The organism is Neobacillus sp. SM06, from assembly GCF_050496765.1.
In the GTDB taxonomy this organism is placed as follows: Bacteria; Bacillota; Bacilli; order Bacillales; family Cytobacillaceae; genus JAEVLT01.
In genome coordinates this window covers 518042-575712 of the sequence record NZ_JBNWEO010000013.1, presented here as the reverse complement: position 1 = coordinate 575712, position 57671 = coordinate 518042, and the positions used below count along the sequence as shown (strand labels likewise).

Genomic DNA, 57671 nt, shown 5'->3' with positions numbered 1-57671 from the left:
GAAAGGAGTATCAACTGTAAAAGTACATCTTGAAAATGGAACAGTGGATGTTGAATACAATTCTAATGAAGTGACAGTAGAAAAAATTAAAGAAACGATTGATGATCAAGGTTATGAGGTAAAATAAAGAAAATTGAGGAGTGCTAATCTTAGCACACTCTCTATTTTTCAAAAAAATATACCCCAAGTAGGTATTAAAATTAGGAGGGAATGAACATGGCGGGACAGACAAATGCAAAAATGCAGGCAGCTGCCGCAGGTGGTGAAAATATTACCTTGAACATCACAGGGATGACATGCGCGGCATGTGCGGCACGAATTGAAAAAAATTTGACGAAACTGCCGGGAGTTGAGAAAGCAAACGTCAACCTGGCAACAGAAAAAGCATCGGTTGCCTTTAATCCTGCAGAAGTTTCAATTGATGAGATTATTGCAAAAGTGAAGAAGACCGGATACGGGGTACAGGAAGAAAAAGTCCAGCTTGATATTATAGGCATGACTTGTGCTTCCTGTGCAACCCGTGTTGAAAAAGGGTTGAATAAGGTGGAAGGTGTAACAAAAGCCATCGTCAACCTGGCAACAGAAAAAGCAAGTGTTGAATATATTCCTGGAAACACGAATATTGATCAAATCATTGCAGCCGTCAAAAAAACCGGATATGACGCCAAGGTTATTGGCGAAGCAGATGCAGATTATGAAAAAAGTGCAAGAGAGAAAGCGTACAAAACACAAAAAACAAAATTTACGGTTGGAGCGATTTTGTCGATTCCGTTCTTGCTGCAAATGATCTCCGATTTCTTGATGGAATATGGAAGCGGAGGATTCTTTGAAATGAATCCATGGCTTCAATTTTTACTCGCTTCCATCGTCCAGTTTTACGTTGGCGGACACTACTATCGCGATGCCTATAACGCTGTTCGCGGCGGAAGTGCAAACATGGCTGTACTTGTTGTTCTTGGAACATCTGCAGCATATTTATACAGTTTAGTTGTTACCATTATGGGAACGGGCCAATTTTTATATTTTGAAGCAGCTGCAATCGTTATAACGTTGATTGTCCTCGGAAAATTGCTTGAAACACGGGCAAAGGGGCAAACATCTGAAGCGATCAAAGCACTCATGGGCCTGCAAGCGAAAACAGCTCGAGTTATTCGTGACGGTGTTGAAATGGATATTCCAATCGAGGATGTTCAATTAAATGACATTGTTTTCGTCAGGGCTGGAGAGAAAATCCCTGTTGACGGAGAAATAATGGAAGGCAGCACATCTGTGGATGAGTCGATGTTAACCGGTGAAAGTATGCCAGTTAGTAAAAAAGTCGGTGACCAAGTCATTGGCGCAACGATGAATAAACACGGAGCCTTTAAATTTAAGGCAACGAAAGTCGGCAAAGATACGGCATTGTCGCAAATTATTAAGCTTGTTGAAGAAGCCCAAGGATCGAAAGCACCAATTCAACATTTAGCAGACCAAATTTCGGGAATTTTTGTCCCAATTGTTATTGGTATTGCAGTGATTACATTTGCGATAACGTATTTTCTTGTCGGGTTCACTCCTGCACTCGTTAGCATGATCGCTGTGCTTGTCATTGCCTGCCCATGTGCCTTAGGTCTTGCAACTCCAACAGCAGTCATGGTTGGTACCGGAAAGGGTGCCGAGAACGGCTTGCTGATCAAGGGAGCGGAACACTTGCAAAATTCACAGCGTGTGACAACGGTTGTGTTGGATAAAACGGGTACCATTACAAAAGGTGAACCGGAAGTCACCGATATTATTTCCTTTGGGAATCAGTCTGAAGAGGAATTGCTGAAACTTGCAGCTGTTGCTGAAAAAGGTTCGGAGCATCCGCTTGGTGAAGCGATTGTCAATAGTGCAAAAGAAAAGGGATTTTCGCTTCAAGATGGGAAAAACTTTGCAGCCATCCCTGGCCATGGGATTCAAGTGGAAATCGATCAGCAAATGGTTCTAATTGGCAATAAAAAGTTAATGAACAAGAACAATGTCGACATTCAACAAGCACTTAACAAAATGGAAAAACTCGAAGGCGAAGGAAAAACGGCAATGCTGATGGCATTAGATGGAAGGTTAGCGGGGATTGTTGCCGTTGCCGACACCGTGAAAGAAACATCTGCTGAAGCGATTAAAAAGATGAAGGATTTGGGTATCGAAGTGATCATGATTACCGGGGATAACCGACTTACTGCCGAAGCCATTGCGAAGCAAGTTGGAGTTGACCGCGTTCTTGCCGAAGTTTTACCAGAAGATAAATCGGCTGAAGTAGAAAAATTAAAGCAAGAAGGAAAGATCGTTGCCATGGTTGGCGATGGTATCAATGATGCCCCTGCCCTTGCCGCAGCCGATGTTGGGATTGCGATTGGAACAGGGACAGATGTGGCAATTGAAGCAGCAGATATTACGTTGATGCGCGGCGACTTAATGGGGATTGTCGATACCCTTCGGCTTTCAAAAGCAACCATGCGGAAAATTCGCCAGAATCTTTTCTGGGCTTTTGCGTATAACATTATTCTGATTCCGGTTGCCGCTTTTGGTTTACTAAATCCGGTTCTTGCCGGTGCGGCGATGGCGTTCAGCTCTGTATCGGTAGTAGGAAATACCTTATTTTTACGCAGATGGCAGCCAGTGCATTAAACAGATTCTCATAGTAAAAGGGCTTCAACCTCATGCAGGTTGAGGCCTTTTAAAATTAAGCAGACATGGCAAAGTGGTGACATTCCTGCGCACATTTTAAACAAACCCGTGCACAATGCTGTGATAGTTGATCTCGGTGTCTCGCACACTCGTTTCCACATGTTTCACAAATATGGGCACAGATTTGTGCCATCATTCGGCTGATATGACTATTTCTAGCGATGAAACTGGCGGTTAGATGACAAATATCAGCACAATCCCGTAATAATTCAAGTTGATGTTTCCGGTGCGAAACCTCCTCGTGATGCAACAGGTGAGTAATCATATGGTCGCATGTGGCAGCACACTGTTGAAGGGTACTAAGTAAATTTGCTGGATACATCATAGTAGAATGATCCATGTGCATGGATCCCGCCTGATGCATAGAACTTGGTGAAACATTTTGCATCATTCCAAATTGATTCATTAAGGATACCTCCGTTTTTTTATTTTGCGTTAGTATCATATGACGAGGACAAATGTCATGTTACCTAGGGTTTTTTTCGCTTCTAATGTATAAATCACCGTCACACTGGAAAAAAAGAGAGTAAAAAAGTGTTAGGTGGAAAAAATGGGCGAAAAATTGGTAAACAGCTATCAAATTTTGGATTCGTTACGGCTGCCAAACGGCTTGTACTTAGCTTCTTTGTCAAAGGATTATGAATATGTCTGGTTGAGGGATTCTTTTTATATGTCCTTGCCCTATTTAACGAAAAACGATGGCATTTATGAAAAAACGTATCATCGCATTTTGGATCTTTTTAAAGAATATGAATGGAAAATTGACATTCACACTAGGCAGAGACCGCGGGAACAATGGGAATACATCCATGCACGGTATTCTGCCCACGAGGTAAAAGAGCTGGATGTACCTTGGGGACATGCGCAGCATGATGCGATTGGCGCCGTTCTTTGGGGAATTGGCACCGGGAAGAAGGTTGGAAAGTCGATTATTCGAGACACAAAAGATCATGAAATCATCCAAAAACTTGTGTGGTACTTAAACTGTGTGCACTATTGGGAGGATCCGGATAATGGCATGTGGGAAGAATGGCGCGAAGTTCATTCCAGTTCGGTCGGAGCATGTGTAGCAGGACTTGAGGCGGTTAGGGATATTGTTTTTGTTCCCCGCGAATTAATTTTAAATGGATACAAAACACTTGCAGCGCTTTTCCCGCGTGAAAGCGACGATCGTCCAGTTGATTTAGCGCAAATGAGCCTCATTTTTCCATATCGTGTTCTTTTTGGCGATGATGCCCGGATCGTCTTGCAGCAAATCGAAACAAATTTGCTGAGAGAACGGGGAGTTATTCGCTACCAGGGAGATTCGTATTATTCAACAATCGAAGCTGAGGGAAGGCACCACACGTTGACTTATTATTATGGTACGGAGGCGGAGTGGACCTTCGGTTATCCGTGGCTTGCCCTTTGCTACCTTGAATTAGGTGATTTTTCAAAAGCAAAACAGTACTTGGAGCAAACAGAAAAACTGATGCTTGAAGATGGCAGCCTTCCGGAACTGTATTTTGCCGGAAGCAGCAAGTATAACACCAATACACCATTAGGCTGGGGCAGCGCGCTTTACATTTTAGCAAAAGAAAAAATCGAACAGCTTCATTAACCGTTCGCAATAAATTGGACACATTCGCAGTTTGAATGGGTCCAGCCTTCTTTAGCGGCTTTTAACCAACAAATTGACTGCTTCATCGATCGAGTTGGATTGTGTTCCATTGGAATTTTCACTCTGCTTGAGGCATTCTTGTAAATTAACAGCAACAATATAGGCGAGCGCTTTATCTGAAGCATTTCTTACTGCTGTTAATTGATGAACCACTTCCTTGCAGTCTTTGTTTTCATTCATTAGTTTTAATACTCCGCGTATTTGTCCTTCAATTTTTCTCAGCCGGCTTTTTACATCATTTGTATAAATCATTGATGGCTCTCCTCCTTGAATTTCCTATACATCTACTATATAGGGTATATATGAAGAATCTATATAGAAAGTTTGCAGGATCGATGGAGTTTGCGTTTTCATAAAGCTGTCACAGCATCTCCCGAAAGTCTGCATATTTTTTTAGAAAAATAAAGGTGTAAATAAGGATGGCCTTCCTTAGTTTGCAGTATTCAAGATTTTGTCAATAGATTATTAACATTTTGTGAAGATGTTCACATAGCCAACATTTTAATGATGAAATACGATATATTGTAAGTGTAATCAAAAAATAAATTATTAAAGGGGAGCGATCATTATGGTTGCCAAATGGTTAAGAGGGAATTCAATCTCTGCAGGTATTTTAGTAGTTTTACGGCTTTATCTTGGGTACACATTCCTAACTGCCGGTTTTCATAAATTAACAGGGGGCTTCGATGCATCCGGCTTTTTAAAAGGAGCGATTGCCAAGCCAGTCAAAGGCCCTGAAGGAGATATTCTTTATGGCTGGTATGTTTCTTTCTTGAAAGGGTTTGCCTTGCCGAATGTGGATCTATTTAATACCATTGTACCGCTTGGTGAGTTTCTAATCGGTTTAGGGTTGATTCTTGGTTGTTTAACAACAGCAGCAGCATTTTTCGGTCTTGTTATGAATTTTTCGTTTATGTTCGCTGGGACGGTTTCTTCCAACCCGCAAGATATTTTGCTTGGCGGAATCATTCTCTTCGCAGGCTACAATGCAGGTAGATATGGCTTGGATCGCTGGGTAATTCCTTATATTCGCAAAACCGTCTTTAAGCAAAATGCGGATGCAGCAGCAGGAGAAAATGTTTAAAAAAGAAAGTCAAAATCACAAAAAAGCTGCTGAATACAATCAGCAGCTTTTTACTGAAATTCTATTGAACGGTAAATTGACCCATCATGCCGGCATCTTCGTGTTCGAGAATATGGCAGTGGTACATGAAAGTGCCTGAATGATCGAAGGTGGCAATGGCCCTTACTTTTTCCCCAGGATTTACAAGAATCGTATCTTTCCAGCCCGCTTCGTTGGCAGGCGGCGGGTTTCCATCCCGATCAAGGATTTGGAATTGGACGCCATGGGCATGGAAAGGATGTGCCATACCGCCGCCCATCATACCGCCGCTTGCGTTTGAAATTTCCCAAATCTCCGTATCATGCAACTTCAACTGCTCATCAATTCGGTTCATATCCATTTGCTTGCCATTAATATTGACATTTGAACCCATTCCTTGAAAAACAAATTGGCGCGTCCGGACAGCAGTTGACTCGTTTATTTTTTGAATATCGACGAGTTTACTAGGAAGATCATCCGTTTTTAGCGGTTTATTTTTCACCACAAATTTCATCAATTTTGCATCCTGATTCATGACATAAAGGCTATCACCTTCCGAAAGGGATGAGAAATCTATGATCATTTCTGCTCTTTCCCCGGCAGCGAGAATGACTTTTGTCATGGAAACGGGAGCGGGAAGCAGTCCGCCGTCACTGGCAATTTGATCAAATGGCTGGTTGTTGCTTAATCGAAATTCGTATGCCCGGGCATTTGACCCGTTTAACATACGGAATCTTACTTTGCCGCGAGGAACATTTAAGAACGGATTGATCGCTCCATTGACGAGAATTGTATTTCCTTGAATCCCCATCATGACTTCTTGCATGCCCAGTTTATATTCAAAGGTGCCATTTGAATTGAATTGGCGGTCTTGAATAACAAGAGGGAAATCGTTAACGCCATATTCATTTGGAAGATTCAGGCTGTCAGAAATATCATCATCAATATAAAATAATCCAGCAAGCCCTTTATAGACTTGTTCACCTGTTTTGTGCAACAAATGTGGATGATACCACAGCGTCGCTGCCGGCTGGTTGATCGTAAATCTTGGGTTCCAGGTTTCGCCAGGCTGAATTTCCTGATGCGGCCCTCCATCTTGGTCGCCATTTACTTTAAGACCGTGCCAGTGGACCGTTGTTCCTTCATTTAAATCATTTTTTACTTTAATCGAAACTTCGGTTCCATTTCGAACCCGGATAACAGGACCGAGGAAGTCGCCATTGTACCCTAAAGTCGGCGTGCCTTTTCGTTGAAAAAACTCTTTCGTTGCTGACTGAACGGTTAATTGAAACTCTGCTTTTTTTGGTTCCGTACTTGTATTTTTCACTAATGGCGGTATGGGGAGGGCAACTTCCCGTCCATTGGCAGAGGACGGCAGATTCGTCCGATTGCTGGTAAAAAACCGGCTGATCCCGATCGGAATGACCGAAACAGCCAATACTCCCGCTGCGCCTTTCAGAGAGGTTGAAATGAATTTTCTTCTGCTATATTTTTTATCCATGTAGCGTCCTCCTTTTTCAATCTAATTATGGCTTGATTGCATTATTTCGTCGAGCGGAATGCACTTTTCCGATTTTTCACAAAAATAAAATGATGCTGGCTGTCTATCCACAGCCAGCTTTTAAAAAAATGCAATTGTTATTCCGGTTTGTTTTTCGCATTTGGATCGGGTTGATATGTTGTCTGATAGTCTTGATATTTGACCATGGTAATCATTCCGGCAGATGCGTGGTGCAGATCGTGGCAATGGAAAAGCCAATTTCCGGGATTATCAGCTTTAAAGGCAACAACATATTCATCTCCAGGCTTTAAATTGATCGTATCCTTACTAATCGGGGATCCTTCAACCGGTTTGCCGTTTTTACTTAGCACTTGGAAGGAGTGACCGTGCAAATGCATCGGGTGATTAGCGGCTCCTGATTTATTTACAAGCTTTACTTTGACCGTATCGCCTTTTTTCACTTGGATATTATCCGTATTTGGAAATGTCTTGTCATTAATGGTATAAACCATTTGATTGTTATTCATTGCTGTATTTAAATTCATTGTGTATTCCACATCGTATTTTTGATCTAAAGTAAATGGTCCGTTTGCCTTTATCCCATAATTTTCCAAATCAAAAAATGGCAGTTTTTGATTCATATCCGATTGATCTGTCGTATTGGTTGCACCATCGTATTGAATATACGTTGCCATTCCTTTTGCTGCCTTTTGATCAGGATCATGGCTTTCCAAATACCATTTCCCTGGGTTATTGGCCGTAAATTCAATATCATAGCGTTCGCCTGGTGCAATCGTGATCAACTGGTCTTTGATCTCTTTTGGTTGATTTAGATCGATTCCGTCTGTCGCCACTACTTTAAAACTTTGGCCATGCAGGTGGATATTGTGCGGCAGGAAGCCAATATTTAGCAACCGCAGGCGGACTTTTTCGCCTTTTTTCACATTAATCGGCTGAATGCTTTTGCCGCTTTTTCCATTAATGGTGTAGACATCATACATGCTCATATTATCTGCCATCATGCTGGCGTTGTTGGAAGTTTGACTGCTATTGTTATTGCTATTGTTGTCCATGCCTGCCATTCCACTCATGCTGCCGCTGTTTGTATTGCCCATATTCATCCCTTCCATGGATGCATTTGGGTTGCTGATCCATTCATCCAGCATAAGGGTGTAATCTTTGCCGTAAGTCTTTTGGGCTGGTTCGACAATAAAGGCACCGTAAAGGCCTTTGTCAAGCTGTTTCACACCGTCCTGGTGGGTATGGTACATATAGGTTCCAGGTACTGTTGGTGTGAATTCATAAGTGAAAGACTTTCCGGGCTGAACAGCATCTTGAGTAACACCAGGAATTCCGTCCATTGGGTTGGGTAACGTGATGCCGTGCCAATGAATCGAAGTCGGCTCCGGCAGTTCGTTTTTTAACGTAATTTTAACAGGAGTACCTTGCTTTACGCGAATTTCTGAACCAGGTACGGAACCGTTAAAAGTCCACGCATCGACTTTCAATTTGTCTGTGATCTCAAGCGATGCCTCTTTAGCCACAAGGGTAAATTCATTTCCTGTGAGCGTTTTCGTATCGGTTGCTTGAATAGAAGAGGAATTGGTTGTGGATGTTTTTTCGGCAGATCCCATATCCATATTGCCCATGCTATTGCTGCTCTTGTTATTTGAACAGGCAGAAAGGATTACTAGAACAAATAATCCTAAAATAGTAAATTTTATTTTCACTATGCAAACCTCCTAAAATCTTATTGAGAATGATTATAAATTATACATTTGCAGAATATGTGGATTCGAAAATTTTTATTAAAAAATTATTATTAAAAAAGATTCATTTCAATTTTAAAGCTAAACCGCTATTCTTATGTTTTTCTAAGGTTTATCTTCCTTTGATTTAAGAATTCTTCATTAAAATGGAAAAAGATTATCAGTTAACAGAATTTAAAAATTGTTTATGAGGTGATGAGGATGAAATTCAAAAAATCTCTAATTTCAATTACCGTTGTTGTCTTAATTTCTTTAGTCGGATATTGGGCATACAAATCGCTTACCGACTCAAAAGTGCTGCCGGGGATTCTTCAGGCCAACGGAACGATTGAAGGGAATGAAGTGACGGTGGGCAGTGAAACGAGCGGACAGGTGACAAACGTAAAAATTAAAGAAGGGGATTTGGTGAAAAAAGGTCAATTATTGCTTTCAATTGATGATAACGTCCAAAAAGTGCAAATTGAACAAGCAAAAGCTCAGCTTGATCTAGCGGAAGTTCAACTGCAGCAAGCATCAAACCAAAAAGAATACAAGACGGCGGTATTACAAAAAAATTTAGCGGAAGCAAATGTTAAAGCGGCACAATTATCACTTGATAAAACAATAATCAAATCTCCAATGGACGGAATTGTGGTAAACCAATTGGTAAATCAAGGTGAATTGGTCACACTGGGTTCTCCGGTAGTTCGTTTACAGGACAATCAAGAGATGACCGCTGACGTATTTATCACGGAAAAAGATTTAGGGAAGGTAAAAATCGGTGATGAGGTACGCATTTATTCAGATTCATTTGCAAATAAGTATGCAACTGGCAAAATCTCTTGGATTGACACAACAGCGCAATTCACTCCTAAAAATGTGCATTTAAAAGATGAGCGGGAGAGGCTTGTTTATAAAGTAAAAGTGCGGTTTAAAAATACTAAAGGGTTGTTTAAAAGCGGAATGCCGATTGATGCAAAAATCCGCATTAAAAATGATGCCAACTGGGAGTAGGGGGTGCAGAACTTGACTTTGGCAATTAAAACCGGTCTTTTAACCAAAAAATACAAACAGAATTTGGCCGTTCAAAATGTGACAATATCGATTCAGAAAGGTGAAATTTTTGGACTACTGGGTCCTGATGGGGCAGGAAAGACTACACTAACGAAGATGCTTTGTTCCGTATTGCTGCCTACTTCCGGGACAGGAACCGTTGCTGGACACGATATTGTAAGAGATAACCAACAGTTGCGCGGGAAAATCGGTTATATGTCGGAGGGGTTTAGTCTATACGGGAGTCTTTCCGTAGATGAGAATATTGAATTCTTTGCCGATATGTATCAGGTTTCCGCAGCTGACCGAGAAATACGAAAGAAAAAACTGCTCGCTGCTAGCCGTCTCGACGCATTTACAAGCCGTAAAGCAGATCATTTATCTGGCGGGATGAAAAAGAAATTAGCATTATGCTGTACATTGATTTATCAACCGGAGATCATTTTTTTAGATGAACCGACAACAGGTGTGGATCCTTTGTCGCGCAGAGACTTTTGGAATATTCTCCATGATTACGTGACGGATGGAACAACCGTTTTTGTCTGTACCCCTTATATGGATGAGGCAGAACGGTTTCATCGCGTGGCGTTAATGCATGAGGGAGAGGTTATTGCGGTGGATACCCCATACCAGATTAAACAGGAAGTTGCACATAAATTAAAGAAACAATCTGTCACGCTGGAAGAAGCGTTCATTTTTCATATCGAACAAAAATTGGTAAGAAAACAGGAAAAAGAAATTCAAAAGGTAGAAGCTGAAGGTGACCAGAAAGAGAAAATGGTTTTGCTGAAAAATCGTCCAAAAATAAGAGTTCCACATGAGGAAATTGCCGTGGAAGTGAATGATTTGACACGGACATTTGGTTCGTTCACAGCAGTGAACCATATAAATTTTTCTGTCCAAAAGGGCGAAATTTTCGGATTTTTAGGGCCGAACGGGTCAGGGAAATCGACGACTATTCGTATGATGTGCGGACTTTTGCCTGTCTCCGCGGGAAATATGCACATTGCTGGCGTGGATGTACGCCGGTCAGCGCGATTAGTCAAAAAGAAAATCGGTTACATGTCACAAAAGTTTTCTTTATATAATGATTTGACGGTCGAGGAAAATATCCGTTTCTTTGCAGGCGCATATGGCCTCAATAAAAAAGAGTTTGAGAATCGAAAAGCATGGATTTTAGAAATGTCTGATTTAGTTGGAAAGGAACGATTACTCACTTCCGATCTTTCGGGAGGTTGGAAGCAAAGATTGGCGCTCGGTTGTGCGACGATTCATCAACCGGAAATTTTATTTCTCGATGAGCCGACATCAGGAGTCGACCCGATTGCAAGAAGGCAGTTTTGGAACTTGATCAATCATTTGGCTGCAGAGGGTGTCACCGTGTTTGTCACCACTCATTACATGGATGAAGCTGAGCACTGTGATCGGATTGGCTTTATATTTAATAGTAATTTAATTGCTATTGGCAGTCCTGAACAATTAAAGGATGAATTGTTTGCCGGATATTTGCTTGAATTGGAATGTGACTGGCCATTTGCAGCCCAAAAATGGTTGTCTGACAAAGGGGTGGAAGCATCTGTGTTTGGCAATGGCTTGCATGTGTTTCCAACCGGCATGTCATTTGTGGAAGTAGTTGAGCTGGTCACGAATGAAGGATTTCATATACGAAGACAAAGTGAAATCCCTGTCTCGATGGAGGATGTGTTTGTCAAATTGGTGGAGAAACAACTCAAAAGGGAAGAGGTTTCCATATGAGATGGAGAAATATCAAGGCCGTATTGAAGAAAGAGATTCGAGAATTAATTAGAGATCCCTATTCGATTGGAACGGCGCTGATCTTGCCAGTGGTCATGTTGCTATTATTTGGGTTTGCCCTTAATTTTGAGGTCAAAAATGTCCCGATTGGTGTCTTGGATCAAGACCAAACTTCCTTTAGCCGTGAATATATTCAAGCGTTTGATCATTCAGATACGTTTGATGTCGCCCAATATGTAACAAATGCCAAACAATTGGATCGTTTAATGAAAGAGGGAAAGATCAAGGCTGGGATCATCATTCCACCGGACTTTACTGATAATCTGTATAGAGCAAGGCTTGGAACAATGACATCCGGCAGGAAGGCCAAAGTCCAAACTCTGATTGACGGTTCGTTTTCCCCAATTGCTTCTGAAACTATCAATTATATCAATGCCATTCATAATACACAGGTCGAAAGCTTATTAAAAAAAGCAAATATTCCGGTCGATTCGATCCTGCCGATTCAGATTGAGCCGAGAATCTGGTATAACCCGTCAATGAAGAGTGAATCTTTCATCATTCCAGGGCTATTTGCCGTATTGTTGATGGTATTCCCGCCTTTGCTGTCTGTTTTGGCAGTGGTGAGAGAAAAGGAAAAAGGCTCCATTCAACAAATCTATATTGCTCCGATTCGTTCGATAGAATACTTGCTTGGTAAATTGCTCCCATACGGAATTTTGGGTTTTGGAGTATTGTTGTTGATCTTCATTGGTGGTAAGGTTTTCTTCTCTATTGATTATCGTGGGAATTTTTTATTGTTTTTGCTGGCAGGAACGATTTATGTTTTTACCACAGTGGGAATCGGATTATTGATTTCAACGTTGATGGAAAAACAATTGTCGGCTATGTTTTTGACCATTGTCGTGACGATGATGCCAGCGATGCTGTTTTCCGGTTTTTTGTATCCTATCTCAACAATGCCAAAGTTATTTCAAGGATACAGTACTTTGTTTCCGGCACGCTTTTTTGTTGATATTAGCAGGGATATTTTGGTAAAAGGATTGGGGCTTCGTTACGTATGGGAAAATTTGCTGCTGCTGATTGGGTATACCATAACAATCATCGCGGCAGCGGTCTGGCGATTTAAAAAGCGGGTCGGATAGGAGTGGATTTATGTGGTTGAACGCTTAACGGCAATGGTTCGAAAAGAGTTTGTGCAATTTTTTCGGGATATCTCTTTGGTTCTTATCGTTCTTTATATGTTTTTGGAGGTGGCGATTTGTGGGTGGGCTTTAACAATGGATTACAAAAATACGCCCATTGCTGTCTTGGATCAAGATCAAACGGTTAACAGCCAAAAGTTAATCAATCAATTTGAACAAAGTGATAAATTTCGCATTGTCGAATCCTTATCTAGAGAAAAGGATTCGAAGTATCTATTGGATGAAGGAAAAGCAAAAATGATCGTCGTGATTCCCAGTGGCTTCTCCAGTGCCCTCAATCGAGGCGAAAAATCGGAAATCCAGTTAATTGCCGATGGAGAAAACGAAACGATGGCTGCTCAAGTTTTAGGAAATTCAGCGGAAATTATTACAAAGTATACGGAGGATTGGGCAACTAAAAAATTTGGTGCAAATTTGCTATATAAATGGAATTAAAGGATTTTAAGAAAATTTGTCCAATTCTTATAGGTAAATAAAACCTTTAGGAAGGCGGACACATAATGAAAATCCTTCAAAATGAAAACATGGATTCAATTCAGGAAGTTAAAGCTTGTATGCATGGTTTAAGGGATCTACGGATGTTTAAACGTTATCAGGCTATCCTCATGCATTTAAAAGGACGGACTTATGTAGAAATCGCTGACCTTTTAGAATGTACGGAGCAAACTATATATAACTATGTTCGAGCCTATAAAACTAACGGTTTGGAGGGATTAGTTCCCGGACAATCTCCCGGACGCCCTTGTCAACTAACAGAGGAACAAGAAAAGGAACTCTATCAGTTAATTGTTGAAAAAAAGCCAGCTGCTGTTGGATTTCCCGCAGAAATGAATTGGACTTCATTTCTTGTTCGCGATTGGATTAAGCAAACATTTGACATTGTTTATACGGACCGGGGTGTAAGGAGATTGTTGACTCGTTTGGGATTTAGTTACACAAAACCAACGTATACCCTAGCAAAGGCTGACCCCGAGAAACAGGAAGCGTTCAAACAAGAATTTGAAACGATTAAAAAAAATGATGAATGACGAAATTGATCGAATTCTGTTTCAAGATGAATCCATGATCAGGGACTACCAAGCTTTAGCCAATACATGGTTTCCTAAAGGGCAACAAAAAGTGATACCTACTTATGGAAAACATCACGGGGTTAAATTAATTGGTACCCTCGATTACGAAACAGGCGAAGTGTTTGTCACAGAAGAAGAACACTATGATGCTCAAGTTTTCCTATCTTTTCTTGAAAAAGTTGTAGTCAGATACAAGGGTGAGAAGATTGTAATGATACTGGATAATGCTAGAATCCACCACTCGAAACTGATTCAACCTTTTCTCGAAGCCCATAAAGATCATCTGCAACTTGTTTTTCTCCCACCATACAGCCCAGAGTTAAACCTAATTGAAGGACTGTGGGGATGGTTAAAAAAATCAATTATTTATAATGTTTTTTATAAAACGGTAGAAGAAATTAGAGTGGCTGTCCAGACATTCATTACACAAATCAATAAAGACCCTATGAAAATCGTTAATCGTCTATGTCTTAAGCTTTAACTATTGACTCAATTACACCTTTAGCCAGATTGCCAGGATCGGATTGAGCAATAAATAGCCTAAAACGATATTCGACAAACTCCGATGATTGCAGGTATATTGTGCTTAAATTTTGTAGAATATTGTCATTAATCTAGGAAATCGTTACAGAACCAAATTGTTTAGTTCCATATATATAGAACAAATCCCTTTTAAAAATATCATCCGGGTTCATGAGGCTTCCGACCTTAAATACACGAACTTTATCATGATTTCAATGGTGTCAATTACAGTAGTGTTGCTTGGGATTATTATGGCTGCAGCTGTATTTATCCGAGAAAAGGAGTCAGGTACACTTGAACAGTTGATGGTTACTCCCATTCGCTCCTTTGAACTAATCATTGCCAAGCTGCTGCCGATGTCTATTATTAAAATGATTGGGTTAACGATTGGCGTAGCAATGTCGTTTGTCTTTTTTAATGTTCCATTAAGAGGAAGCCTGTTATTGTTCTATCTATTGTCACTGCTTGTGTTTATTTCGTCAAGTGGATTGGGAATCTTGATTGCTACTGTTTCCAATACCATGCAGCAAGCTTTATTGCTTAGCTTTTTTGTCTTATTCCCGTTAATGTTTTTGTCAGGAACAGTAGTGCCGGTAGAAAATATGTCGCCTTTTTTGCAATGGCTTTCTTATTTAAGTCCGCTCCGCTATTATACAGATATTAGTATGGGGATCTTTTTGAAAGGAGTTGGAGTTTCCGTTCTGTGGCCCGATATAGCAGCCTTAGTTGTATTAGGTGGATTTTTGTTTGTGATCAGCACTTATCGACTCAAAAAACAATTGTATTAGCTATAATCTGCTAATTAGTTTATTTTTGAATCATTATCGATTTTTAATTGCATCCACTCTTGTCATACTGGTTTTTGACAAAAAATAGTTTCACAGATCTGATAACATGAGAATGAACAAGAAAAAAGAACCTCCTATAGCTGAGGTTCTTTTTCCATTAATGCTGATAATAATCATTTACTACCCATTTGTACCCGACTCCCCAGACGGTTATGAGGTGGTGGTCAATTGGGAATCCGGCGTTGCGGAGCTTTTCTCGAATGTTTCGGATATGGGAGTCAATCGTACGGTCATCTGTCAGCGAATTGCTGCCCCAGATTAATGATAATAAATGCTCGCGGGAAAATACTTTTTGCGGATTTTTTAAAAATAGGCCAATCAAGGCAAACTCTTTTGGCGTGACCATGATCATTTGCCCGTTGTAGCTCAGTTCAACGGCATCTCCATCTAATTCCAAGCCTTTAAACTGGATTTTTGCCGTTGGTTGGTCATTTGTTCTTCTTAGTAATGCTTCGATTCGAGCAATCAGCTCGTCTTCATGAAAAGGCTTTGTCACATAATCGTCTGCACCGTATTTTAACCCTTTAATTACATCTGTTGTTTCATTCCTGGCTGTCAGCATAATGATCGGCACATCGGACGATTGTCTGATTTTTTGGCAGGTCGCCCAGCCGTCCATTTCCGGCATCATGACGTCAAGGATGACTAAATCAATTTTATTCGCAGCTATAAATTGCAGTGCTTCTTTTCCGGATTTTGCTTTCAGGCATTGGTATTTTAACGGTGTTAAATACAAACTTAACAAATCAAGCATACGTACTTCGTCATCTACTAATAAAATCGTTGTCATTTTTCCCACCCTAATCGTTTTCATTTCTATAATCACTATCATTATAAGAAAAAAATGTGGAGATTTTTTGCAGAATGAAAAATGCGAAGATGGTTGTCAAAGAGCAAAAATTGTCGAGTTTGGAAAAAATGCCATACTATTTTTTTCCGGTTGTTGCATACTAATGTGGACTTTATTTCAGGAGGATCTAAATATGGGTAAAAAAATGACATCCTTGATGATTGGAACGGCCTTAGCTTTTACTTTGTATCAACCAAAAACAAACGCCGAGCCAATCGCGGCACCAAAGGTCAATCTGCAAGAACAAAATACGATGTCGGTGCTTTGGTTTCAAACGTCAGGCGAAGCGAAGGCGCTCTATTGTCAAGGGTACAATCTTGCCAAGTGGAGACTGGATGAACTTTTAAAGAACAAACCAAAAGATTCGCAGAAGAAACCGGCAGTTGTCCTTGATATTGATGAAACAATTGTTGATAATAGCCCTTTTTATGCAGCGCAAATCGCTTCAGGAAAAGGATTAAGCTGGAAGGAGTGGGTTGAGCGGGCAGAAGCAAAGCCGCTTCCGGGTGCAGTTGAATTTTTAACATATGCCCATAAAAAAGGGGTAGAAATTTTTTATATTTCCAATCGGAAAGAAGTGGTAAAAAAAGCAACGATCCGAAACTTAAAACGAATTGGTGCACCACTGGCAGATGCCAAACATGTCTTGTTGCAACAGCCGGATGAAATGGGAAAAGAGCAGCGCAGACAGGAAGTGGCAAGAAAATATGACATTTTATTGCTGTTCGGCGACAATCTTGGCGATTTTAGCGGCTTTGACCGTCTTTCTGCCACAGGGCGTGTTCAAGCGGCTGCCCGGGATCGAGACGAATTTGGCAAAAAATTAATCATCTTTCCAAATCCAATGTATGGTGACTGGGAAGAGGCAATCTATCACTACAACACACACATGCCAGATGATGAAAAAAACAAGCTGAGAAAAGCCAGTCTTCAGCCAATGCAACCATAAGAAGTCAGGGTGTTCACAAATCGAACACCTTGATTTCTTAAAAAGAAAAATGTTAAAAAATTCGTACGAAATGATTAAATTATTTTGCTGTCCTCAATTTCCAATAGACTAGAGTAACGGGTAGGAGTATAGTAAATTTTATGAGTTTATTGTACTGAGGTGGTTCTCCATGTTCGGCATTTCCTTGCCGCAATCGTTCTTACAGATGAACACGATTTTTATCTCCATATTAATAGAAGCTCTGCCTTTTGTTACATTAGGCGTTGTTGTTTCAGGAATCATTCAAATCTTTGTAACAGAAGAAATGATTGCAAAAATTATTCCTAAAAATCCAATTTTGGCCGTTCTTTTTGCCAGTTTGCTAGGAATGTTCTTTCCGTCTTGCGAATGCGGGATTGTGCCGATCGTCAAACGGCTTGTTGCAAAAGGGGTTCCGATTTCCGCAGGAATTGCTTTTATGCTGACGGCACCGATCATTAATCCCGTTGTCTTGTTTGCCACCTATATTGCTTTCGGTAGCAGCTGGAAGATGGCTCTTTACCGAGCGGGCGGAGCACTGATCGTATCCTTTATCGTCGGTTTATTGATTGCCTACTTCTATAAAGGCAATCCATTAAAAGTGGAAGAAGACCACCACCATCATGACCACCACCATCATGTCCATGAAAAAACGTCATTCTGGAAGAAAGTCTGGCAGACACTTGAACATGCGGTAGAAGAATTTTTTTCAATGGGAAAATACTTAATTATCGGTTCACTGATCGCGGCTGCTGTACAAACCTTTGTACAAACTTCGACCCTCGTGTCGATCGGACATGGCCGGGCATCGTCTTCATTGGTGATGATGGCACTGGCATTTATTCTGTCATTATGTTCCGAGGCAGATGCTTTCATCGCTTCCTCGTTTCGGACCACTTTTTCGACAGGATCACTCATCGCGTTTTTGCTGTTTGGTCCAATGATCGATCTGAAAAACTTGTTAATGATGTTTGCTACATTTAATAAGCGGCTCGTTTTTACGATTATTTCTTCTGTTACCGCGGTTGTCTTTGTTTACTCTTTATTCTTTTAAGGGGGTGTTGTACGAATGATCAGAAGCCTTATATTGCTTGGCTTTACTTATCTGCTCTTTCAACTGCATCTTTCCGGGGATATCAGCAAATATATTAATATGAAATACTCTTATTTATCGGCAGCCGCCGGGTATGCATTATTGGTGCTAACGATTGTTCAATTCTTTATCATGGCAAAAAAGGATAAAGAAAAAGGACATGTGTGCGATCAGGATTGCTGCTGCGGCCACAGCCACGAACATGAAAGCAAATGGTATCAAAAACTGTTTCTTTACCCATTGTTTGCTTTTCCGATTGTTTCAGGTCTGTTTCTGCCGATTGCCACGCTTGATTCAAGTATTGTCAAAACAAAAGGATTCCATTTTCCTATGTATGATGCCGGAAAAGGAGATATCCAGCAGCAGTTTTTACGGCCGGATACGAGTATTTACTATGATAAAAATGTATACGATGATTTGATGAATAAGGAAAAGAAACAGTATGTTAATCAGCAAACCATCGTGCTGGACGATATAAAATTTTTGCCGGGGATGGAGACAATTTATAATTTCCCAGGCGAATTTCTTGGCAAAGAGGTGCAATTTAAAGGTTTTGCTTATAACGACCCGGAAACAATTAATAAAAATCAATTGTTTGTTTTTCGCTTTGGCATTATCCACTGTATCGCCGACTCCGGTGTTTACGGTATGCTTGTCGAAATGCCGGACGGGGTGAAGTTGAAGAATGATCAGTGGGTGACTGTAACAGGAAAGATTTCGTCGATCTATTATCAACCGTTTAAATCAAACATCCCTTATCTTAAAGTAGATAAATGGGTAGCCACCCCGGCACCAAAGGATCCATACGTCTACAGACAAGGCTAAACAAAAAGCGCAAGCGCCTTGGCGCTGGAGCTAGATCAAAAACTCGTGCATGATTATCTACAACGTAAAAATTTATAATTTCATAGACCAGAACAAAAGGCTATCCTGCTGATAAGCAAGATAGCCTTTTTGTTAAAAAAATGCTCGGATGCTGACGAGAACAAGGCCGATTAAAAACCCGCAAATGGCTCCATTTACCCGGATCCATTGCAAATCTTTGCCGACATTTGTTTCCAGCATGTCAATCAAGGTGGCATCGTCAAGTTTATTCAAATTTTCTTCGACAAGGCTGCCGATTTTGGAATGGTTTTTATCAACAAAATCAAAAATCTGGCTGCGTACCCAGTTTTCAATTTGCTCCGTTTTTTCAGAATCATTTTTCAGACGTTCAACCGTGGCTGAAACTAGCGGCAGAATCGAGTTGTCAAAAAAGGAAGGCGTTTCAATGTAATCCAATGCCTTTTGTCGCAATGCTGTTAAGGAATCCAAGATTTTTTCTTCTACTTTCCACTCCTTCAGAAGCTGCGATTTCCATTGATTCAATTCTTCTGTTATTTTTTCGTCGTCTTTCATTTTTTTCAGCTTTGTTTCGATACTAAAGAGCAGGGTTTGCCGGTTTTGATTCAGGGGATCGCGGAAACTGGCAATTCCTTTGCCAATCAATGATTGTATGATATTTCCAAGTCTATCGGCATTGACAAGGCTGCTAAACGACCGCAAGGCAAATTGCATAAAGCCGTCCGCTTGAATGTTTTCAATTGCATCGACAGCCAATTGACCAAGTCGGTTTTTGGTCGTTTCCTTGTTCGCCCATTCTTCCATCTCGTCTAAAATAAAGTCAACAGCTTTTTCGTCATATTTCCGTTTTAAAAATTGGTCAATGAGAATCGGCAGGTAGACGTTGCTGTCAAGCTGATCGATTTGTGACTTTACTTCTTTCTCAATCAGGTGAGCAAGCTTTTGTAGCTCAATCTGCTCAATAATCTGCCGGATCATTGCGACGACGGTTTTGCGAACAGCAGGCGAATCTTTTTCTTTTTCAATGATTCCTAGCAGTCTTTCGGTAAAGCGGATTGACCCGATTTTTTGTTTAATACTTGCTTTTGTCAGCCAATCATTTTCCAGCATAGAGATGATGGTTGCGGTAATTCTTTTTCGATTTTTTGGCAAAAGTGCCGTATGGGGAATAGGAATGCCAAGCGGATGGCGAAACAGCGCTGTTACTGCAAACCAGTCGGCCAAACCGCCGACCAGTCCTGCTTCAAATCCCCCTTGAAGGATCATTCCCCATAAAGATTGTTGAAACGGTATGGTTGCTACGAAACCGGTGCCCATAATCGCCAGTGAGATGGTTGCCAGATGTTTTGACTTTTTTGAACGTTTTGTCATTGTAATCCCTCAATTTTAAAGTATACTCTTGCTATGCTGCGAAAGGAGAGAGCCCCGTGTTTTAAGAAAAAATAGGCAAAACTCCGCCAGAACATGCACGATTTTAAATGAAATGATATATTTCTTAGTATAAGACAATTCAAATGCTAAAATAAAGCAGATTGAATGAGTGGGTTGAAAAAGGCGGGTATTGGCATGAAAATTTTAGTAATTGAAGATAATGAAAGTGTTTGTGAAATGCTGGATATGTTTTTTATGAAGGAAGGCTACGAACGTGAATTTGTCCATAACGGATTAGAGGGCTACGACCGATTTCACGGGGATCAGTGGGATTTGCTGATCATTGACTGGATGCTGCCTGGAATGGATGGGGTCAGTTTATGCAAGAAAATAAGAGAAACAAGCAATGTTCCAATTATTTTATTAACGGCAAAAGACAGTGAATCCGATCAGGTTTTGGGGCTGGAAATGGGGGCCGATGATTATGTCACAAAGCCATTCAGTCCGTTAACATTGTTAGCAAGAATCAAGGCTGTGTCAAGACGCTTTCATCAAGATGTAAAGCAGAATGAGGGGCAATACCTTGAAACGGAGCATTTTAAAATCAGTAAAGAAACAAGAGAAGTTTTTTTAAATGGAGAGGAAATTTCCAATTTGACACCGAAGGAATTTGATCTGCTGTATTTCTTTATTCAAAATAATCGGCAGGTGTTTTCCCGTGAGCAGTTGTTGGATAAAGTGTGGGGGTACCAGTATTACGGGGATGAGCGTACAGTTGATGTCCATGTAAAACGGCTGCGGAAAAAAATCGGCACCGCCGAGAACCCGTTCATCCATACAGTTTGGGGTGTTGGCTATAAATTCGACGAAGCCAGCCCAAAAACAGTGGAATAATATGAAAGAAGGCTATCTGACACTGGCAGATAGCCTTTTTGATAATATCAGAATTTATATGTTGCCCCTTTTTAACGATTGCCTGAAGAGTAAGACATGGATTCCAATATTCTGAAACGAATCTTTTTGACCAAAATCATGAATCTGTGACATGTAAAGTATACATGTAAGGAATTTATTCTATACGGCCAAACTAAAAAGGGACGGGCGGCGGCTTTTGCCCGGTTTTTCTTATAATTTTTTAGGGTAAACCGGTCATTACTAGCTCCCGTAGTGCCCAATGTTCCAATTTTTCAGGCCTAATCGGTCATTACTAGCTCCCGTAATGCCCGCCTCTCCCATTTTTCAGGCCAAACCGGTCATTACTAGCTCCCGTAATGCCCGCTTCTCCCATTTTTCAGGCCAAACCGGTCATTACTAGCTCCCGTAATGCCCGCTTCTCCAATTTTTTAGGGTAAACCGGTCATTACTAGCTCCCGTAATGCCCGCTTCTCCAATTTTTTCAGGCCAAACCGGTCACTACTGGCTTCACCGGAACGCCCCCCGGAAAGCGAGTGCCTGGAGTGGAAATCAACAGACTCCGTTTATCAGCCAAACTAAAAAGGACCGGGCGGTTTTTGCCCGGTTTTTCTTAGGTTATTCGTTTACTGTTCTATAAATGAGACATGTAATTCCTCTGTTGGGTCAAGTGTTAAGTAGGTTTCAGCATCATTAAAAAACCAGAGATCGTTTCCTTCTACATAAAAAGTAATTCCTTTTATTTCTTGTGTGAATTCGGGATTTGTTGGTGTTTCACAGGAAAAAGCAAGGCTGTATCCTTTATGTTTTTCGCCAAAACCGGCATATTGCGGATACATCCGAATGCTAAAAGGCGCATTTAGCTCAAATTCTTTAGCAAACCATGAAAAAGCATTTTCGTCGATCGAAATAAACATTTTTTACACCAACCTTTTCTTATGGTTATTGAATCAGTGAAGATGTAGGGATGAAAGACCTGTTAACATTAGAGTATAACGTTTGCAGTTATTTGCATGTGATAATTTACACATCTATAGGTGTTTTCAGCAGATCGTTGAAAAAAGTTCAAAATTTCGTCCGTAGGCTTTGTTGCTGTTTTTGTAACATATTTATGGTGAAAAGAGTGTTAGAATAAGGGAAATAATAAAAAGGGGTTTTTGCTATGGAACAAAAGCTTGAAAAGCTGTCAGATAGCGTAAATGATATGAAAAGCTTAATTCAAACGTTTAATGATACGTTAAAAAATATTGAAAATAGATTGGCGAGGCTTGAAAAAGTGGATAGTATTGAACACCGTGTGGCTGTCAATCAAATTGATCTATCCGACATAAAAGAGGCATTGGATCGGCTTGAAAGTATTCATGCAGGGGAGATTTCTAAATTGTTGAATGAAATCGCCAATATGAAAAAACAGGGAAATAAGACTGAAATTGAGTACATTCACAGGAGGCTCGACTCCCATCTGGTCAAACTCGCCACAGCAGAAGAAGAAATTATCATGTTAAAAACAAAATAAATGAAGCTAAAACACCGTTTGTTTTAACAAGAAAAAAACAGTCCATTCAAATTGAATGGACTGTTCCTTTTACTACATTACGACAGTACTTCCGATTCCGCTAATGAAATGGGTTTCATCACCGTTTCATCACTTTCGATCTTTTGGATGACTTCAATATACTTAATATGGTGTTCTTCCATTTCCGTTATTTTAAATGTATAGGCACCATGTTGGACGACATCGCCTTCTTTGGCTTCATAGTTTTCAGTTAAAATCCAGCCGCCGATCGTGTCGATGTCTTCATCATCAATCGTTAGGCCGAGCAAGTCATTTACTTCGCTGACTAATACTTTGGCATCGATAATATAGTGGTTTTCCGTAACTTTTCGAACCATCGGCACTTCATCCATATCAAATTCATCACGGATTTCCCCGACAATCTCTTCAAGAATATCTTCAACGGTAACCAATCCCGAGGTTCCACCATATTCGTCCATTAAGACAGCCATATGAACGCGGTCTTTTTGCATTTTTACAAGCAAATCATGAATTGGGATCGTTTCAATTACTCTGATAATTGGCCGTATATAGTTTTCCAACGTTTGCGAAGAAGATGCGTTCTTTTGGAGAACGTCTGTCATGACTTCTTTACTGTTGATCAGTCCGATAATATGGTCCTTATCCCCATCAATAATCGGATAGCGTGTGAATTTTTCTTCCTGCAGGACTTCAAGGAAGGTTTCCAATGTATTTTCTTTTGATAACGAGATCATTTCCGTTCTTGGAACCATAATTTCTTTAGCAATCCGGTTATCAAATTCAAAGATTTTGTTTACATACTTAAACTCAGATTGGTTGATTTCACCACTTTTATAGCTTTCAGACAAAATGATGCGAAGTTCTTCCTCTGAGTGGGCGATTTCGTTTTCAGAAACGGGTTTTAGGCCGAAGATACTTGTCGTAACTCGGGCAGACCCATTAAGCGCCCAGATGAACGGATACATGATCTTATAAAAAAGGATAAGCGGCCGGGCAACAAAAAGGGCAATCATTTCTGCCTTTTGAATGGCCAGCGTTTTTGGGGCTAACTCACCAACTACCACATGGACAAAGGTGATCAGGGCAAAAGCAATTTCAATTGAGAGCACTTGGGCAATGCTTGCAGGAATATGCAAGCTCTCAAACAGCGGTTCCAGCAAACGCTCAATCGTTGATTCGCCAAGCCACCCGAGACCAAGTGCCGTAATCGTAATCCCCAGCTGGCACGCTGACAAGTATTCATCTAAATTTGAAATGACCCTTTTTACCGAAATAGCCTTTGTGCTGCCTTCTTCAATTAATTGATCAATCCTTGAACCTCTCACTCTTATAATCGCAAATTCGGATGCGACAAAGAACGCTGTTAAAGCAATTAAAATGGCGATAATCACCAAGTTAAATATGTCCAAATAGTTTCCTTAACCCGCATGTACGAGTAAGGAGTCCACCTCCCAGTGTGTAGCGAGTCAACTTGTTAAATTCAAAAGGGATTCCATTAATGCTGCACCTTGCAAAGAGAGCTTGGCAGCAAGTTTCTCTTTCTGCTGTGCCGTTAACGTTTCCATTAAGGGCATAAGTATGGAAAGCTCACTGCTTAATTGCTTCATTTGCTGGGCAACGGTTTGAATTTGTTCTTCCACTTCTGAATCACGCATTTTCTTCGCTTTTTTCATTTCTAGTTTTCTTTTAATCTCGTCTAATGGATAATGCAGTCTTTTGCATTCTTCAATATATTTTAAGTCGTTGAGTGCATCATCTGAATAAATTCGGTAATTAGAACTTGAACGATCAGCTTGTAACAATCCAATTGACGTGTAATAATCAATGGTTCTTTTTGAAACCATTGCTTTCTCCGCTAGTTCACCGATACGATAGACGGCCCCATCATACCACCTCGATTTTCTTTACTACTTTTATTATAAAAAATAAAAACCGTACAGTCAAACGTTCTAGTTAAAACAATGCACTTTGCTACAGTTTATGAAGAAACAAAGATTGATATAATCGAAAAAATAAAAATACCGTCTCCAATTTATTCCGGGGACGGTTGTGCTTGCTTTACTTCAATATAGAGAATATGGTGGCCTTCGTTTTCGAGGATTTTGAAAAGGTAGCCATCTTTTTCGATGGTATCGCCTTTTTGAATATCGAATTTTTGCGTTAAAAACCAGCCGCCAATTGTATCGACTTCGTCTTCTTCCAATGCGATGCCCAACAAGTCGTTTACTTCTTCAATGAGGACTTTTCCATCCAGAATATAAAAGCCATCATCTTTTTTCTGAATGAGCGGGAGTTCATCGTCGTCAAATTCATCGCGAATCTCACCGACGATTTCTTCAATAATATCTTCAACAGTGACAATGCCGGCTGTTCCGCCGTACTCATCTGAAAGAACAGCCATATGGGAGCGGCTTTTTTGCAGCTTTAAAAGCAACTCATGAATCGGAATTGTTTCGATCACAAAGATCGCTGGATTTAAATACGGAAGCAGGGGACTCTGTTCCGAACATTTCTGGTCAATGCAGTCGGTTAATACTTCTTTAATATTGACAATTCCCAAAATATTGTCTTTATCGCCGTCAATAACCGGATAGCGAGTGTAGCCTTCCTGCTTGATCGTTTCAAAAATTTCCTTTAAGGTGGAATCTTTTGATAAGGTGACGATTTCTGTTCTTGGCACCATGATTTCTTTGGCGATTCGATTGTCAAATTCAAAAATTCGGTTTACGTAGCGATATTCCGACTGATTAATTTCTCCGCTTTTATAGCTTTCCGATAAAATCATCCGCAGTTCTTCTTCGGAGAGAACGATTTCTTGCTCTGTTACCGGTTTTAAACCGAATAGACCGGTCACAAATCGTGCCGAACGATTCAGTGCCCAGATAAACGGATACATGATTCGATGGAACCAAATTAGAGCTGGAGCAAATCGCAAAATGATTTTCTCGGCTTTTTGAATGGCAAAAGTTTTCGGCGCCAATTCCCCAATGACGACATTGAAAAAAGTGATGATTAAAAATGCGATAATGAAGGAAATTACCTGTTTGAACGAAAACGGTAAGGGAATTTTCGTAAACAGCGGTTCCAATATTTTACGAATCGTTGGTTCCCCGAGCCAACCGAGAATCAACGAAGTAATGGTGATCCCAACTTGAGTCGCAGATAAATACCCATCTAAGTTGGTTAATACCTTTTTGGCTGCTTCCGCTTTTTTATTCCCCTCCCCAAGCAGCTGATCGATTCTTGTTGTCCGAACCTTGATCATTGCAAATTCGGAAGAAACGAAAAAAGCAGTAAAGGCGATTAATGCTGCAATGATGAATACGTTTAGTAGAACCATTTTCCACCTTACATTCGGTAAGGCTGTCACCTCCACGAACAAATAACTTATCTATATTTTTTACTTCTGTTTCTGTTTGAAACCTTTTCTATGTATAAAACAAAAGCTGCCGGCACGGCAGCGGAGATACCATTCAAATCGTCTGTATGAAAAACTGCGCGATTGGCTACTTTTATTGTAGCGTTCTTTTTTTGAAAAATCAAAAGCTATGCTGGTGAAATGCGATTCCATTCCCGCGCCAGCATGCTGTAGATCATGATATCATGAAACCCGCTTGCTAATTGCTCACCGTCACGGATTTTTCCTTCTTTGCCAAACCCGAGCCTTTCGGGGATTGCCCGGCTCCTTTTGTTTTTCTCACCGCAGCGAATTTCAACGCGGTTTAATCCTAAATCATGAAAGGCGTAGTTCAGCAGGGCTTGAACGGATCTTGTCATAATTCCATGGCCTTCTGCCTGTTTGGCAAGGTAATAGCCAATGCTCGTTTGCAAATTATGCCAATCGATTTGATGCAGGCCAATTGAGCCAACCAGTTCGCCATTATAAAGAATGCCTGCATTAAATCCGTTATTTTCTGCAAATTGGCGCAGCCAGATGGGAATGACCGCTTCGTATTGAAAAGGGGAATCCATTGTATCCACCCATGGCAGCCATTTGCGCAAATGCTCGCGATTTTCATTGACAAGCTGGTATAGTTTTAGGGAATCCTGAAGCTGAAATAGTTTTAGTTCAATTTCCTGATCCACTTTTAAAGTAAACATCCTTTTACACTCCCAATTGTTGAATCGTTCTGTTTCAATATATGGAAAATGCGCCGGCGAAGATGGTTGTCAATAGAAAAAAAGAAAAACCCGTTTCCTTTAAGGCCGGGTAAAAAAATAGCTTTTTATTATGTATGGCGTTCATTTTCTGCTTTTGGGCCAGCAATTGGGAGTTTAATCGAAAAGGTGGTTTTCGCCGGATTGGATCGGCAAGACAAACTGCCTTTGTGCTTTTCGATAATTTCTTTGCAAACAAACAAACCAAGCCCTGTTCCAAGTTTTTTCGTTGTAAAAAAAGGTTCAAAGATCGTGTTTTGTAATTCTTGCGGGATCATCGGCCCATTATTGGTGACATCGATGGTGATGAAGGAGTGATCCTCCATGTAGCTGTGTATTTCAATCGTCGGGTTTTCTTTGCGATGGTGCCCGAGTACATCAATTGCATTGAAAATGATGTTAATAAATACTTGGCGGATTTCGTCCGCATAGCCTTGCAGCGAAATGTCTTCGGATAATTCTTTAACAACTTTCACCTTGCCATCCAAAATGCTAGGATAAAGGAAATTCAACACTTCTTCAATCAATTGGTTCAATTCAAAAACGACTTTCTCCTTGCCAATCAGTTCTTTTTTTGAAAGGAGCAAAAATTGCGAAATTCGAAAATTTAATTGCTCCAATTCACCGGAAATGATGTCCAAATACCGCATATTCGGGTAATCGGCCTTCAGAAGTTGGATAAACCCCTGGATCGATGTAAGCGGGTTGCGAAACTCATGGATAAAGCTGGAGGTCATTTGCCCCAATAGAGTGAGACGATCCTGATGGGTCGAATCAATAAACTGTGTTTTCTCTTCAATTATTTTGTCCTTCGCTTCCGCATAATGGGAAACAGCGTGATAAAGAAATTGATCGAAAAAGGAGTTGATCAGATTGATCGATTCCTGAACTTCTTCCCATGCCAGCTCAGCATTGCTTAAATACCTGAAAAAGGTTGTTCGGCCAATGTTGACATTGTAGACAAATTCTCCAATGTTGATATTGGCTTTTACTCGTTCCTCGGCTATTTTTAGCGCCAGCTCCCTAATCAGCTCGGTATAATCTTGCTCATCTGATTCAAGTGTATGGAGAAGCAAATTGAAAAAAGCAACAGCATTCTCCGGAACTTTTTCTCTAAAAGGATCGTCATTTGATAGAATATTGGCTCCGCTCCAATCTGAAAGCAGCATTGATTTTTGTTCCTCCAAAAATCGCACCATATGTATTTTTGTACTCGTTTGCATTTTATGGTTCCCCCTATAGCAGTTACAAACCTTGCTTAAACAAATAATTCGCTCATTATACAAAAAATCCTTTTTCCTATCCCAAAAATCATATGTGGAAAAATTTTCATCCTGTTGCACGTTGAGTAAAGAAGATTCAGTAATGACGAGAAAGAAATTGTATGCCTCTATGCTGCTCAAAATAGGAGACCCGCAAGGAATTTCTACGAGCACATATCCAATCCTTATGGGTCGTTAGTAAGCTGTTAAGACCTCTGCTTTTTTGTGCTTGTCATTGTATCTGAATGGAAAAAGTAGTATAGTCGAATTGGAAAAAGAAAGAATCGTTCCACAAGGGGAGCTGCGGCAAAGCGGCTGAGAGTGAACAGTTGTGTTCTGACCCTTTGAACCTGTTAGGTAACGCCAGCGCAGGAATGTGGTTTGCTTGAAAAAGCAATGCAGGCATTTTGGCGCCTGCATTGTTTTTTGCTAACCAGAAATTTATATCCATAAATTCTGAACGCACGACGGGCAGGATGCCCTAGTCAGGCGAAGGCACAGGACGTGCCGTTTTGAGCGTGACGACGGGCAGGGATGCCCTAGTCAGGCGAAAGGCACAGGACGTGCCGTTTTGAGCGTGACGACGGGCAACTACACCTCATGAACCGCCAATGGCTCGCTTTCTTTAGGATCTGTTAAACGAACACAGCTTTTTGAATTTTTTTGCCGTTGCTTCAGCTCCCGAAAATAAAAGGGGGAAAAGAAAAATGGTTCAGGTAAAAAGCAATACATTATTTTTGGTCGAGGTTGCAGTATTTGCTGCGTTAGCGTACATCCTTGACTTGGTAAGCGCATTTGTTTTTTCAAGGATTTGGCCGCAGGGGGGATCCGTATCGATCGCTATGGTGCCAATTTTTCTGATGGCGTATCGATGGGGAATAAAAGGCGGTGTTTTAACGGGATTTTTACTCGGACTCTTGCAATTTATTTTAGGGTTTTCACAAATTTATACGATTTTGCAAGGTTTTATTGATTATTTTCTTGCATTTACGGGAGTCGGACTTGCGGGCATGTTTGCTTCAAAAGTGAAAGCTGGAGTAAACAAACAGCAAAAAGGAAAATGGATGATGTACGCAGCGATTGGCGCGTTTTGGGGAAGTTTTGTTCGCTTTGTCATGCATTTTATTTCAGGCATTTCCTTTTTTGGCTCCTATGCGCCAAAAGGTCAGCCCGTCGCCTTGTATTCGCTCATCTACAATGGTACATACATGCTCCCAAGCTATATACTCAGCACCATCACCGTTATTCTTGTCATCAATGCCGCACCAAAGCGAATAATCTAACATCAAAAAAACAAAGAGCAGACGCTTTTTCTTTTTTTTCGATTATTTATATGTTTTTTCAAACTTTTGTCACAATGTGGGTGCGCTGTCTGGTGTTGAAAAATGATAAAATATACATTAGAAAGAGAATCATTCTCAATTACCTTCTCAAAAGGATGATCGAAATGCTTGGAGAGTTAAAAACAGGGGAAAGAGGAAAAATTATTAACTTATCACAGGTGAGCCGCTTGGTTCAAAAGCGGTTGCTTGACCTTGGATTTACCGAGAGTTCTGAAGTTTGTGTGAAATGCATTATGCCTTTTGGCGGCCCGATAATGATTGAATCATGCGGACAGTGCATTGGTATTCGCCGCAAAGAGGCAGATCGAATCGAAGTGGAGAGGTTATAATGGATGTCGCTCTAATTGGGAATCCGAATACGGGGAAAACATCATTGTTTAATCATTTAACAGGTTCTTATGAATATGTTGGAAACTGGAGCGGTGTAACGGTTGAAAAAAAGGTTGGTATCTTAAAAAACAATAGCGGAAAATTGATTGATTTGCCTGGTGTTTACACACTTAACCCGCTTTCGAAAGATGAAGGGGTTGTAACTTCCTTTTTTTTAAACGAAGCAGCCGACCGTTTTTTAAATATTTTGGATGCATCACAATTAGAAAGAAACTTGCATTTGACAATTCAATTACTGGAGTTTGAAAGGCCGATGCTTGTTGGCTTGAACATGGTGGATGTTGCCAAAAAACGCGGCATTCACATTGATGTTGATAAATTGTCGAAAATGATCGGTGCCCCGGTGGTGCCAGTAGTGGCAAGAAGCGGGAAAGGCTGTGACCAGCTTGTTCAGATGATCACCACTGAAACGGCCACTTCCAAGCAAAAAAATTTAGTTTATTATGGGAAGGAAATCGAAGAAGCTGTTTCCATGTTGGCAACACTTATTGGAGAAAAAGTAAGCCATTCCTATCGATGGCTGACATTGCAATGGCTGGAAGGAAACCAGTACGTGAAAAATTTTTTGTATCGGAGTGCCCCTGCTGAAAAGCTCGATGCCATCTTTGATCGTGTTGAAAATCGGATCATTCAGAAAAATGATACGAAGTCGATACCCCATTTTATTTATAACAAGCGAAAAGAAGTAATCGAAAAGATTTTAGCTGAAGCGGTTCAGAAAGAAAATGCGAAGATTCCATTAACCGAAAAGATCGATGCCATTGTGACGAACCGCTATCTAGGCATGCCGATTTTTTTACTGTTCATGTATTTGATGTTCATGCTTACATTTGATTGGCTTGGAACACCGCTGTCTGATGCACTTGATGCGTTTTTGACAGGACCGGTAACCGCTGGAGTAGAAAAGATGTTAACGATTGTCCAAGCATCTGAATTTATCCATGCCTTGATCATTCAAGGACTGGTAGCCGGTGTCGGCGGGGTGCTTGTTTTTGCCCCGCAAATTTTTATTCTGTTTTTCTTTATCTCGTTGTTGGAAGACTCAGGCTATATGGCGCGTGTAGCACTTGTAATGGACCGGATCATGGAAGGGGTCGGTTTGAATGGCAAAGCGTTTATCCCAATGATCATTGGCTTTGGCTGTAATGTCCCGGGGATTATGGCTGCCCGTACAATCGAAACCCCAAAAGAGCGTCTTTTAACGATTTTATTAACACCGTTAATGTCCTGTTCGGCAAGACTACCTGTCTATGCACTGTTTGTTGGCGCCTTTTTTGCGGGACAAAAGGCTGCGATTGTATTAAGTCTTTATGTAATCGGGATCTTCGTAGCCTTTGTTTTGGCGAAACTCTTTTCTTCCACTCTTTTAAAAACGGAAACTTCCTTGTTTGTCATTGAACTTCCTCCATATCGAATGCCGCAATTTCAATCGCTGTGGCGCAGTACATGGGATAAAGGGAAAGGGTTTATCCGCAAGGCTGGAACATTTATTTTTGCCGGATCCGTGTTCATTTGGCTGCTCTCATATGTGGGCCCGTCCGGTTTCAATGTTGAGATGAATAACAGCTATTTAGCCGCAATTAGCAATCGTATTGCACCGCTTTTGAAACCGCTCGGCTTCGGCACATGGCAGGCAGCGGCTTCATTGATTACCGGATTTTTAGCAAAAGAATCAATTATTTCGACAATGAACATTATTTATTTTGTTCCAAATACGTCGAGCCTTCAAGGGTTGTTAGCTTCTTACTATACACCGCTTGCCGCATACAGTTTTATGGTTTTTATTTTGTTATACATCCCGTGTTTAGCAACAACAGCTTCCATATTGAAGGAAACGGGTTCAAAAAAATGGACAGCATTTGCAATTGGCTACGCACTGACCGTTGCCTATGTATTGGCTTTTTTCGTCTATCAAGGCGGGAAATTGCTCGGATTTGCTTGAAGCAATTACCTGCTTAAAGGAAGAAGGTGAAATGGATGGTAGCCAATTTCGTTATCGGTGCCGTCATTTTTGGGTATGCCGGCTGGGCGCTTGTGCGCTTTATTCAAAAATCAAAAAAAGGAAAATGTGCCGCATGTGAAGTGAAAAAAACGTGTTCGAGTTCCTGCTGTACGCCTACTCAACAGACGATTCGAAAGTAGTGTTTTGATCGTTGAAACTATTCACAACTATTTCTTGGCTATATATATGGAACTAAACAATTTGGTTCTGTAACGATTTCCTAGATTAATGACAATATTCTACAAAATTTAAGCACAATATACCTGCAATCATCGGAGTTTGTCGAATATCGTTTTAGGCTATTTATTGCTCAATCCGATCCTGGCAATCTGGCTAAAGGTGTAATTGAGTCAATAGTTAAAGCTTAAGACATAGACGATTAACGATTTTCATAGGGTCTTTATTGATTTGTGTAATGAATGTCTGGACAGCCACTCTAATTTCTTCTACCGTTTTATAAAAAACATTATAAATAATTGATTTTTTTAACCATCCCCACAGTCCTTCAATTAGGTTTAACTCTGGGCTGTATGGTGGGAGAAAAACAAGTTGCAGATGATCTTTATGGGCTTCGAGAAAAGGTTGAATCAGTTTCGAGTGGTGGATTCTAGCATTATCCAGTATCATTACAATCTTCTCACCCTTGTATCTGACTACAACTTTTTCAAGAAAAGATAGGAAAACTTGAGCATCATAGTGTTCTTCTTCTGTGACAAACACTTCGCCTGTTTCGTAATCGAGGGTACCAATTAATTTAACCCCGTGATGTTTTCCATAAGTAGGTATCACTTTTTGTTGCCCTTTAGGAAACCATGTATTGGCTAAAGCTTGGTAGTCCCTGATCATGGATTCATCTTGAAACAGAATTCGATCAATTTCGTCATTCATCATTTTTTTTAATCGTTTCAAATTCTTGTTTGAACGCTTCCTGTTTCTCGGGGTCAGCCTTTGCTAGGGTATACGTTGGTTTTGTGTAACTAAATCCCAAACGAGTCAACAATCTCCTTACACCCCGGTCCGTATAAACAATGTCAAATGTTTGCTTAATCCAATCGCGAACAAGAAATGAAGTCCAATTCATTTCTGCGGGAAATCCAACAGCAGCTGGCTTTTTTTCAACAATTAACTGATAGAGTTCCTTTTCTTGTTCCTCTGTTAGTTGACAAGGGCGTCCGGGAGATTGTCCGGGAACTAATCCCTCCAAACCGTTAGTTTTATAGGCTCGAACATAGTTATATATAGTTTGCTCCGTACATTCTAAAAGGTCAGCGATTTCTACATAAGTCCGTCCTTTTAAATGCATGAGGATAGCCTGATAACGTTTAAACATCCGTAGATCCCTTAAACCATGCATACAAGCTTTAACTTCCTGAATTGAATCCATGTTTTCATTTTGAAGGATTTTCATTATGTGTCCGCCTTCCTAAAGGTTTTATTTACCTATAAGAATTGGACAAATTTTCTTAAAATCCTTTAATTCCATTTATATAGTGTCGCATAGGCAAAAAACTTTCATCTAGACCTGTTTCTGTGTAATATTACACTAGACGGTATTGAAGGAAGGGCTTTTGTAGTGAACAGAGAAGAAATCATTATGCAGGTATCTGACAAGCTTCGCCTAATCCGTACAGAGGCAGGATATACACAGGATAAAATGGCCGAAATCATCGGCGTTTCGAAAAAAACCCTTGTCCAAATTGAAAAGGGAAGAGTTTTTGCCAACTGGGCAACGGTTGTTTCCATTTGTGCACTGTTTCGCGAAACCGAGACCGTTCAATTTCTATTTGGGAACGAACCGTTAGAAGTATTGGAGACAGTTGCACGGGAAGGAATCGATGTAAGAAAGAAGAAAGCATTAGGCGGAAAAATTTTCTGGAAAGAAATCTCCCGGAAAAATGGCTATTTTTTGCAGCAAAATATTCTTAGTAAGCATTTTCGGATTGTTGATGATAAAAATTATCGGATTTTCAGCAGCTTTGATGAAAGAAATTCAAAATTGCGTTTTAAGGAGTTAACAAAACAAACAAAGAAATAACAGAGCCTGCGGGTTCTTTTTTTTTACCCCCAAAAAACCGCTGGGTCTGTCGAAAATTTTGTATCGATATGATTAGCAAGGAATGAGTAAATATTTCCTATTTTGGGTAAAAGAAAATGGTACCAATCATAGGAAGTGGTCAGAGGTGCATTGATGAAGAGCGTATTACAGAATTGGAAAAAATGGCATATGACGCAAATCCTTATCCTATTTGTCTTGATCATGGTATTGGGATTTTTCACTGTCCTCCATGCCTTTGCAAATAATGTGGATATTTCTGCACTGAAGCTTGAAGTTCCTCAAGCAACCGTTTTTTATGATAAAAATGGGAAAGTGGCCAGCAAAATAACGGCCAATCGGAATGAGGGGGTTTCGATCAAGCAAGTTCCCTTAAATATGCAGCATGCCGTTGTAGCGATTGAAGATCGCCGCTTTTACGAACATCACGGAATTGATTTTATCGGAATCGCGCGCGCACTTTTTCGCAATTTACAGGCCGGGGGTACAGTTGAAGGCGGCAGCACCATTACCCAGCAGCTTGCCAAAAATGTTTTTTTAAACCCGAAGAAAACATACAAGCGGAAACTTGATGAAATTTTTATTGCACGAAAAATTGAGAAAAAGTATACAAAACCGGAAATCATGCAAATGTATTTGAATCAAATTTACTTTGGGGATGGCGCTTGGGGGATTAAGAAAGCTGCCCAGAAGTATTTTGGCAAAGATGTTAAAGATCTTTCTTTAAGTGAGTCCGCTATGCTTGCCGGGCTCATTAAAGCACCGTCTGCCTTAAATCCGTACAATCATCTGGAAAAAGCAAAAGAAAGACGCGATGTCGTTTTAGCTGCTATGAAGGAGCAAGGATTTATTACAGACCAGCAGTTAAAAAGGGCGAAGACAGAACAGATTGTTCTTCAGGACAAAGGAGGCGATCCGTTCAGGGGCAAATACCCGTATTATGTTGATCAAGTCTTGGAAGAGGCCATAGAGAAGTACGGTTTATCACAGGATGACTTGCTGACAGGCGGATACAAAATCTACACAGAACTTGACCAGACGATGCAGACTGCTGCCGAAAAAACGTATCAAAACGATACTCTTTTTCCAAAAGGCAGCGACCGCCTTGTCCAAAGTGGAGCGGTATTAGAGGATCCAGTAACGGGAGGGATTCGGGCGATCATTGGCGGCAGGGGCGAGCATACGTTTAGAGGGTACAATCGCGCTTCTCAGTTAAAAGCCCAGCCAGGATCCTCGCTGAAGCCGATTGCCGTTTATACACCTGCGCTTGAAGAAGGGTGGAAAATGACGGACATGTTAACGGATGAACCAATGAAATTCGGTGATTATGAGCCAAGTAACTACAATCACCAATATGCGGGCGAGGTGCCGATGTATCAAGCCGTAATGGAATCGAAAAATGTGCCTGCTGTTTGGCTGTTGAATGAAATAGGCTTGGAAAAAGGCCTGGATTCCAGCAAGCGTTTCGGCATCCCGCTTGAAAAAGGCGACCGCAATTTATCGCTTGCACTTGGAGGCTTGGAAAAAGGCGTTTCACCTGTGAACATGGCTGAAGCCTTTGCCGTTTTTCCAAACCATGGGATACGGGTAGAAAGTCATGTTATTCGTAAAATACTGGATGCAGACGGAACTGTTGTCGCCCAGTGGAAGGTAAAAAAGCAACGAGTTACGACCAAATCCGTAACAGATGAGATGACAGCCATGCTATTGGGGGTTGTCAAATACGGTACAGGCAAAGGAGCGCAAATTCCCGGCCGTGAAGTGGCAGGCAAAACAGGATCGACTCAGGTGCCAATTTCGGGCATTAACGGCGTGAAAGATCAATGGTTTGTCGGCTATACACCACAATTAGTCGGTGCAGTGTGGCTTGGCTATGATAAAACCGATGAAAAGCACTACTTGACAACGACAAGCAGCGAGGGTGCTGCGATCGTTTTCCGTGAATTAATGGCAGAAGCTTTGACCAATACGGCACCAGAACGTTTCAATGTCCCTTCGATAGATCAGCTAATGGAACAACAAAAGCAGGAAGAGGCAGCGCCAAATCCCAACAGTTTTCAGGGGCAGATCAATAACGAACTGAAAAAATGGCAGGATGAATGGAAGAAACAAAAAGAAAAATGGCAGAAGAAATGGAAAGAAAAGGAAAACGGAAAAGGCCGTAAGCATGAGGGCGAGAATGATGACTGACAAAGGGTGCGGGGAAGCCGCGCCTTTTGTTTTGTCCGCCTTCATTGTGTATAATAAAGTTATTTTTGAAGGAGGGAATCGTTGGGTGTTAACATTAATCAAAAATGGAGAACTTTATGCACCAACATATTTAGGAAAAAAAGATCTTTTGCTTGTTGATCAAAAAATCGGTTCTATTGCTGACCGGCTGGATGTACCGGACAATTTTGTTGACATAAAGGTGATCGATGCTGCTGGCAAGCTGATTGTGCCGGGATTCATTGATGCTCATGTACATATTACCGGCGGCGGCGGTGAAGGAAGCTACCGGACGCGCACTCCTGAAATTAACTTGACAGATGCTACATTGGCAGGTGTGACGACTCTAGTAGGGGTCATTGGAACAGACGGAACAACACGGACCATGACGAATCTGATTGCTAAAGCAAGAGCGCTTGAAGAAGAAGGGATTTCCTGTTTTATTCATACCGGTTCCTACCAAGTTCCACTTAAAACAGTAACTGGTAAAATTGAGGACGACATTATTTTAATTGATAAAATTATTGGTGCGGGAGAAGTTGCGATTGCCGATCACCGTTCTTCACAGCCGACTTGGGAAGAAATGGCCAAAATTGCCTCTGCTGCAAGAATTGGCGGCCTTCTTTCCGGGAAAGCAGGTGTTGTCAATATCCATGTAGGCGACAGCTATGACCATTTAAAGGTCATTGAGCAAGTGGTGGAAAAAACCGATATTCCAATTAGACAATTCTATCCAACACATATCAACCGCAACCCGCATTTGTTTGCAGAGGGAATCCGCTATGCCAAAAAAGGCGGTTATGTTGATTTTACAACGAGTACCATTCCAAAATTTTTAGAAGAGGGGGAAGTGAAATGCAGTGCTGCCTTAAAGAGGATGCTGCATGAGGGAGTGCCGATTTCCCAAATTACGTTTACTTCGGATGCCCAAGCAAGTCTGCCGGATTTTAATGAACACGGTGAACTGATTGGTTTGAAGATTGGCAAAGTTTCGAGTCTTTACAAAGAAGTGCGCGATGCCGTCATTGAGGAAAGCATACCGTTGGAAACAGCGATGAAAGTAATCACAGAAAACCCTGCTTCGATCCTAAAATTAAAGCAAAAAGGCTCGATTGCAGAAGGAAAGGATGCCGATCTGGTTCTTTTAAATGCGGAAGATTATACAATTGATTCGGTTTTTGCCCTCGGCCAATTAATGGTCGAAAATGGCCGGGCGATTGTAAAAGGCACTTTCGAGGATGAGGAGTAATGGATTTAGCCAATCAACTGTTGTCAAAAATGGTGAGCATCTTCATTCATAGAAGAGCCACCTTTTTTTATTCACGCTTTTTTTGTTCCATCCACCTCCGTATTTCAATAATTCATAAATTTTTCCAATGTAAAAAAATGAACGAAAATTAATCTTATGCGTCTTATGTATGAATTGAAAATGGATGGGGGAAAGAGAGGATTAAAATGAATGGATGAATGGATAAAAAAGGCGAAAAAAGGAGACGAGCGGGCGTTTGCCATGCTCTTTAAAGACAACTACCCATACCTTGTTAAATATTTAATAAAAATCACAATGAATCCAGACACCGCTGAAGAATTGGCCCAAGAAACAATGGCAAAAGCGGTTCAAAAGCTCTCTTTATTTGATGGGAAAAGCAAATTTTCCTCCTGGCTGATCACGATTGCGACCAACTCATATATTGACCAGTGCCGAAAAATGAAACGGGAAAACGAATGGCGGAAACAGGAAGTAACATACCGGAAATTAAAGTGGAATTTGGAGAGCCACAATGAGGAATGGAATGATGCTTTAACTGCTTTGGGGAAACTGTCTGAAGACGTAAGAATACCGGTCGTTTTAAAACATTACTACGGGTATTCTTATGAGGAAATTGGCGCGATGATGAAAATTGCTTCCGGCACCGTCAAATCGCGGGTTCACAAAGGCATTCAAATCGTAAGAAAGGAGCTGAATTTGTCTTGAAACAAGAAAAAAAAAGATCAGTTGAAAAAGATGCTGAGACCATAAGCGTGATCCAACAAGGATTAAAGAGTATGGACAACATTCCGATTCAGTCACCGGATTTGCAATGGTTTGAACAATTTGTGAGAAAGGAAAAACAACTGGTTCGAAAAAAATAATTAAGGATTTAGTGCTTTTTATCGTTATTGCTTCTCTTGTTCTAAGCGGTGTGATGATCTCTCTTTCCCAAGTTCCGGCCGTTTTTATTTTGCTGCAAATTGGAACAACGGTTTTTATTGCGAGTTATACAACGATAAACATGAAAAGGAAGGTGGAAGCTGATGAAAGGTGAACTTTCATTTCCAATTATTTTACTGGTTGCCCTTATTCTTTTGACGCAAAGTATCTTTTTGTTTTGGCATGCGCGTAAGCACAACCATAACTACTGGCTGTGGGGAATAGTCGGGCTTATTCAAGCGCCGATGCCTACATTGTTTTATTTGATTTTTGCCCGTAAAGTTTTGAAAAAAAAGCCTCAAGAAAAAAATTAATACGTTAGACCAACCCGATAGCCGATAAATTCCGTTGAAAACAACTGGGCATACGCAAAATCACCTGTGTCATAAATAGAGATAGAAGACGAATTGTCTGGCAAAAAATCTTTTTGGAATCGATATGTGCCGATCCGTTCGCCGACAGGCAAGTATGTCGGGCAAACAATTGTCCAATCGAGGTCAGAATTTTTCAGACTTAAATAAGCTTTTAGATGGTCTTCCGCATCTTTTGTTGTTTTTCGTTTCGATTCAGCGGATTGAAAACGGTAGAGGGACGGGTTGCTTCGCGCCTGAAGAATTCCAGCCGTGCCGATTGTGATAATCCGTTTGATCCGCTGCTTGTTCATTTGATTGATAATCAGTGGCATCGAGTCAGAAAGGGTAGTCGAACCACCTGTGTTTAAAGCGCTGATCACGGCATCTGCACTCGTCATGGCAGCAGCAAGATCCGTTTCAACCAAGACATTTCCGACAATGGCGGTCAAATTTTGATCGTCAAAAGCAAGTTTGCTTTTCTCGCGAACGATGGTACGAACCAAATGCTGGTGGGCAAGTGCATTTTCAAGGATGACGGTGCCGACACGGCCTGTTGCTCCTAAAAGACAAATGTTCACAAAAAATCCACTTCCTTGTCATAAAATTTAATTATTTGGAATCTTCACATACGTGCAAATGTGATAAAATTAGTTATGGTAAAAATGCCAATAAGGCGTAAAGAGGCATGGATGAATAGTCAAGTGTGCTTGCAATCGGAAGCATCATGATTCTTGTCTATTATATCGGCTACATGTTCATAAAATCATAACTTGCAGACAAAAAAGTCTTTTTTTTTAGCAAATCCGAATTTATATGGATAAATTCTGAACGGTCGATGGACAGGACGTCCTAGTCAGGCGAGTGCCACAGGAATGCCCAATGCTCCTATTTTTCAGGCCTAAGCGGTCATTACTAGCTTCCCTAATGCCCGCTTCTCCAATTTTTCAGGCCAAACCGGTCATTACTAGCTTCCCTAATGCCCGCTTCTCCAATTTTTTAGGGTAAACCGGTCATTACTAGCTTCCCTAATGCCCAATGCTCCAATTTTTCAGGCCTAAGCGGTCATTACTAGCTTCCCTAATGCCCGATCCTCCAATTTTTCAGGCCAAACCGGTCATTACTAGCTTCTCTAATGCCCAATTCTCCAATTTTTCAGGCCAAACCGGTCATTACTAGCTCCCGTAATGCCCGCTTCACCTATTTTTCAGGCCAAACCGGTCATTACTAGCTCCCGTAATGCCCAATGTTCCTATTTTTTAGGGTAAACCGGTCATTACTAGCTTCCCTAATGCCCGCTTCTCCAATTTTTCAGGCCAAACCGGTCATTACTAGCTTCTCTAATGCCCGATCCTCCAATTTTTCACGCCAACCCGGTCACTACTGGCTTCACCGGAACGCCCCCCGGAAAGCGAGTGCCTGGAGCGGAAATCAACAGACTCCGTTTATCAGCCAAACTAAAAACGGACCGGGCGGTTTGTGCCCGGTTTTTCTTATCAAAATGAACGCCCCCCGCTAGTAAAGCGAGGGGCTAGCCATATTATTCAGTTGTTGTTTGTATATGAAAGAAATTAACGTTGGAAACCGCCAAGTTGTTGCTCAGCCATTGATACCAGGCGCTTCGTAATTTCTCCTCCAACAGAACCGTTAGCACGAGAAGTTGTTTCTGCACCTAATTGTACTCCGAATTCTGAAGCAATTTCATACTTCATTTGATCAAGAGCTTGCTGTACACCAGGAACTAAAAGTTGATTAGAGTTGTTGTTACTTGCCATAGTTGATAACACTCCTCTGATTAATTTTGGGGTTAGTATGGATTTGAACCACATTTGGAAAAATAATTCCATTGCCTCCGAGGCCTAACCCATGTTTGAGATTTAAAACTCTTTGATTTGTTGCTTTGTAATCTCTATTATGCGGCATTTTTTTGAGCTTATTCTTAAAATGAAACCGGGAATTTATACCAAATGACTTTTACATACAGTGTGCATTCCTGCATAAAATAATCGTAACAATTCATTTTCGAGGGCTGTGATGAAAAATGCCAATTTGTCCAATATGTAATGGGTTAAGAGCCTTTACAATGAAATGCAAAAATTGCGGCAGCCAGATGATAGAAAGAGGCAGAATCATGGATTATTACGATGATTATAGCCCGTATATGGAGATTGATTTAATGAAAATGGAGGATGGGTATCCGGAATCATTTAAAAATCATCAATGTCCGCATTTATACAGCTGTCCAAACTGTTTAACGGATGAAGTAATTTTAATAATGGAATAAGAAATGCCTGGCGCCTGTAATTATGAAAAAAAAGGAAAAACAGGCATTAGGGAAGGCAGTAGTACCCGTTTTGCCCTGAAAAAAAGTAAAGATATAAATTCTGATTTTAAAAAATAACCCCGCTTAAACGCGGGGTTATGGGTAAGGCTTCGATTATTTCTCATTCGTAGGGCGAATGCGCTTCTCTGTTTCTACATCGAAGAAATGGGCTTTGTTCATATCAAATGCAAGTTCCAACTTATCTCCAGGTTTGATGTCTGATCTGGAATCAACACGGGCAACAAAGTCTTGGCCGCTGATGCTTGAGTAGATCATTGTTTCAGCACCTGTCAGCTCGGCAACGTCGATATGAGCAGAAATTTTCGAACCGCTGGATGCTTCAATGAAGATTGGCTCGTCATGAATGTCTTCTGGACGAACGCCAAGTGTAATGGATTTGCCGACATAACCTTGTTCACGAAGGTATTTCATTTTCCCTTCTGGTACGGAAACAGCAGCATCACCAATCTGGAATTTACCATCCGTTAATGTTCCACTAAAGAAGTTCATTGCAGGAGAGCCGATAAAGCCGCCGACAAAAACATTTTCAGGTTTTTCATATACTTCTTTTGGCGAACCGACCTGCTGGATGATACCATCTTTCATAACAACAAGACGTGTTGCCATTGTCATTGCTTCTGTCTGGTCATGGGTAACGTAAATCGTCGTTGTTTGCAGGCGGCGGTGAAGCTTCGCAATTTCCGCGCGCATCGCAACACGAAGTTTTGCATCCAAGTTTGAGAGCGGCTCGTCCATTAAGAATACTTTTGCATCACGGACAATGGCACGGCCAAGGGCAACACGCTGACGCTGACCGCCTGATAGTGCTTTCGGCTTCCGGTTTAAGTAAGCCTCAAGTCCAAGAATTTTTGCTGCATCTTTTACCCGGCGGTCAATCTCATCTTTTGGAAACTTGCGCAATTTTAAACCAAATGCCATATTGTCATATACGGTCATATGTGGGTACAGGGCGTAGTTTTGGAAAACCATCGCAATATCGCGGTCTTTTGGTGCAACATCGTTTACTCTTTTTCCATCAATAAAAAAATCGCCTTTAGAAATTTCTTCAAGGCCGGCAATCATTCTTAAAGTTGTTGATTTACCGCAGCCAGATGGCCCAACGAAAACGATGAATTCTTTGTCATCAATATGAAGATTAAAGTCTTCAACTGCGGTTACTTTATTGTCATACACTTTGTAAATATGATCTAATTTCAGCTCTGCCATTTGTTTGGCCTCCCTATCAAAACTTTTATTCTTGTTTTTAGTTTAATAGGAAACGCTTCCAAATAAAATGGACACAGTGCACAAACTTCTGTGTCCTTATTTGGGCAAATTGATCTTAAATATCTTCTTCCTCGTACAGAACACATGCTAAGAACACAGCAAATGCACCGTAAAAGTCTTTTAATTGAATGCCGGTTTTATCAGTAAACTTATCAATTCGATATTGAAGCGTATTGCGGTGAATATACAATTTTTTTGCTGTGAGACTGGCATTTAAATTCGTTTCCAAAAATACTTTGATCGTCCGCAGCATTTCCGGATCATCCGCGAACGCTTCGGAAATTGTCTGCTGAAGTTTTTCTTGAATCGGCTCCGGCAAATGGGCAGCTAAAAAAGATGGGAAAATTCTTTCGAACGAAAAGACCCTTATTTGCCCCAGATGGGCTTGGCCAAAATGAAAATATTCTTTTTCTGCTTGAAAAGAACCCGGAGCCGTGTTCGAGAGGACGAGCGGCTTTCCTATATAAAAATAGATTTTCACGTAAAAATCACTTTCAAGCGTTTCCGTCATAAAATGCAATTCTTTTTCCGAAAGAAAGGAGGTTTTGATTTTTTGCTTTTCGACAATCACTCCAGAGTGGCTATTTTCCCATAAAACGATAATATCATCAGGAAAAAATCCTTTTAGCGCCTGTTCAATTCCCGCTGGTTCAGCTAGGTCGCCTTTCATTTGAAATTGAATGAACCGGAAAAATACATCTTCGGCATGCGAGGGCACAAGACCGTTTAAAAATAAATAATCGTACCAGCTTTTTGCCATTGGAGAGATAGGGGTTGATTTCCCTTGGTCAACCAGTTCATAAAGTGTTTGCAGAAGCTGGATTTCAGGCTCGCTCAAGTTGGTTTTCGGAATGGCCAGCCACTCATTACGAGTGTAATCTGCGAACAGACAAAAGCCTTCAAGGGATTCATGCGGCTGGGTCGTAAAAAGAACAGCGTCCGAATACAATCGTTGCAATTTTGATAACATGCTGACAATCCTTTTCTGTAAAAAATTTTATCATGTCTATTATAGCAAATCTTTCTGCTCGTTGAGAAAAATGCGAAAAGGAGACCAATGTCTCCTTTTTAATGGTCTAGGAAATTATAAATTTTTACTATGTGGATAACCTTGCACGAGTTTTCTGAATCTAGCTCCAGCGCCTAGCCCCTCGAGGTCTTAAGCCGTCCCCCTCCGGAGGTCAGGACCGTCCTGCGGGTGCCGTCTTAAGCTTGTCGGGGCTAACCAAGGCGCTTCCGCCTTTTGTTCTCAAATCCTGTTAATTGAAAAAATAAGCGGCATAGCCGGGTGACCCTAAGTTCCTCAATTTCTTCTTCATCAAAGCGCATCGGCTTTGCGTTCACTTCAAAAAGATAATACTTGCCCTCTTTGCTGATTCCGGCATCGATCGAGAACTCGCCAAAGTATCCGAGTTCCGTCGTCAATGTTCTGCCAACATGGCTGACAACTAGCTGAATAAACTGATCGAGTTCAGCGGTTTGAAACAAATGATACGGCAAAAGCCTGCCGCCGTTTGGGATATGGGTTGTCAATTCTTGATCTTGTGACTGCCGAATGCCGATCCCTGTAACGCGATAATCATTCAGATCGGCATGCGCCAAAATTCGAAAATCAAACCGCTTTCCCTTGTAGCGCGACGGGGAAATTTCTTCTTGGACAAGATATGGTTTTTCCGTTAAATTGGATCCTTGTTCCTGCCAAAATGCCGCAAACGATTGGTATTGCTTCCGTTCCAACAAACCTTCAAATGATATTTCAGATTCGTTCTCAAGTCGCAGCCGAAAAATTCCTTTTCCTTTAGCAGCTTGTGTAGGTTTTACGTAAACGCTTGTGTGTTTTTGCAAAAATGTCCGCAATTCGACGTCTCCTGTAATCAAATTTGTTTCAGGTAAAAAATTTTGCAAGACGGAATGATTTTTAAACAAGTGATATACTTGGTATTTGTCAAGAAAACAAGGATTGAAAAACGGAATGTTTTTTGCTTTTAAGTCTGCAAGAATGGTGCGGACATTCTTTTCTTTTTCTGATTTCCGAAAAGGAATTCGATTATAGACAAGATCGGGATATGGAAACGTCATTTTTTTCCAGGATTGTTCTTCCGGCAAATAGGCATAACCGTTCACCATGATGCCGTTGACACTGTCTGCTGTAAAAATAAAGCTAAATCCCTTTTGTGCCAAAAGTTTTTTTTGCAATTGAATAAACAGACTGCTATTGCCGGAAATCGTTCCGTCCGTTTTTCTTGCCGTTAAAATCCCGATCAGCGGTCCAACTTTTCCATTTTTTGTGGTGAGGTCAAAGCTGAAATCCGCTTCCTTTTTCGTTTTTCTTGGGAGGATCTCGTTCATCCCGCCGATGGTGACAGCTGTGTCCAAGCTGGTTTGGTACCATTTTCCGGATTGACTGTCATAGTGTATGTTCATTTGAATAATTCCTCTGGATAGAGGATTGCTTGTTCTGTTAAAAATACCGCAAAAGCAATCGAAAGTTTTCTCGTCAACAGGTCAAATTCCTTTAAATCCGGATGTTTAAAAATGGATCGCCCGGGCTTCGAATTGGCTTCGAACAGCCATACGTCCCCGTTCTTGTCGATGCCTAAATCAAACCCGATTTCACCGATAATCCCTTCCATGTTTTTCTCTAAGGCCTCGCTGAGGAGAAGGGAGGCGGTCGTCAATTTATCCGTATACAATTTTCGTTCCTCCGGTGGGAAAATTTCCGCCAGTGTTTTGATTTCGCCACCGTTCCGAACATGGGTCGTCACGCTGCCGCTTCCCGCCACTTTGGCAGCGATTGCTGTGACATGCCAATTGCCTGCGTCATCCTTGTTCGTATGAACGCGAAAATCAATGGAACGTCCGTCTAGCTTCAATAAATGAATCCCTTGCTGGACAAGCATAGTGTCTAGTTTGCGTTTAGCAAAAACAATTTTGAAAAGGCTCTCGAGAGTGGAAAACTTCCGCAAACGATTTGTTCCATCCGGATCGCGATAGCGGCAGAAATAGCTGTTTTCGTTTTTATCATAAAGAATTTGATGAACACCGATTCCAAGGCTACCATTATTTGGTTTAATGTAAACATGGCCAAACGTGGACAGCATTGTTTCAATTGCCGAAAAAGACGTAAATGGATGGGTTTCCGGCAAATAGTTTCCGACTGTTGATTCCTGCTGCAGCCGGTCATAAACATCCTGTTTATTGAAAAATCCAGGATTGTACCATGGGATCAAATACTCTTTTTGCATCCGATCCTTCACTTGTTTTAATGAAGGCTTCCGTTCGCTTTTTCGGTTTGGCAGCCGGTCATATACAACATTGGGAAAGGGAACCTCGACTGTTTCCCATTGATTTTTATGATAAAAATAGCCTTTAATCAGACCCTGATCCCAATCGATGTGTTGCTCGCCAAAGACGAACGGAAGAACGCCAACGGATTTTTTTACTGAAAGTAGTTTTGCAAAAATGTATGAACGTTCCCCGATCGGTTGCAATGGAAAAGGGGTGAAACCTGAGGTGAAAATACCGATCAAAGGGCCGATCACCAATGTTTTATAATCAAAAAACGCGTGAAGCGGGATGTTGAAATCAGGGAAATGAAGTAGCTCACCCAGTTTTTTGCTGATGACAATCCGATTTTTTTTTTCGGGATGGGGCAGAAAACGCGCTTCAACAGACTGGGTGCCGAAAGCAATTTTTTCTATTTGCCGATCCTTCACGATCTCTGGAGGACAGAAAACGACCAATTGATCGTTTAAAGCGATGTCAATGGGATAGCGTTTTCGCATAATAGCTCTTCCTTTCTTTTCTGCCGATTTCCGTCAGCAACTTCGCATAATGGACGGGAGCATTGTAAAGGGTCTCTTGGATAGCGGGATTGGTGCTTAGGATGACTTTTCGACCCGGTTTGGAATTCACATCAAGAATCCATAATGAACCGTTTTTCGCTACGCCAATATCTACTCCCAGCTCAAACAATGGCAGAAACTCGTTTTCGACTAATCGGGTCAGGTGGCTCTTTATATAGTCCAGTTCTGAACAAATATACGCTTTCTTTGCGGGAGGCAGTGCCTCCGACCAGGAGACAAAGTCAGAAACCATTCCCCCGGCACTTAAATTGGACAAGATTCCGCCTGTTAACCCAGTGCGAATTCCCCTTCCGCGCTCTGTCCAGCTGCCGTCTGCATCTTTTTGCAGCAGGAGGCGAATATCAAATGGCTGCAGCTCATCATTGGTTAATTCCAGATACGGCTGAATAAGATAGGGTAGCTGGTGCAGCAAAGGATTGAGCCAGGATAAGAGCTTTTCTTCATTTGGGAAAATTCTTGAGATAATCTTTTTTTGTTTCTCCGTTTTGACATGGAAGGTTTTCTCGTTTTTTTTGAGATAGTAAATTCCATAGCCTTGCGCACCGTTAATGGGTTTGAGAATGACTCTTTGCTGCTTTTTAAGCTCAGAAAACACGTCTTGCGCTTGGCTTACCGGCTTTGAGGCTGGCAAGTAAGGACCTAATTCCGTGTGATGCAAAACTTCATATAACTCCAGTTTGTTTGGCAATCCATATCCTAAAAATTGAATGTCATCCCTGTTTTTGAGCCAGGATACAATTGGGAGACATTGTTTTGAATGTTCATCGTTTCCATAGAAACAGCGATCATAAATCAGTGCAGGTAGAGGAAATTCATCTTCCACCCAACATTCAGAAGATGCATCGAATTTTTTTCCTTTGACAAGATGGGTGTTTGGAAGGATACTGGATGGAATAAAGCGGACGCATTCCACTTGCTGGGCAGCCGCACGTTTTGCAATTTCTGTCAAATAACCGCTTTCGCTGTCCATGGTTAATGTCATAAATCCAAGAGTTAACAACGGTTAATCCTCCTTATCTTCCGTCGCTTCGAAAGCGAGTTTCGTACAAAGCTGGATAATTGCTTTCGTCGATGGCCGTATTTTTGTTTTTGTCTGTTCAAAGTTTTTGGATGGTTTCGAATTGATTTCGATCAGCCAAAGCTTTCCACTCGAGTCAACACCAATATCAACGCCAAGTTCACCGATCAATCCTTCTGTGTTGCGGTCGACTGTGTCAGCTGCTTCGATCGCCAGTTCCTTCATTAGGGAGAGAATTTCTTTGGCTGTTTTCTTCGGGAAAAATAATCTCAATGCGGTGATCGGCTTAACCATTTCTCCCCCTCTTGCTATATTTGAGACAAATTGCTGATCGCCGGAAATCCGGGCGACAATGGAAGTAACTTGCCATAAGTCATCCGGATTTTTGTGGCATAAAACGCGAAAATCAATCGATCGGGATTCGTGTGTTGCAAGCAAAATTCCTTGTTGAATAATGTATATTCGCTTCTCTAGTAAAGGCTGCAGCAGTTGAAAAATTCTTTCGGCGGATTGGACTTCTGAAAGCTTGCTCGATAACGCGCAGGTCGTAGTCTCGAGCCGAAAGGAGTTTTTTTCGTTTGTCAGTTTCAGAATGTTTTTGCCTTGGCTTCCATGGGTCGGTTTTAAGAAAACAATTGGATATTTTTCAAGAAACGTAAAAAACGTTTCTTTCGAAAACAATTCTGTTTCAGGCAAATAAGGGAGGAGCTTATCCTCAAGGCTTAACATTTCAAATACTTCCCATTTCGATAAAAATCGGTCATTAAAAAAGGGAATGGCGAATCGTTCAAGCTGCTGGCGAAAGGCTTGAAATACCCGAAGCTGTTCAAGCTTGCGGGAATGAGTGCGATTGTAGATGACATTTGGTAGCGGAAGTTTTCCAAACTCCCATTTCCCCTCATGCAAGAAATAGCCGTTCACGCCGTTTGCTGTAAAATGTTTATACGTAAAAATGTAAAAAATTCCGCCAAGCTCCGCAGTTTTCGCAGCTAATTCTTCACAAAAAGAATGGATCGAGCGAAAATAGGGTTCGTCTTCAAGACTTGATGGTGGATCTGTTAAAAGTGCGACCACCGGGCCAAGATAAAGGCTGTTGTCTGCCGAAGAAGCTTTGGCTTGAAGCTTGACTGCTGTTTGCAAAGGCAAAGAAAATTCAGCGATTAGTGGTTCCGGCAAATGTATTTCGTTAATTGGAATATCTTGCACTGATAGGTTAACAACTTGGATCATGTTTCCGATAAAAAGCTTTATTTTTTGGTCTTGTTCAAACCCAAATTGAGCGAGCAACCGTTTGGATAGAAGAATTTGCCGTTCGGTACAAGCCTGCTTGGCTTTAGCAATGGTCACAGGTGTTAACGATAGTGACATACACATTCCTCATTTTTTCGGAAAAAGTGAGTAAAACATAGGCAGAAGTTGATATAGTATCGTATGAATGGAGCCCAGCGATTGTGATTCGACTTCCTTTTAATCAGGAACGAAGAATGAACGTTCTCGCAATTGCCTACATAGTCTGGTATAGTTGAAAAGAATGGCAATGAAGAAGGAGTGGTTTACAATGGCAATTAATCTCTATGATGCTGCAAATGAACTTGAGAAGGCGATTCGTTCCAGCGAGGATTACAATCAGTTAAAACAAGCGTATCAAGATGTGAATGCGGATGAACTCACAAGAAACATGTTTCATCAATTCCGGCAAATTCAAATGAATTTGCAGCAAAAGCAAATGATGGGGCAAGATATTTCCCAGGCGGAAGTGGAAGAAGCACAAAAATCTGTAGCACTTGTTCAACAAAATGAACGCATTTCACGGCTGATGCAGGCCGAACAGCGGATGAGCATGGTCATTGGCGAACTAAACCAAGTTATTATGAAACCGCTCGAAGAACTATACGGAAAAATGCAATAAGTTGAACATTCACACCCCCTTCTGATAAAAAGAAGGGGGTGTTTGTGATGGTTTATGTCCTAATTGATGAATTGTGTGGTACAATTTACCTATTAGCATTGTATAAATGAAAGGATGAATACAATTGACCCCACAAGTCAGAGAACAGATTCGTAACCTTGTAAGAGAAAAGATCATAACAAAGGTTGAAAAATATAAACCCGAATCGGAGCATAAACCGTTTTTTACAGCTATTTTTTCTGAAGATAAAATTCTAACGGCATCATTGGTTCATTCTTTCTATACATCCTTTGGAATGTCTATTTATGAACAAATAGCTATTATGCTAGCTAGTGCAGCTGGCTTTCATGTGGAGAGACAGTATAAGTTAGAAGGGGATATTGATCTTGGGACAGAAAATTTAATTAATCGTCTTTGGGAGCGAGATAAAACGAATGGAAGCGGTGATAAGCTAGAGGAATTGCAACAAATTCGAGATAGCATTTACCCTGCAAGGCAAGTAAGAGTTCAAAATGATTCAGTAGTCGATTTATTTATTCAAAAGCCAACAGGAGAAGAGTACTATATTGATGTGAAAACAGTTAAACCAAACAAGGGGGAATTTGAGTATCATAAAAGAAAACTGTTAAATTGGGCGGCATATCGTTATTCGGTTGATCGGAAGGCAAATGTATCTACTTATCTAGCTATTCCATATAACCCATTTTACCCAGCAGCTTATATTACAAGTATGTGGAGTAAAGCAAAATGTATGGATCCGGAGCATGATCTATTGGTTCAAGAAGACTTTTGGAATTTAGTGGGAGGTTCAGTTAATACATATCATTACTTAATTGAAATTTTTAAAGAAGTGGGAGCAGAGCTAAGCGAAACAATTAATTCAAAATTTAATTAATGAATAACGAACAACCTTTAGTTGTTCGTTATTCGTTACATTGAAAGAGCAAGTTGATGATCCTCGTCTTCAACTAGAAGATCTTCAATTGAATCATTCTGCTTTTTCTTTGTTAAACATTCCACGATTGATTGTCCTAATTTAAAAGCCAACTTAACAGGTACAGCATTTCCAATTTGTTTATATTTCTCGCTCATCGATCCTTGAAATTCCCATGAATCAGGAAAAGTTTGAATTCTTGCATATTCCCTTACTGTAAACGGTCTGGTTTCTTCTGGATGGCATCTTCCGTTTGTTTTTGGGATGGAGAGGTTGTAAGAGTTAATGAAGGCTCGTCCCAGGAGAGGCGTCGTGCCATTCCTGTTCTTCCACCGCCAGAATAGAAACTTTTCCCCATAAAATCTTTTTGAATTTCAATAGGTAAATCTCTCCAACAACCCCCAGGGGGAACAAGTTCAAGAATTCTCTTTCGATTGTCCGAGTACTTCATGCCTTCAGATGGTGGAACATCTTTTAGGGCTTCTTTTAATGTTACAATTTCTTTCTCTTCTCTGGGAAAGCGAAATGTAAATCGATCCAGTGTTCCAATAATGATTACACGTTCTCTTTTTTGAGGAACCCCATAATTCACAGCATTAACAAGCCTATACTCAACGTGGTATCCCAATTCTGAAAGTATTTGAATAATGGTTTTTAGTGTTCTGCCATTATCGTGGCTTATAATCCCTCGTACATTTTCAGCCAGGAATAATTTTGGGCGTATCTCTTTAACTGCCCTTGCAAATTCAAAAAAAAGTGTTCCGCGAGTGTCTTCAAAACCGAGTTTTTTTCCAGCATAGCTAAATGCTTGGCAAGGGAATCCGCCAATAACCGCATCTACTTCAAACTGGGAAAAGTCAACGTTTGTAACATCTTCATTTATGACATTCCAATGAGGACGGTTGTATTTTAAAGTTTCACAGGCATATTTATTAATCTCAATTAGTGCTACAGATTCAAGCCCTGCTTGTTCTAAACCAAGCGCTAGTCCACCTCCACCGGCAAATAATTCAATGGTTTTAATTTTTTTTGCAATTTTGTAGGGGGAATTATTTTCAGCAACCGTTGTTTCAGAAGTTTGTGTTTGACTAGTTGATTCTTTTTCTACTATTTCCATAGGTGAGACTCCTAACACTTTGCATAGTTTTAATACATTGCTTTTAATGGGGTTAAATTTTGGCGATAGCATAACTGATAGTTGATTTTTAGTAATACCAAGGAGCTGGGCCAATTCTGTTTGAGTGGCTATTTGCTTTTTACTCATATATTCCTTTACTATTGATTTATCAATTTGCATATTCACCAACACTTTCTATTAAGTATGTTATGATTTTATAATAACATGCTTTCTTTTGAAAGAAAATAGTTTTTGGAACAAATGTTCTGTTTGGTAAACTCATCAACTATTTGAAAGATCAAGCGATTGTATAGTAATCGGAAATGAGAAAGTGCAGAGGTAAATGAAGAAGAATCGCTTTATGAAACTGTATTTAAGACCTATTAAAGCTCAGTTTGTTCTGTTCACTATTTCGATCGGAGCAAATTACTTGTGTTTTTGTTTCATAAGACTTCATTTTATCATTTAGAAAACAAGGTATTCCCATGACAATAATTGGGAGAATGCCTTGTTTTTTTATATGAACAGCTTAGTCCATAAATAGTGTATCGATATCTACTACTAAATCAGGAAATACAAACGATTTTGCTGTTTGCGTTTCTCCAAATGCTTCTTTTTTACGGAAGTATCCTTCCTCAAATCCATAAACTTCAATGATTTTGTAATTAGGATCGACAATCCAGTATTCTTTTACCTCAAACTGCTGATATTTCTTAAATTTTTCATTCCGATCCTTTTGTGCCGTAGATGGTGATAAAACTTCGACAACCAGTGTAGGAGCACCCAAGCAGCCATTTTTCACTAATTGATTTTTATTACATATGACAGATATATCTGGTTGCAAGATATCTTTTGTGTTTTCATAATCACTATTTTCAGAAAACCGGACATCGAAAGGAGCAATCGCGACAAAACAATCTTTATTTCCGAAAAAAGAGCGGAAGGCATAATATAATTCACCAACAGCAAATTGATGATTCAAGTTTGGAGAAGGACTCATATTAAAAGGAACCCCATTTATAAGTTCCCATCGGCCTTCCCATTGGATATATTCATGATAGGAATAAATTTTCGACTCTTCAGGTTTCATAACTGGTTTTCCCCTTTGTTTTTCAAATAAAAGTCCATTAACTCCAAATTAAAAAAATTTTTTACATACTCATTTTAACATGCAAGTGTCCATGGTCAAAAAAGATTTGCCAACCGTTAAAAAGAACAATTGGATCGCCTGGTACTTCCCTTAGTCCCTTGTTCTATTCTCGCTGCAGTTATCATAAAAGTGATTATAAGGATAACTTCACCAAGAACAGGGGGCAACAACATGATTTATCGCCTGCTAGCATTAAATATCGACGGAACGCTTTTGCAATCAAATGGAAAGCTGCATAAATCGTCGAAGGAAGCTGTGGAATATGTCCAGCAAAAAGGAATTATTGTGACACTCGTAACCTCACAGAGCTTCCCAACCGCCCGCAAGGTGGCGAAAGCATTAAAAATCAAAACACCGTTCATTTCCCATCAGGGAGCATACATTGCCAGTGTGCAAGAAAAACCAATTTACGTAAAAAGAATAAATGAAGACATTACGTATGATGTCATTCGCTTTCTGGAGGCAATTCCTTGTCAAATCAGGCTTGTTCACGAACAATTTTCACTGGCCAATAAGTTTAAACTCTCACATAACCTTTTAGCGAAAACAGTGTTCACTTCAGGCGACCCCGTCTTTTATTCCCAGCAATTTGTCTCCTCTCTGAGCGAATACTTACATGATCAGCCTGTTTCTCCGCCAAAAATCGAAGTTTATTTTGAAAACAAAAAGGATCTAGACGATACGGTGATTGCTTTTCAGAAGATGTTTGTTGAAATTGATACCATTCAGTTGAATTCCTTGCGGCTGGATATCGTTCCGGCTGGTGTTTCAAAATGGAGCGCGCTTTCTTATTTAGGCAGGCAGCTGGGAATCAAGAGTACCGAAATAGTTGCAATCGGTGACGGCCTTGATGATATTGTCATGATTGAGCAAGCGGGACTTGGGGTAGCCATGGGCAATGCTGAATTTGCTGTAAAAAAAGCAGCAGATTGGATCACTCGATCGGAAAACGAACACGGCGTTGCCTATATGGTGAAAGAACATTTTCGCAAACAGCAGCCAATTGAATTTCTACGAAAGATGAATATTATTAAAAAATAACGCATGTAAGATATCAAGGCCTTGAGCCTATGATATCTTTTTTTCTGGCTTAACGTAATGTTTTTCCATTATATTGACCTTGTTTTCGTGATTCTGTACACTTAAGGGAGCTTATTTTAAAGGGTGGTATGGTTGAAAATTTCAATTACCGGGTTAGAGGATCCTCGGTTTGACAGGCCTTTAACCTTGATTGCCAATTTGTTTTTTGAAGAATCCCTGATTGTTAGGCAGCTTCAGCAAGATGCCGATGCGACGATCAAATTTTCACTGGCAGCAAAAGAGTGTATCGCTGTATCGGCAGAACTGGCCGATCAGACAGGAAAACGATATACAGCATGCTATGAAAAAGATTGGGCAGAAGAGATGTCCGAAAAGGAGCAGTTCAAGCAACTGAAAAACGCCGTTTCACGAGTATATTTAATGGTCTTGCAGGATTGGACAGGGATTGTACAAAAATGGGGAATTTTAACTGGCGTAAGGCCGACAAAGCTATTGCATCGAAAAGTAAAAGAGGGAATTCCTTTTGAACTTGCCAAGCAGCAACTAAAAGATGAGTATTTGATCTCAGAGAAAAAAATCGATTTGATGCAGCAAATCGTTAACCGGCAGTTAGCGGTGGTTCCTGATTTATATTCCCTTCGAAAGGAAGTCAGTATTTATATCGGTATCCCGTTTTGCCCTACGAAATGTGCCTATTGTACGTTTCCGGCCTATGCGATCAACGGTAGGCAAGGCTCTGTCGATTCGTTTCTTGGCGGCCTGCACTATGAAATGAAAGAAATCGGCAGATGGCTGAAAGAAAAGGGAATCAGGATCACTACAATTTACTATGGCGGCGGCACGCCGACAAGCATCACCGCCGATGAAATGGATATGCTTTACGAAGAAATGACTGAGTCATTCCCTGATGTTAAAAACATCCGCGAAATCACAGTCGAAGCAGGAAGGCCTGATACCATCACGCCAGAAAAGCTGGATGTGTTGAAAAAATGGAAGATTGACCGGATCAGCATAAACCCGCAATCCTATATTCAAGAAACGTTGAAAGCGATAGGGCGCCACCATACTGTGGAGGAAACGATTGAGAAATATCATCTTGCCAGGTCCATGGGGATGAACAATATCAATATGGATCTCATTATTGGCCTGCCTGGAGAAGGGGTGGCTGAATTTTCTCATACATTGGCTGAAACGGAAAAGTTAATGCCAGAATCATTAACCGTTCATACACTATCGTTCAAGCGCGCCTCTGAAATGACAAAAAATAAACAAAAATACAAAGTAGCGGAGCGAAACGAAGTTGAAAAAATGATGGGACTGGCGGAAAGCTGGACAGCCGAGCACGGGTACAAGCCGTATTATTTGTACAGGCAAAAAAACATCCTTGGGAACTTGGAGAACGTCGGCTATTCGCTTCCGGACCAAGAAAGCATCTATAATATTATCATTATGGAAGAAATGCAAACGATTATTGGTCTCGGTTGCGGGGCCTCGAGTAAATTCATTCATCCGGAAACGGGTGAGATCACCCATTTTGCCAACCCGAAAGATCCTAAATCCTACAATGACAGTTTTGAATCTTACACGGCTGAAAAAATAAACATTTTAGAGCAATTGTTTTCAAAAGAAAATTCTCCCGTATAGCAGCGGGAGAATTTTTTTGAAGAATTGTGCTTCGTGTAGTCAAAATTCTTGGCAACGTAGGGGAATTGTAACTTGTGTAATCGGGATTTTTGGCAATGGAGGCGGAATTGTATCCCGTGTAATCGGGATTTTTGGCAATGGAGGCGGAATTGTACCACATGAAGGTGGAATCATACTACAGTAAACGGAATACTGCCCCCCCCCCCCCGACTTGGCTGAAAAACTGTAAAAATAGCAAAATAGTAGCAATTGAACCAGACGGAAACGAGAAAATTTGTTCACGATATTCATTATTTTTCGAAAATTGGTTTTACCAATCGCTTTTTCCCATTATAATGAAGATGTGGAAAGGCAATTGGAGGACAAAGGAGGGCATGTTGATGGTAGAAACCCATTTTGTAACCGAAAAGGTTCTTGTGCAGGTCAATGGACGAGTAGCAACAATCCAGTTAAACAAGCCGGAAAGTTTAAACTCACTCGATTCAGAAATGATTAGAGGTCTTACTGGTCAATTAAAAGCGATCAGTGAGTCGGACGAAATTGATATTGTCGTACTGACAGGCAAAGGGAGAGCCTTCTCTGCGGGCGGCGACATTAAATGGATGGCTGAACAATCAAATGAAAGCGATTTCCTTGGGTTGATGGAGTGTATTAATGAATTGATTGTTACTCTTTACAGCATGCCAAAGCTAACGATTAGCGGAATATCTGGGGCAGCAGCAGGCCTTGGGCTTAGCATTGCGCTTACAACCGATTATATTATTGCTGACTTATCCAGTATACTGGCAATGAATTTTATCGGCATCGGGTTAATTCCAGATGGCGGCGGCCATTTCTTCCTAGAAAAACGGCTTGGAGAGACAAAAGCAAAGCAGCTGATTTGGGAAGGAAAAAAATATCGGGCAGAAGAAGCAGCAACGATCGGATTGATTCAGGAAGTAGCCGAAGGGGAGCTTCAAGATGCGCTTGAAGCACGAATTGCTGACTGGCTTTCCCGACCGGTTCAGGCAATGATCAAAACGAAAAAAATTCTTGCCGAGAAAAATCGGCCGCAGCTATTGAAAATTCTCGAACTCGAAAAGTATGGGCAGTTGAAAATGCGCGAAACAGCGGATCACCGCGAAGGAATACAGGCGTTTATTGAAAAAAGATCTGCGAAATTTACAGGAAAATAAAGACGAAGCCAAAGGGCTTCGTCTTTATTTATAATATCACCAGAATTTATATGTTGACCCTTTTTTACGATTGCCGGAAAATTATGACATTGAGTCAATTCTGAAACGAATCTTTTTTGACCAAAATCATGAATCTGTGACATGAAAAGTATAGATGCAAGGAATTTATTCTATAACTGCAAAACTAAAAAGGACCGGGCGGCGGTTTTTGCCCGGTTTTTCTTTTAGCTAATCAGAATTTATATGGATAAATTCTGAACGGACGACGGACAGGACGTCCTAGTCAGGCGAGTGCCACAGGATGTGGCAGGTATACGAGCGTGGTAAATTCAACTACGCCTCTGTCTTCGTCCAAAGGACTCGCCAGTCGGCGAGTTTTCATTTAATTTTATAGGGTAAACCGGTCATTACTAGCTTCCCTAATGCCTGATTCACCAATTTTTTAGGCCTAAGCGGTCATTACTAGCTCCCGTAATGCCCAATGTTCCTATTTTTTAGGGTAAACCGGTCATTACTAGCTTCTCTAATGCCCGCTTCACCAATTTTTTAGGGTAAACCGGTCATTACTAGCTTCCCTAATGCCCTATTCACCAATTTTTCAGGGTAAACCGGTCATTACTAGCTTCCCTAATGCTCGATTCACCAATTTTTCAGGGTAAACCGGTCATTACTAGCTTCCCTAATGCCCAATGTTCCAATTTTTTAGGGTAAACCGGTCATTACTAGCTTCCCTAATGCCCAATGTTCCTATTTTTCAGGCCTAAGCGGTCATTACTAGCTTCCCTAATGCCCAATGTTCCAATTTTTTAGGGTAAACCGGTCATTACTAGCTTCCCTAATGCCCGCTTCACCAATTTTTCAGGCCTAAGCGGTCATTACTAGCTCCCGTAATGCCCAATGTTCCAATTTTTTAGGGTAAACCGGTCATTACTAGCTCCCGTAATGCCCGATTCTCCCATTTTTCAGGCCAAACCGGTCACTACTGGCTTCACCGGAACGCCCCCCGGAAAGCGAGTGCCTGGAGCGGAAATCAACAGACTCCGTTTATCCGCCAAACTAAAAAGGGCCGGGCGGCGGTTTTGCCCGGTTTTTCTTAGCTAATCAGAATTTATATGGATAAATTCTGAACGCATAAATTCAACTACGCCTCTGTCTTCGTCCAAAGGACTCGCCAGTCTGCGAGTTTTCATTTAGGAATGAAATAGCAAAAGTTTTCCAGATGGGGATGTGCAGCGGTGGGTCTTTTCTGATAAACTTTTCTCTGCGAGCAGATTTGCACCAAGAGTTTTTGCCATCTCATCATTTTCGGCTTGAAAGGTTTCATCTAAGATTTTCTCTCCATTCGCTTCAAATGCCGTTAATTTATAGTTCTTCATTTGAATCCCCTCTTTTTAGAAAATTTATTATTTTCTCTATTTTACCTAAAGTTGTGGGATATGCAAAGGAAGTGAAGCTTTTAATCCATTATTTCAATCAATGAGGAGGTTTTTCTATGGCTTTAGTG

At 40.8% G+C, this 57671-nt stretch carries 57 protein-coding genes and 1 riboswitch (2 of these 58 running past the window's edge); of the genes, 33 read left to right on the top strand and 24 right to left on the bottom strand.

The window, feature by feature from the left end; genetic code table 11:
* The 3 genes from copZ to ACQYAD_RS07900 form a co-directional block, all read left to right on the top strand.
* A protein-coding gene (gene copZ / locus ACQYAD_RS07910) for a copper chaperone CopZ (RefSeq protein ID WP_430236949.1) crosses the window boundary here: on the top strand, nt 1-127 show its 3' portion. The gene continues 80 nt to the left of window position 1, outside the view; 127 of the gene's 207 nt are visible here — the last part of the coding sequence; its start codon lies beyond the left edge, outside the window; the stop codon is at nt 125-127.
* Nucleotides 128-216: 89 nt separating this feature from the next.
* On the top strand, nt 217-2649 hold the full coding sequence (locus ACQYAD_RS07905) for a heavy metal translocating P-type ATPase (protein ID WP_430236947.1): 2433 nt from the start codon (nt 217-219) through the stop codon (nt 2647-2649).
* Between the two features lie 610 nt (nt 2650-3259).
* Complete coding sequence (locus ACQYAD_RS07900) at nt 3260-4309, top strand: glycoside hydrolase family 15 protein (RefSeq protein WP_430236945.1); 1050 nt, start codon at nt 3260-3262, stop codon at nt 4307-4309.
* A gap of 51 nt (nt 4310-4360) precedes the next feature.
* Here the strand turns inward: ACQYAD_RS07900 and ACQYAD_RS07895 are convergent, their stop codons facing one another.
* A complete protein-coding gene (locus ACQYAD_RS07895) occupies nt 4361-4621 on the bottom strand; it encodes a metal-sensing transcriptional repressor (RefSeq protein WP_430236944.1) in 261 nt (86 codons plus the stop codon).
* 316 nt (nt 4622-4937) lie between these two features.
* Between ACQYAD_RS07895 and ACQYAD_RS07890 the strand changes: the two genes are divergently transcribed.
* The gene (locus ACQYAD_RS07890; RefSeq protein ID WP_430236943.1) at nt 4938-5453 is read left to right on the top strand and encodes a DoxX family protein; all 516 of its coding nucleotides are present in this window, start codon (nt 4938-4940) and stop codon (nt 5451-5453) included.
* A 61-nt stretch (nt 5454-5514) separates the two neighbouring features.
* Here ACQYAD_RS07890 and ACQYAD_RS07885 read toward each other — a convergent pair whose 3' ends face one another.
* Nucleotides 5515-6972: a multicopper oxidase family protein gene (locus tag ACQYAD_RS07885; protein ID WP_430236941.1), complete on the bottom strand. Its 1458-nt coding sequence runs from the start codon at nt 6970-6972 to the stop codon at nt 5515-5517.
* A gap of 137 nt (nt 6973-7109) precedes the next feature.
* A complete protein-coding gene (locus tag ACQYAD_RS07880) occupies nt 7110-8702 on the bottom strand; it encodes a multicopper oxidase family protein (protein WP_430236939.1) in 1593 nt (530 codons plus the stop codon).
* 240 nt (nt 8703-8942) lie between these two features.
* Here ACQYAD_RS07880 and ACQYAD_RS07875 point away from each other — a divergent pair, with 240 nt between their 5' ends.
* From ACQYAD_RS07875 to ACQYAD_RS07850, 6 genes are all read left to right on the top strand, one after another.
* On the top strand, nt 8943-9734 hold the full coding sequence (locus ACQYAD_RS07875; RefSeq protein ID WP_430236936.1) for an efflux RND transporter periplasmic adaptor subunit: 792 nt from the start codon (nt 8943-8945) through the stop codon (nt 9732-9734).
* Between the two features lie 12 nt (nt 9735-9746).
* Nucleotides 9747-11528: an ATP-binding cassette domain-containing protein gene (locus ACQYAD_RS07870; RefSeq protein WP_430236935.1), complete on the top strand. Its 1782-nt coding sequence runs from the start codon at nt 9747-9749 to the stop codon at nt 11526-11528.
* Nucleotides 11525-12673 (top strand): ABC transporter permease, encoded by a 1149-nt coding sequence (locus tag ACQYAD_RS07865; protein ID WP_430236934.1) that lies wholly within the window; start codon nt 11525-11527, stop codon nt 12671-12673. Before ACQYAD_RS07870 ends, ACQYAD_RS07865 begins: the two co-directional genes overlap by 4 nt.
* A 12-nt stretch (nt 12674-12685) precedes the next feature.
* Complete coding sequence (locus tag ACQYAD_RS07860; RefSeq protein ID WP_430236933.1) at nt 12686-13168, top strand: ABC transporter permease; 483 nt, start codon at nt 12686-12688, stop codon at nt 13166-13168.
* A gap of 89 nt (nt 13169-13257) precedes the next feature.
* Nucleotides 13258-14284 (top strand): IS630 family transposase gene (locus tag ACQYAD_RS07855; RefSeq protein WP_430235185.1). Its coding sequence is split into 2 segments (ribosomal slippage): nt 13258-13730 and nt 13729-14284, totalling 1029 coding nucleotides; the frame shifts between segments, so codons are not numbered across the junction.
* A 157-nt stretch (nt 14285-14441) separates the two neighbouring features.
* A complete protein-coding gene (locus tag ACQYAD_RS07850; RefSeq protein WP_430236932.1) occupies nt 14442-15113 on the top strand; it encodes an ABC transporter permease in 672 nt (223 codons plus the stop codon).
* A 157-nt stretch (nt 15114-15270) separates the two neighbouring features.
* Here the strand turns inward: ACQYAD_RS07850 and ACQYAD_RS07845 are convergent, their stop codons facing one another.
* The gene (locus ACQYAD_RS07845) at nt 15271-15963 is read right to left on the bottom strand and encodes a response regulator transcription factor (RefSeq protein WP_430236931.1); all 693 of its coding nucleotides are present in this window, start codon (nt 15961-15963) and stop codon (nt 15271-15273) included.
* Between the two features lie 193 nt (nt 15964-16156).
* On the opposite strand from ACQYAD_RS07845, the gene ACQYAD_RS07840 reads away from it, so the two are divergent.
* The 3 genes from ACQYAD_RS07840 (at nt 16157) to ACQYAD_RS07830 (ending at nt 18908) form a co-directional block, all read left to right on the top strand.
* Nucleotides 16157-16972, top strand: coding sequence for a 5'-nucleotidase, lipoprotein e(P4) family (locus ACQYAD_RS07840; protein WP_430236930.1), 816 nt, complete (start codon nt 16157-16159; stop codon nt 16970-16972).
* 169 nt (nt 16973-17141) lie between these two features.
* The gene (locus ACQYAD_RS07835) at nt 17142-18044 is read left to right on the top strand and encodes a permease (RefSeq protein ID WP_430236927.1); all 903 of its coding nucleotides are present in this window, start codon (nt 17142-17144) and stop codon (nt 18042-18044) included.
* 15 nt (nt 18045-18059) lie between these two features.
* Nucleotides 18060-18908: a TIGR03943 family putative permease subunit gene (locus ACQYAD_RS07830; protein WP_430236926.1), complete on the top strand. Its 849-nt coding sequence runs from the start codon at nt 18060-18062 to the stop codon at nt 18906-18908.
* 132 nt (nt 18909-19040) lie between these two features.
* Here ACQYAD_RS07830 and ACQYAD_RS07825 read toward each other — a convergent pair whose 3' ends face one another.
* Nucleotides 19041-20297 (bottom strand): DUF445 domain-containing protein, encoded by a 1257-nt coding sequence (locus tag ACQYAD_RS07825; RefSeq protein WP_430236923.1) that lies wholly within the window; start codon nt 20295-20297, stop codon nt 19041-19043.
* A 195-nt stretch (nt 20298-20492) separates the two neighbouring features.
* Between ACQYAD_RS07825 and ACQYAD_RS07820 the strand changes: the two genes are divergently transcribed.
* Complete coding sequence (locus tag ACQYAD_RS07820) at nt 20493-21191, top strand: winged helix-turn-helix domain-containing protein (protein WP_430236922.1); 699 nt, start codon at nt 20493-20495, stop codon at nt 21189-21191.
* Between the two features lie 644 nt (nt 21192-21835).
* Here ACQYAD_RS07820 and ACQYAD_RS07815 read toward each other — a convergent pair.
* Nucleotides 21836-22126, bottom strand: a complete 291-nt coding sequence (locus ACQYAD_RS07815; protein ID WP_430236920.1) for a HesB/YadR/YfhF family protein — start codon at nt 22124-22126, stop codon at nt 21836-21838.
* A 245-nt stretch (nt 22127-22371) separates the two neighbouring features.
* Between ACQYAD_RS07815 and ACQYAD_RS07810 the strand changes: the two genes are divergently transcribed.
* Nucleotides 22372-22725, top strand: coding sequence for a hypothetical protein (locus ACQYAD_RS07810; protein WP_430236918.1), 354 nt, complete (start codon nt 22372-22374; stop codon nt 22723-22725).
* A gap of 77 nt (nt 22726-22802) precedes the next feature.
* On the opposite strand, the gene ACQYAD_RS07805 is transcribed toward ACQYAD_RS07810, so the two are convergent.
* The 5 genes from ACQYAD_RS07805 to ACQYAD_RS07785 all read right to left on the bottom strand — a co-directional run bounded on the left by ACQYAD_RS07805 (nt 22803) and on the right by ACQYAD_RS07785 (nt 28127).
* On the bottom strand, nt 22803-24155 hold the full coding sequence (locus ACQYAD_RS07805) for a hemolysin family protein (RefSeq protein WP_430236915.1): 1353 nt from the start codon (nt 24153-24155) through the stop codon (nt 22803-22805).
* Between the two features lie 57 nt (nt 24156-24212).
* Nucleotides 24213-24614, bottom strand: coding sequence for a MerR family transcriptional regulator (locus tag ACQYAD_RS07800; protein ID WP_430237237.1), 402 nt, complete (start codon nt 24612-24614; stop codon nt 24213-24215).
* Nucleotides 24615-24778: 164 nt separating this feature from the next.
* Nucleotides 24779-26086, bottom strand: a complete 1308-nt coding sequence (locus tag ACQYAD_RS07795; RefSeq protein WP_430236914.1) for a hemolysin family protein — start codon at nt 26084-26086, stop codon at nt 24779-24781.
* A gap of 206 nt (nt 26087-26292) precedes the next feature.
* The gene (locus ACQYAD_RS07790; RefSeq protein ID WP_430236911.1) at nt 26293-26847 is read right to left on the bottom strand and encodes a GNAT family N-acetyltransferase; all 555 of its coding nucleotides are present in this window, start codon (nt 26845-26847) and stop codon (nt 26293-26295) included.
* A gap of 128 nt (nt 26848-26975) precedes the next feature.
* Nucleotides 26976-28127 (bottom strand): histidine kinase N-terminal domain-containing protein, encoded by a 1152-nt coding sequence (locus ACQYAD_RS07785; protein WP_430236910.1) that lies wholly within the window; start codon nt 28125-28127, stop codon nt 26976-26978.
* 323 nt (nt 28128-28450) lie between these two features.
* Nucleotides 28451-28558: riboswitch (TPP riboswitch) on the top strand.
* Between the two features lie 315 nt (nt 28559-28873).
* Between ACQYAD_RS07785 and thiT the strand changes: the two genes are divergently transcribed.
* The 4 genes from thiT to ACQYAD_RS07765 all read left to right on the top strand — a co-directional run bounded on the left by thiT (nt 28874) and on the right by ACQYAD_RS07765 (nt 32041).
* The gene (gene thiT / locus ACQYAD_RS07780; RefSeq protein ID WP_430236908.1) at nt 28874-29449 is read left to right on the top strand and encodes an energy-coupled thiamine transporter ThiT; all 576 of its coding nucleotides are present in this window, start codon (nt 28874-28876) and stop codon (nt 29447-29449) included.
* 164 nt (nt 29450-29613) lie between these two features.
* Nucleotides 29614-29838 carry a FeoA family protein gene (locus ACQYAD_RS07775; RefSeq protein WP_430236906.1) on the top strand — a complete coding sequence of 75 codons (225 nt, stop codon included), beginning with the start codon at nt 29614-29616 and terminating at the stop codon, nt 29836-29838.
* Complete coding sequence (feoB, locus tag ACQYAD_RS07770; protein ID WP_430236905.1) at nt 29838-31841, top strand: ferrous iron transport protein B; 2004 nt, start codon at nt 29838-29840, stop codon at nt 31839-31841. Before ACQYAD_RS07775 ends, feoB begins: the two co-directional genes overlap by 1 nt.
* 35 nt (nt 31842-31876) lie before the next feature.
* Complete coding sequence (locus ACQYAD_RS07765) at nt 31877-32041, top strand: FeoB-associated Cys-rich membrane protein (RefSeq protein ID WP_430236903.1); 165 nt, start codon at nt 31877-31879, stop codon at nt 32039-32041.
* A 217-nt stretch (nt 32042-32258) separates the two neighbouring features.
* Here the strand turns inward: ACQYAD_RS07765 and ACQYAD_RS07760 are convergent.
* A protein-coding gene (locus tag ACQYAD_RS07760) for an IS630 family transposase (RefSeq protein ID WP_430235185.1) occupies nt 32259-33285 on the bottom strand; the annotation gives its coding sequence in 2 pieces (ribosomal slippage) (nt 32259-32814 and nt 32813-33285; 1029 coding nt in all).
* Nucleotides 33286-33474: 189 nt separating this feature from the next.
* Here ACQYAD_RS07760 and ACQYAD_RS07755 point away from each other — a divergent pair.
* The 7 genes from ACQYAD_RS07755 to ACQYAD_RS07725 all read left to right on the top strand — a co-directional run bounded on the left by ACQYAD_RS07755 (nt 33475) and on the right by ACQYAD_RS07725 (nt 38667).
* Entirely contained in the window at nt 33475-33936 is a 462-nt protein-coding gene (locus ACQYAD_RS07755) for a helix-turn-helix transcriptional regulator (RefSeq protein WP_430236901.1), read from the top strand.
* A gap of 153 nt (nt 33937-34089) precedes the next feature.
* Nucleotides 34090-36144 carry a transglycosylase domain-containing protein gene (locus tag ACQYAD_RS07750; protein WP_430236899.1) on the top strand — a complete coding sequence of 685 codons (2055 nt, stop codon included), beginning with the start codon at nt 34090-34092 and terminating at the stop codon, nt 36142-36144.
* Between the two features lie 85 nt (nt 36145-36229).
* Nucleotides 36230-37411 carry a beta-aspartyl-peptidase gene (gene iadA, locus ACQYAD_RS07745; RefSeq protein WP_430236897.1) on the top strand — a complete coding sequence of 394 codons (1182 nt, stop codon included), beginning with the start codon at nt 36230-36232 and terminating at the stop codon, nt 37409-37411.
* A 210-nt stretch (nt 37412-37621) separates the two neighbouring features.
* Nucleotides 37622-38137 (top strand): RNA polymerase sigma factor SigY, encoded by a 516-nt coding sequence (gene sigY, locus ACQYAD_RS07740; protein ID WP_430236895.1) that lies wholly within the window; start codon nt 37622-37624, stop codon nt 38135-38137.
* Nucleotides 38134-38295, top strand: coding sequence for a hypothetical protein (locus ACQYAD_RS07735; RefSeq protein ID WP_430236893.1), 162 nt, complete (start codon nt 38134-38136; stop codon nt 38293-38295). The genes sigY and ACQYAD_RS07735 overlap by 4 nt, the downstream gene beginning before the upstream one ends.
* Before the next feature lie 11 nt (nt 38296-38306).
* Nucleotides 38307-38468: a hypothetical protein gene (locus ACQYAD_RS07730; protein ID WP_430236891.1), complete on the top strand. Its 162-nt coding sequence runs from the start codon at nt 38307-38309 to the stop codon at nt 38466-38468.
* Nucleotides 38458-38667, top strand: a complete 210-nt coding sequence (locus ACQYAD_RS07725) for a sigma-Y antisigma factor component (RefSeq protein WP_430236890.1) — start codon at nt 38458-38460, stop codon at nt 38665-38667. Before ACQYAD_RS07730 ends, ACQYAD_RS07725 begins: the two co-directional genes overlap by 11 nt.
* Here ACQYAD_RS07725 and ACQYAD_RS07720 read toward each other — a convergent pair.
* Nucleotides 38664-39284, bottom strand: coding sequence for an NAD(P)-dependent oxidoreductase (locus ACQYAD_RS07720; protein ID WP_430236888.1), 621 nt, complete (start codon nt 39282-39284; stop codon nt 38664-38666). The genes ACQYAD_RS07725 and ACQYAD_RS07720 overlap by 4 nt on opposite strands.
* A 990-nt stretch (nt 39285-40274) precedes the next feature.
* A complete protein-coding gene (locus tag ACQYAD_RS07715; protein ID WP_430237234.1) occupies nt 40275-40478 on the bottom strand; it encodes a small, acid-soluble spore protein, alpha/beta type in 204 nt (67 codons plus the stop codon).
* A gap of 266 nt (nt 40479-40744) precedes the next feature.
* On the opposite strand from ACQYAD_RS07715, the gene ACQYAD_RS07710 reads away from it, so the two are divergent.
* On the top strand, nt 40745-40987 hold the full coding sequence (locus ACQYAD_RS07710; RefSeq protein WP_430236887.1) for a hypothetical protein: 243 nt from the start codon (nt 40745-40747) through the stop codon (nt 40985-40987).
* A gap of 153 nt (nt 40988-41140) precedes the next feature.
* Here ACQYAD_RS07710 and ACQYAD_RS07705 read toward each other — a convergent pair whose 3' ends face one another.
* The 6 genes from ACQYAD_RS07705 to ACQYAD_RS07680 form a co-directional block, all read right to left on the bottom strand.
* Nucleotides 41141-42253 carry an ABC transporter ATP-binding protein gene (locus tag ACQYAD_RS07705; protein WP_430236884.1) on the bottom strand — a complete coding sequence of 371 codons (1113 nt, stop codon included), beginning with the start codon at nt 42251-42253 and terminating at the stop codon, nt 41141-41143.
* A gap of 115 nt (nt 42254-42368) precedes the next feature.
* The gene (locus ACQYAD_RS07700) at nt 42369-43283 is read right to left on the bottom strand and encodes a PucR family transcriptional regulator (protein WP_430236883.1); all 915 of its coding nucleotides are present in this window, start codon (nt 43281-43283) and stop codon (nt 42369-42371) included.
* 251 nt (nt 43284-43534) lie between these two features.
* Nucleotides 43535-44737 carry a YheC/YheD family protein gene (locus ACQYAD_RS07695; protein ID WP_430236882.1) on the bottom strand — a complete coding sequence of 401 codons (1203 nt, stop codon included), beginning with the start codon at nt 44735-44737 and terminating at the stop codon, nt 43535-43537.
* Nucleotides 44734-46098 (bottom strand): YheC/YheD family protein, encoded by a 1365-nt coding sequence (locus ACQYAD_RS07690; protein ID WP_430236880.1) that lies wholly within the window; start codon nt 46096-46098, stop codon nt 44734-44736. Before ACQYAD_RS07690 ends, ACQYAD_RS07695 begins: the two co-directional genes overlap by 4 nt.
* Nucleotides 46076-47179, bottom strand: coding sequence for a YheC/YheD family protein (locus ACQYAD_RS07685; protein WP_430236878.1), 1104 nt, complete (start codon nt 47177-47179; stop codon nt 46076-46078). Before ACQYAD_RS07685 ends, ACQYAD_RS07690 begins: the two co-directional genes overlap by 23 nt.
* Nucleotides 47180-47182: 3 nt before the next feature.
* On the bottom strand, nt 47183-48565 hold the full coding sequence (locus tag ACQYAD_RS07680; protein WP_430236877.1) for a YheC/YheD family protein: 1383 nt from the start codon (nt 48563-48565) through the stop codon (nt 47183-47185).
* A 190-nt stretch (nt 48566-48755) separates the two neighbouring features.
* Between ACQYAD_RS07680 and ACQYAD_RS07675 the strand changes: the two genes are divergently transcribed.
* Both ACQYAD_RS07675 and ACQYAD_RS07670 read left to right on the top strand, forming a co-directional pair.
* Nucleotides 48756-49106, top strand: coding sequence for a YlbF family regulator (locus ACQYAD_RS07675; RefSeq protein WP_430236875.1), 351 nt, complete (start codon nt 48756-48758; stop codon nt 49104-49106).
* A 124-nt stretch (nt 49107-49230) separates the two neighbouring features.
* Nucleotides 49231-50001 (top strand): TdeIII family type II restriction endonuclease, encoded by a 771-nt coding sequence (locus tag ACQYAD_RS07670; RefSeq protein WP_430236873.1) that lies wholly within the window; start codon nt 49231-49233, stop codon nt 49999-50001.
* Between the two features lie 35 nt (nt 50002-50036).
* Here ACQYAD_RS07670 and ACQYAD_RS07665 read toward each other — a convergent pair whose 3' ends face one another.
* The 3 genes from ACQYAD_RS07665 to ACQYAD_RS07655 form a co-directional block, all read right to left on the bottom strand.
* Nucleotides 50037-50306, bottom strand: coding sequence for a DNA cytosine methyltransferase (locus ACQYAD_RS07665; RefSeq protein ID WP_430237232.1), 270 nt, complete (start codon nt 50304-50306; stop codon nt 50037-50039).
* Complete coding sequence (gene dcm / locus ACQYAD_RS07660) at nt 50252-51337, bottom strand: DNA (cytosine-5-)-methyltransferase (protein WP_430236872.1); 1086 nt, start codon at nt 51335-51337, stop codon at nt 50252-50254. Before dcm ends, ACQYAD_RS07665 begins: the two co-directional genes overlap by 55 nt.
* Nucleotides 51338-51686: 349 nt before the next feature.
* Complete coding sequence (locus tag ACQYAD_RS07655) at nt 51687-52247, bottom strand: Uma2 family endonuclease (RefSeq protein ID WP_430236870.1); 561 nt, start codon at nt 52245-52247, stop codon at nt 51687-51689.
* A gap of 231 nt (nt 52248-52478) precedes the next feature.
* Here ACQYAD_RS07655 and ACQYAD_RS07650 point away from each other — a divergent pair, with 231 nt between their 5' ends.
* The 3 genes from ACQYAD_RS07650 to ACQYAD_RS07640 all read left to right on the top strand — a co-directional run bounded on the left by ACQYAD_RS07650 (nt 52479) and on the right by ACQYAD_RS07640 (nt 56167).
* Nucleotides 52479-53348: a Cof-type HAD-IIB family hydrolase gene (locus ACQYAD_RS07650; RefSeq protein WP_430236867.1), complete on the top strand. Its 870-nt coding sequence runs from the start codon at nt 52479-52481 to the stop codon at nt 53346-53348.
* 132 nt (nt 53349-53480) lie between these two features.
* Nucleotides 53481-54992: a coproporphyrinogen III oxidase gene (locus tag ACQYAD_RS07645; RefSeq protein ID WP_430236866.1), complete on the top strand. Its 1512-nt coding sequence runs from the start codon at nt 53481-53483 to the stop codon at nt 54990-54992.
* A gap of 380 nt (nt 54993-55372) precedes the next feature.
* Nucleotides 55373-56167, top strand: a complete 795-nt coding sequence (locus ACQYAD_RS07640) for an enoyl-CoA hydratase (RefSeq protein ID WP_430236863.1) — start codon at nt 55373-55375, stop codon at nt 56165-56167.
* 1190 nt (nt 56168-57357) lie between these two features.
* Here ACQYAD_RS07640 and ACQYAD_RS07635 read toward each other — a convergent pair.
* Nucleotides 57358-57543 carry a YhzD family protein gene (locus ACQYAD_RS07635; protein WP_430236861.1) on the bottom strand — a complete coding sequence of 62 codons (186 nt, stop codon included), beginning with the start codon at nt 57541-57543 and terminating at the stop codon, nt 57358-57360.
* 116 nt (nt 57544-57659) lie between these two features.
* On the opposite strand from ACQYAD_RS07635, the gene ACQYAD_RS07630 reads away from it, so the two are divergent.
* On the top strand, nt 57660-57671 hold the 5' portion of the coding sequence (locus ACQYAD_RS07630; RefSeq protein ID WP_430236858.1) for an ABC transporter ATP-binding protein. Its footprint extends 888 nt past the window's final position; 12 of the gene's 900 nt are visible here — the first part of the coding sequence; its start codon is at nt 57660-57662; its stop codon lies off the right edge, out of view.

Excerpts from the sequence above, each read along its gene's own strand:
- ACQYAD_RS07690 (WP_430236880.1), bottom strand. The coding sequence starts at position 46,098 with ATGCGAAAACGCTATCCCATTGACATCGCTTTAAACGATCAATTGGTC.
- ACQYAD_RS07835 (WP_430236927.1), top strand. The coding sequence starts at position 17,142 with ATGTTCGGCATTTCCTTGCCGCAATCGTTCTTACAGATGAACACGATT.
- ACQYAD_RS07655 (WP_430236870.1), bottom strand. The coding sequence starts at position 52,247 with ATGAAACCTGAAGAGTCGAAAATTTATTCCTATCATGAATATATCCAA.
- ACQYAD_RS07635 (WP_430236861.1), bottom strand. The coding sequence starts at position 57,543 with ATGAAGAACTATAAATTAACGGCATTTGAAGCGAATGGAGAGAAAATC.
- ACQYAD_RS07650 (WP_430236867.1), top strand. The coding sequence starts at position 52,479 with ATGATTTATCGCCTGCTAGCATTAAATATCGACGGAACGCTTTTGCAA.
- ACQYAD_RS07900 (WP_430236945.1), top strand. The coding sequence starts at position 3,260 with ATGGGCGAAAAATTGGTAAACAGCTATCAAATTTTGGATTCGTTACGG.
- ACQYAD_RS07675 (WP_430236875.1), top strand. The coding sequence starts at position 48,756 with ATGGCAATTAATCTCTATGATGCTGCAAATGAACTTGAGAAGGCGATT.
- ACQYAD_RS07890 (WP_430236943.1), top strand. The coding sequence starts at position 4,938 with ATGGTTGCCAAATGGTTAAGAGGGAATTCAATCTCTGCAGGTATTTTA.
- ACQYAD_RS07825 (WP_430236923.1), bottom strand. The coding sequence starts at position 20,297 with ATGACAAAACGTTCAAAAAAGTCAAAACATCTGGCAACCATCTCACTG.
- ACQYAD_RS07715 (WP_430237234.1), bottom strand. The coding sequence starts at position 40,478 with ATGGCAAGTAACAACAACTCTAATCAACTTTTAGTTCCTGGTGTACAG.
- ACQYAD_RS07765 (WP_430236903.1), top strand. The coding sequence starts at position 31,877 with ATGGTAGCCAATTTCGTTATCGGTGCCGTCATTTTTGGGTATGCCGGC.
- ACQYAD_RS07795 (WP_430236914.1), bottom strand. The coding sequence starts at position 26,086 with ATGGTTCTACTAAACGTATTCATCATTGCAGCATTAATCGCCTTTACT.
- ACQYAD_RS07875 (WP_430236936.1), top strand. The coding sequence starts at position 8,943 with ATGAAATTCAAAAAATCTCTAATTTCAATTACCGTTGTTGTCTTAATT.
- ACQYAD_RS07790 (WP_430236911.1), bottom strand. The coding sequence starts at position 26,847 with ATGTTTACTTTAAAAGTGGATCAGGAAATTGAACTAAAACTATTTCAG.
- ACQYAD_RS07895 (WP_430236944.1), bottom strand. The coding sequence starts at position 4,621 with ATGATTTATACAAATGATGTAAAAAGCCGGCTGAGAAAAATTGAAGGA.
- dcm (WP_430236872.1), bottom strand. The coding sequence starts at position 51,337 with ATGCAAATTGATAAATCAATAGTAAAGGAATATATGAGTAAAAAGCAA.
- ACQYAD_RS07695 (WP_430236882.1), bottom strand. The coding sequence starts at position 44,737 with ATGAACATACACTATGACAGTCAATCCGGAAAATGGTACCAAACCAGC.
- feoB (WP_430236905.1), top strand. The coding sequence starts at position 29,838 with ATGGATGTCGCTCTAATTGGGAATCCGAATACGGGGAAAACATCATTG.
- sigY (WP_430236895.1), top strand. The coding sequence starts at position 37,622 with ATGGATGAATGGATAAAAAAGGCGAAAAAAGGAGACGAGCGGGCGTTT.
- ACQYAD_RS07700 (WP_430236883.1), bottom strand. The coding sequence starts at position 43,283 with ATGTTATCAAAATTGCAACGATTGTATTCGGACGCTGTTCTTTTTACG.
- ACQYAD_RS07775 (WP_430236906.1), top strand. The coding sequence starts at position 29,614 with ATGCTTGGAGAGTTAAAAACAGGGGAAAGAGGAAAAATTATTAACTTA.
- ACQYAD_RS07725 (WP_430236890.1), top strand. The coding sequence starts at position 38,458 with ATGAAAGGTGAACTTTCATTTCCAATTATTTTACTGGTTGCCCTTATT.
- ACQYAD_RS07840 (WP_430236930.1), top strand. The coding sequence starts at position 16,157 with ATGGGTAAAAAAATGACATCCTTGATGATTGGAACGGCCTTAGCTTTT.
- ACQYAD_RS07710 (WP_430236887.1), top strand. The coding sequence starts at position 40,745 with ATGCCAATTTGTCCAATATGTAATGGGTTAAGAGCCTTTACAATGAAA.
- ACQYAD_RS07820 (WP_430236922.1), top strand. The coding sequence starts at position 20,493 with ATGAAAATTTTAGTAATTGAAGATAATGAAAGTGTTTGTGAAATGCTG.
- ACQYAD_RS07845 (WP_430236931.1), bottom strand. The coding sequence starts at position 15,963 with ATGACAACGATTTTATTAGTAGATGACGAAGTACGTATGCTTGATTTG.
- ACQYAD_RS07750 (WP_430236899.1), top strand. The coding sequence starts at position 34,090 with ATGAAGAGCGTATTACAGAATTGGAAAAAATGGCATATGACGCAAATC.
- ACQYAD_RS07810 (WP_430236918.1), top strand. The coding sequence starts at position 22,372 with ATGGAACAAAAGCTTGAAAAGCTGTCAGATAGCGTAAATGATATGAAA.
- ACQYAD_RS07640 (WP_430236863.1), top strand. The coding sequence starts at position 55,373 with ATGGTAGAAACCCATTTTGTAACCGAAAAGGTTCTTGTGCAGGTCAAT.
- ACQYAD_RS07865 (WP_430236934.1), top strand. The coding sequence starts at position 11,525 with ATGAGATGGAGAAATATCAAGGCCGTATTGAAGAAAGAGATTCGAGAA.
- thiT (WP_430236908.1), top strand. The coding sequence starts at position 28,874 with ATGGTTCAGGTAAAAAGCAATACATTATTTTTGGTCGAGGTTGCAGTA.
- ACQYAD_RS07905 (WP_430236947.1), top strand. The coding sequence starts at position 217 with ATGGCGGGACAGACAAATGCAAAAATGCAGGCAGCTGCCGCAGGTGGT.
- ACQYAD_RS07785 (WP_430236910.1), bottom strand. The coding sequence starts at position 28,127 with ATGCAAACGAGTACAAAAATACATATGGTGCGATTTTTGGAGGAACAA.
- ACQYAD_RS07830 (WP_430236926.1), top strand. The coding sequence starts at position 18,060 with ATGATCAGAAGCCTTATATTGCTTGGCTTTACTTATCTGCTCTTTCAA.
- ACQYAD_RS07885 (WP_430236941.1), bottom strand. The coding sequence starts at position 6,972 with ATGGATAAAAAATATAGCAGAAGAAAATTCATTTCAACCTCTCTGAAA.
- ACQYAD_RS07705 (WP_430236884.1), bottom strand. The coding sequence starts at position 42,253 with ATGGCAGAGCTGAAATTAGATCATATTTACAAAGTGTATGACAATAAA.
- ACQYAD_RS07680 (WP_430236877.1), bottom strand. The coding sequence starts at position 48,565 with ATGTCACTATCGTTAACACCTGTGACCATTGCTAAAGCCAAGCAGGCT.
- ACQYAD_RS07815 (WP_430236920.1), bottom strand. The coding sequence starts at position 22,126 with ATGTTTATTTCGATCGACGAAAATGCTTTTTCATGGTTTGCTAAAGAA.